The following is a 57,671-nucleotide window of genomic DNA, read 5'->3' as shown; positions in this document are numbered from 1 at the left end:
CGATTGTTGCTGATCCGGCCGGCGCCAGAACCAACACTAAAGACAATACCCCTGCGGTAGTGCATATTGATATGGTTGCTGGTGAACAGGTCGAAGTGATGATCGCAGCTAAAGGTGGCGGTTCTGAAAATAAATCTAAAATGGTTATGCTTAACCCCAGCGACGATATAGTGGAATGGGTGTTGAAAACACTCCCCACAATGGGCGCTGGCTGGTGCCCGCCAGGGATGTTAGGCATAGGCATTGGTGGCACGGCCGAAAAAGCCGCGGTACTGGCCAAAGAAAGTCTGATGGACCCGGTTGATATTCAGGAGCTGGCCGACAGAGGCGCTCAGACTACTGATGAAAAGCTGCGTTTAGAGCTGTTTGACAAAGTAAATGGGCTAGGCATCGGCGCTCAGGGACTGGGCGGTTTAACTACGGTCGTCGATGTGAAAATTAAATCAGTACCTACCCACGCGGCTTCCAAGCCAGTGGCACTTATTCCTAACTGCGCGGCTACCCGTCATGCGCATTTTCATTTAGATGGCAGTGGCCCGGCAGAGCTCAATCCGCCGAAGCTTGAAGAGTGGCCTGAAGTTACCTGGGAAGTGGGCGAGAACACCCGCCGCGTGAATTTAGATGAGATAACTAAAGACGATATTCTTGACTGGAAAGTGGGTGAAACAGTGTTGTTGTCAGGCAAAATGCTGACCGGTCGCGATGCGGCACACAAACGTATTCAAACCATGATGGAAAATGGTGAAGGTTTGCCAGAGGGTGTTGATCTGACGAACCGGTTTATTTACTACGTAGGCCCGGTGGATGCTGTGGGTGATGAAGTGGTCGGTCCGGCAGGACCAACCACCGCTACGCGCATGGACAAATTCACCGACATGATGTTAGAGAAAACGGGCCTTATTGGCATGATTGGCAAGGCTGAACGGGGCCCTGCTACAGTTGACTCTATCGCTAAGCACAAAGCGGTTTATTTGATGGCCGTAGGCGGCGCAGCGTATCTGGTGTCAAAAGCCATCAAAAAATCTCGTGTTGTGGCGTTTGAAGACTTAGGTATGGAAGCCATCTACGAGTTTGATGTAGAAGATATGCCAGTAACAGTCGCGGTGGATAGCACAGGTGCCAATGCACACAAAACCGGCCCTGCAATTTGGAAAGCCAAAATTGAAGAGCTGGATAATATTATGAGTAAAAAATAAGTATTAAACTCATCACTTAGAATACGGGTACCTGCAGGTGCCCGTTTTTGTTTGGAATTGAGGTAGTAGGAAATGGAACAGCTTCAGACGTGGATGGTGGCAGCTCTGGTGGGCGTCGCCTTAGCAGGCATCCTGGTAGGTATTGTGGTGCAGCGTCGCCAAAGTCAAAAGAAGATACAACAGCTTGAACACAATTACACCTTGCTGCAACAACGCAGTGATTATACCGCCGAACAATTACAGCATCAGTTAGAAGACAGTCAGGATTCGGCTAATCGATATCAGGAAAAACTGTATAGCGCACAAACCACGCTGGGCGAGTTGACACAAAAAGCCGCGCAATTGGTGCGCCTTGAGCATGAACACCGCGAATTACAACACAACTACCGTGAGCAACAAAACGAACTGGCAGCGCTTGACGCCCGTTTTCAATCGCAGACAGCCAGCTTTACCGAAGCTCAAAAAGCCAAAGAGGAACAACTGCAAATGCTGCAAGATGCCGAACAGCGTTTGCAAACCCAGTTTGAAAATCTGGCGAATAAAATCTTCAGTGAGAAAAGTGAAGCATTTAGCCGCCACAGTCAGCGTAACCTAGACACTTTACTGACGCCGCTTAAAGAGCAAATTGATGGCTTTAAACGACAGGTAAGCGAACAATACACCCGCGAGGGACAGGAGCGGGCGTCTCTTAAAACCGAAATCTTATCGCTTAAAGCGCTTAATCAACAAATTACTCAGGAAGCCTCAGCGTTAACCATGGCCCTTAAAGGCGACAATAAAAAACAGGGCAACTGGGGCGAAGTCGTGCTTGAACGCATTTTAAAAGAGTCGGGGTTACGTGAAGGCCACGAGTTTGAAACGCAGGTTTCAGCGCGTTCACGTGCCGGTAAGTTGCAGCAGCCTGATGTGGTCGTGCATTTACCTGACGACAAAGACGTGATCATTGATTCAAAGGTCAGTTTGTCGGCCTATGAAAGGTATTTCAATACCGATGATAACGCCATGCAACAGCAGTATTTGAAAGAACATGTTAATTCGATACGGGGCCACATTAAGGGGCTGGGAGCAAAGGATTATCAGGAACTAGAAGCTCTGCGCACCCTGGACTATGTGCTGTTGTTTATTCCTATAGAGCCGGCATTTTTACTGGCTATAGAGCACGACCCGGAGCTGGTGACCACAGCGCTGAATCACAATATTATGCTGGTAAGCCCGACCAATTTGCTGGTGGCACTACGTACCATCAATAATATCTGGCAATATGAATATCAAAATGAGAATGCTCAGAAAATTGCTGAAAAAGCCGCACGTTTGTATGACAAATTTACCGGTTTTGTGAGCGACATGGATAAACTGGGTAAAACCATAGAAACATCACAGAAGCATTTTGATGGGGCTTTTAACAAATTATCGAACGGTCGCGGGAATCTGGTCAAACAGGTAGAGCAGTTCAGAAATATGGGGGTTCAGCCAAGTAAGCGGTTACCCGAATCATTAACCCGCCATGCAGGTCTTCATTATGAAACCGACGAATCTGAAGTGCATGATTTGACCAACCCTTAGCATGAAAATAACTAAGGTGATATCTGATTAAGATGAGATCCAATTAAGGTGAGGTCTGATTAAGGTGAGTTTATGTGCGGACGATTAAATATTACTGACTCAATGGGTGTACGCGCTTTGTGCGACCAGCTTGATATTAGCCTTTGGCCCGAGGATGGTATGCGCTTTTCAAGGTTTATCAAAGCGACAGACCGGGTATCAATAATCTTCGAAGATACGTCGGGCCAGCGTATTATGAAAAATGCAATCTGGTGGTTATTGCTAGATAAGCAACATACAGAACAGGGCGTTCGTTTTGTACCATCAAGGTACACGTCGTTTAATACCCGTTACGATAAGCTAAATACGCCACGAAGCGCAGGCTATCATTCGTATCGACAGCAGCGTTGTGTTATTCCGGCGTGCGGATTTGGCGAAACTCAAATAGTGAGTGGTCTGGCGGGTAACAAAAAGCACTATCATGATATGCAGGTAGCTGAAGATTCACAGCTAGCCTTAGGAGGCCTGTACCGCATATGGCAGGGCGTTGATGCTACTGGGCAGGCCTTTACCGAACATTCATGTTCGGTGGTGACTCTGGCGCCTCATTCTAAGCTAAAAAATATTCATACTAAGGCGAGTCCTCTTATGTTGAGCACTGACGACAACAGTCTGCAGCAGTGGCTGGACCATAACATCACAGAGCCAGACCAACTCGAGCATCTGCTAAGCCCGCGATTGCGCCATTCATTGCTGGCACAACCTATTGACAAACCTTCCTCTTACACACCCGTTGGCCCTGCATTTTGCCTTAAGGCTGATTAATCTCAGCGTTAACTTTTGGTACTGCCTTTACCAAAATGGACGTCAAGCCCAAGGTCAGACGGTACGCCGTAAAAGCCGGCGCCAACCCGCCATTATTAGCAAAGCCAGCAATATAGTACGGTTTATGCTACCCCCCGAGCCACCGCCTGATGAATCACGGGCACTTTCGGCACGTACTGTAACCGTGGTGGTCGCCGATGCCTGATTACCAAACGGATCAGAGGCGGTTACAGTAAGCTGATACTGACCGGCAGTGGCGCTTGAAGCGGTGGATACTCTAACTGTTTGTGCATCAGGGTTGGTCAATTGCAACGGACTGCCTGCTTCTGCAACCCAGCGGTAGCGGATATTATCATCATTGGCATCGGTAGCCGTCGCGCTGATATTAACCGATTGCCCGGCAGTAACCGCAAAACCACTTTGGGCGTTATTGATACGCACTACCGGAACACTTTCTACCTGCAAGCCAGTATACAAAGCAGCTTGTTCGCTGCGCGTGCCTTCGATGTTAGTAACCTCAGACACTACCTGTATGTTGAATGGCCCTGGTGGCGCTGAGTTAGCTACCTGTGCAGAAAATGTAATGCCCGCCACCACCTGAGGGTTTGCCGAGTCAATGGCTGCTGAAGTCGACAAAACTGGATAAAAACACACGCTGGATCGCTCTGTAATACCGGCTTGCTGTAAGTTCAGGTTATAGCCATTGATGCCGTTCGAGTCTTCAAAGCCTGTGTAGCCTTCTTGCTCATCCGGTAGTTGGCTGTAATGCATAACAAATCTCGGGCGATTTGGCGTGTCAACAGCACGAATGAACAGTTGCATGGACACTCTTTCTTTTGAGCGGGTAAGCAATTGCGCCCAATTAATCAGAACGTCTCCAGAGGCAGATTGAGACACTGTCACCTGGCTTTGAGAGTCGACCGACAGCGAAGCCCAATAAGGCGCTAATACGGCATTAGGCAAGGCTATATCGGGAAATTTTGTCGCATGTAACTGTTGTTGAGTTAATGTATCGTCAAAACTGACGAAGCCATTGCGCGCCACCACAAGCTGATTTACCGGCTCGCCCAAATAGGTCATATCCACAGCAAAGGCTGCGTACTGTTCATCATCATTTAGCGTATAGCGGGTGGCGAATGTGTCGGAATTATTTAGTTTGTCACCGTCAACCGCGCATTGATTGTCAGTATGAGACAATGACAGAGCCAGTAACTGATTGGGGCGCTCTATTGCAGGCTGAAACACTTCCCAAAACAAAGCATTACCTGACACAGTCGCACCATTGCCTACCGAATCGGGGTTTAATTGCAGAGTGTCAGGTAACTCAACGTTAATCTCATAATGACGATCACGATTTGTGTCATTGGTAATAACATTGACACTAAAGGTTGCCTGATCGCCCGGCTCAACCCGGCCAGCGTCTGGAGAGCCAAGATATACATCATCTTGCTGACGCACCCAGTCAACTTCGGTAAGACCAATATTATCTGATTCATCAGCGCTGCTACCCAGTTCAAATGCGCCATAATAACGCTCACCGGTTTGCGCCCCCGGAATTGCCCACTGCAATCTTAAATCAAACTCAGCCATGGCGGCAGCACTGGCGGGTCCTTCAATGGTAAGGTTATCGCGTTCGGTACTATCAATACGCGCATAGCTTAGTGTAAAGTCATCGGTAGCCGCGCCAGAGCCCTGATAGTTTTGTACAATCACAAAATACTGCCCCGGTTGCGGATAACTCAGGCTAATATATTCGGTGGCATCAAAAGATGTGCTCTCGCCGACCAGTTCGCTCTCTTCGGCAATACCGTTGTTGTTGGCATCCCGAACTAAAAACAAATCTAAGTCAGAGGCGGTTGAGTCAAGGATTTCAATCACAAGTCGCTTGTCATTTTCAAAAATCTCAATGGCGCGAATGGCAATACCATCTTCTAGGCTATCAAACACTGACCGGTTGTCGGAGTCGACGGCCACCTGCTCATTTACTAAAACGGCTGGAACCAGGCCATAAGAGGTCGCCACAAAATCTTGTATTTCGATCGTGAAGATATCTTTTAACAAAAAGCTGTCGTAGTTTCGGTGTGCATCCAGCGTTATAGCATCGGGCACGGTTCCATTACTGGCGAAAGCCACCACCGGCATGTGCAGGTCGGGTCCCTGGCTGGCACTAAAGTTTATCGCCCCAAACCCCCATTCATTGCTTCGAAGCTGACTAACATCCATAGTAATGGTCAGCTGCTGAGTTTGACCTTGTTGCAGTTCAAACTGTTGGGGAGAAACACTAACATCAAACCTGTCCGTTAACTTTTGGGCCTGCAGATTCCAGCTACCGTCAGCGGTAGCGGTAACGGTGCGTGTCCAGCTACAGGTATTGAAACAATTTGTATCGACCACCGCAGGAGTATTTAAAGCGCGCGGTTCTCCGCCTTGCGCCGGATTAGCCTGCCGATACGCGGTAGTAGTCTCGTTCATAATCAGCGAACTTTGAATTGCTGCATCTACCTGTATACGCCCGGCGCCCATATCAAACCAGTCAGCGATGTTCTGCCCGTTGTCTTTAGTCAGCGCTGAGTTAGCCGTAAGCATCAACGCAGAACGAATTTCGTCTACGCTCCAGTTACTGTGCGCGTTTGCAACTAACGCCGCCGCGCCTGCCACAAACGGACTGGCCATAGAAGTACCAGACAAATAAGAGTAGTCAGCGGGCGAGGGCCCGGTTTCATCATGGCCGTATTGCTGGTCAGCAAAAGCGGCGAAAATATCGACCCCAGGCGCACTAAGGTGGGGGGTCAGTGTGCTAACCGAAGAGTTTGGCCCGCGTGATGAAAAGTCGGCAACAATATCGGCCTGGGTCTTATCAATGGTGATACCCCCTGTCGCAGCGGTGATAGTAGCCTGATGATTACTGCCGGTGGCCAGCCAATTGCGTAAACGTGTGGCGTCAGCGCTTAAAATATGGATGCCAGGAATAACATACGTGTCGTTAGCAAGGTTATCTGCACCCTCGGCAACGTTGGCCAGAACAAACCCTTTTGCACCGCCAGCGGCGACATTTTTTGCCTTTTGAATTCGGGCAATATCGCCCCGATCGCAAACGACAATTTCACCATTAAATGTGCCTTCTGGGTAAGGCTCCAGACATTGTGCCGGATCGCCACCAGGATCGTTAGGATTGGCAACCTGTGCAGCATAAATAATAGGTGCTGTAAGCGCACCGGTATTACTAGAACCGGTGATAGGCGCAAGGGGCGTCACCCCGCCCGTAAAGTCAGTAATTTGTTTTTCATAATCGATTAACCGGCCATGAGTACTGGCACCAACAACGGTAAGCCATGGTGCATGTTTTTCTGTGGTATAACTGGCAGGTCCCTCATTGCTGGCCGAATGGGTGGTAAAGACCCCGGCGCCGTGGGCATTTAGCCACGCTTCGTTCACGGCGCCGGTCCAAGGGTCTCCACCGCCGGAAATTGAGAAGTTAATAATATCAACCACTCCTGAAGCCACAGCATCATCGATAGCCTTCACAATAGCCGAATCGTAACAGCCATTGTATGTGTCATCGGTTTCACCGGGCAGACAAACCTGATACGAAACAATATTGGCATGGGGAGCAACGCCCGATATCCGGTCATAGATGAAACCAGACTCTATGCCTGAACTAGACTCACTGCCTCCGTCCGGAAATACTTCTGCTACGTCATATAAAATATTGCCCGCCGCTGTGGCGGCAACGTGAGAACCGTGACCATTATAGTCTTCGCCATTTTCGGGTAAGTCTGGCGGAAATATATCGCTGTCGTTATAGGTGTTGGTAATTTCAGGGTAGCTGACCACACCAATTAGTTTGTCGTTGCACAGTGACGCAAAACCACTTCGGCAGTCGCCCAGATAATTACCCGATCCTAAGGGGTTGTTATGGTTGTATCCGTCTCCTCCGATATCGGCAAACGAAGGGTGGTCAGTGTTTATACCGGTATCCAGTACCGCAATAGTCAGCCCTTCGCCAAGATTGGGCAGCCCCGCTGGGCTGGCATCACCATTCCATACGGTAGGGGCACCGACCAAAACCGGGCCCGTGTCGGTATTAAGCGAACGCCGGGTATCGGCTTCGATGTGTTTAACAATGCTTAATTTTCGCAGTTGTTGCACTTGTGCTGAGGTCGCCTCGATGGCAACCCCGTTAAAAGCGTAATAATAGTGAGTAAGTACCTTTAATGGGCCGGCTGCTTGCTCCATAGCACTTAGCCACTGCGACTGTTGATTTTCAAGCTGATACTTATACGCCAGACTGGTCGCTGTCTGCGAATTGAAACGAGGGCCATCCTGGCTTTGAACACGGGTTGCAAAACTATTCTTTGGGCCGTGAGTGTTTAACAAAGCGTGACGGGTTACAGGCAGAGCGTCAAATTGTACAATGAAAATCTGTGACTGCTGAGCTAACTGAGAAGAAGACGGGTTATTAGTATATGCACCAGAAGCGTCTCGTGGTTGCACATTAAGCTGCGCCTCTTTGTTTACAGAAACCGGTTTTAAATCAGCAGAGCTTTGAGCAAAACCGTGGGTGGTGAAGACCAAAGCAAAACACGTGGTGACATTAAACAACATTTTATTAATCAACTGCACACCCTTTTTTCAAACAAATTCTTAAACGATGAAATCTCTTAAATACCGGCTTTCTTAAACACTGATTTTGCTAAGTTCAGGTTCATTCTCGCACAGGATTACCTTTTAGCGATGATCACTATTGATCTTATCATAGCAGCCTGAAACTGAACGTATGATGAAAAAGCCTCCATAATCGGCCTGTAACAGGTAATTGTTACTTATACCCTGGTAAACGGCAATCAGATAAAATAGTGTAGAATTGTTATGCAAAAAACCCTATAGCTTTAATTTAATGTTAACCAGTAGGATATATGTCCTGCATTTTTTGCTGTTGAGCGGACAAGTATTGCATTTGAATGCAGTGACAACCCCAAAATAGCAAGGTGTCTTAAGGGCACATGAACTAGCATAGTCACAATTCGGTAAAAGGTTTTAACCTTCCTATAACAAGAGGGATTCACAGTGCAAGACAGAAACCATCTGGCACAGGTAGATACCACCCATCAGGTGCATATTATTGAAAATGGCCTGATTGATATACCTATGCTGCAAATCCTCAAGCCTGACGGCACCCTGCATGAACAGGCGCAAGAACCTGATATCGATCAGGAAACAGCTCGTAAAATGTATGACACTATGGAATATATCCGGGTGTTAGATGAGCGCATGGTTGGGGCCCAGCGCCAGGGCCGGATTAGTTTTTATCTGGCCTCTACCGGCGAAGAAGCCGCCGCTGTAGGTAGCGCTGCTGCGTTACAACCTCAGGACATGATTATGTCCCAATACCGGGAGCAGGGCGCGCTGGCTTACCGTGGGTATACCACGTCACAGTTTATGAACCAGATGTTCAGCAATCAAAAAGACCCGAATAAGGGTCGTCAGATGCCAATTCACTATGGTGATAAACCCCTAAACTTTATGACTATCTCATCGCCGCTTGGTACTCAGATACCTCAGGCAGCAGGATATGCATATGGCCAGAAAATGGCAGGACAGGATGCTGTCACTATTTGTTATTTTGGTGAAGGTGCCGCGTCTGAAGGTGATTTTCATGCGGGCCTGAATATGGCCGCTGTATTGAAGTGCCCGGTTATCTTCTTTTGTCGTAATAACGGGTATGCCATTTCTACCCCTGCAGAAGAACAATTCGCAGGTGATGGTATTGCCTCGCGCGGTTTGGGTTACGGCGTTAAAACCATCCGAGTTGACGGTAACGACCCATTAGCGGTGTATGCCGCTACATTGAAAGCCCGCGAACTCGCCTTAGAAGAGCGCTGCCCCATATTAATTGAAGCAATGACCTATCGTTTGGCGGCCCACTCAACCTCAGACGATCCTACCGGTTATCGTTCGCGTGACGAAGAAGACAAATGGCGTTTGAAAGATCCTATCCAGCGCATGGCCAAATGGCTTCAACATAAAGGCTGGTATGACGAACAGGCGAACAAAACGCTGGTGGATGAAACCCGTAAAGAAGTGTTAAGCGCTCTTAAAGAAGCCGAGAAAGTTCCGGTTAACCCAATAGAAGATATTGTGTCAGACGTTTACGATAAAGTGCCTGCGCACCTACAAAAGCAAGTAGATGAATTAAAAGACCATATCGAGAAGTACCCGAAGGCCTATCCAAAAACAGCCGGGAGATCAAAGTAATGGCAAAGATGAATTTATTGCAGGCAATTAATAACGCGCTGGTTACCGTAATGGAAGAAGACGAGCGCGCAATGGTATTTGGCGAAGACGTAGGTCATTTTGGTGGCGTTTTTCGTGCCACCAGTAATCTTCAGGAAAAGTTTGGTAAGGGGCGCTGCTTTAATACACCTTTAACTGAACAAGGCATTATTGGTTTTGCTAACGGCCTGGCTTCGCAAGGTTCTGTACCTATTGCTGAAATCCAGTTTGCCGATTACATTTTTCCGGCATTTGATCAGATTGTGAATGAAACGGCCAAGTTTCGTTATCGTTCGGGTGGTCAGTTTTCGTGTGGCACGTTGACTATCCGAACCCCTTATGGCGGTGGAATAGCGGGCGGTTTATATCACAGTCAGTCTCCCGAAGCATTTTTTGCCCATTGCCCGGGTTTAAAGATTGTAGTTCCGCGCAATCCGTATCAGGCTAAAGGTCTGCTGCTGGCCTCTATTCGTGATGACAACCCTGTACTGTTTATGGAGCCTAAGCGTTTATATCGAGCTTCGGTGAGTGACGTACCCGAAGAAGATTACGAGCTACCATTAGGCAAAGCTGATATTGTTCAGGAAGGCAGTGACATCACATTGTTGGGCTGGGGCGCTCAGATAGAAATCCTCCAGCAAGCAGCAGATATGGCCTTAGAAGATGGAGTGTCCTGTGAAATTGTTGATCTTCGTTCAATTTCACCATGGGATGCACAAACGGTCGCTGAGTCGGTTATGAAAACCGGCCGTTTGCTGATTAACCATGAAGCGCCTCTTACCGGTGGTTTTGCCAGTGAAATTGCGGCGACCATTCAGGACCAGTGCTTTTTGTATCTTGAAGCACCGGTTGCCCGGGTTTGTGGTCTGGATACGCCATATCCTCTTGCCCATGAAAAAGAGTACATGCCAGACCAGTACAAAACTTACGAAGCCATTAAGCGTACACTGAAGTACTAAGGGTAGATGATGACGACCGAATTTATTTTACCTGACATAGGCGAAGGTATTGTTGAATGCGAACTGTTGGAATGGCTGGTAGCAGAAGGCGATCTTATTGAAGAAGATCAGCCCGTGGCAGAAGTTATGACGGACAAAGCTACCGTCCAGATTCCTGCTATGCATGCTGGTAAAGTGCTTAAGCTGCATTACAAAACCGGTGATATTGCTAAAGTTCACGAGCCGTTATTTGCCATGCAAATTGACGGCGAAACCAGTGAGTCGAACGCTGCCGATAGTAAGCAGGAAGCAGTCAGTACGGAAAAGCCGCAGGAATCCAGTACAACAGATACCCCCGACACGACCAATAATAAGTCGACCAGCAACAAGTCCATTGAAGATTTTATTTTGCCTGACATCGGTGAAGGCATAGTAGAGTGCGAGATTGTGAAGTGGCATGTTCAGCAGGGCGATACGATTGAAGAAGATCAGCCCGTTGTTGAGGTTATGACCGATAAAGCTGTGGTTGAGATTCCTGCCAAACATGCGGGTACGGTGAACGAACTGTATTACCAGCAAGGTGATATTGCAAAAGTACACGAACCCTTGTTCTCGCTGGCTATTGAAGGCGAGCAAGGGGAAGCCGTGTCAGATAGCAGCGATTCAGGCAGCGGCGAACCGGATGCCACTTTGTCTGTGCCAAACAGTACGCCGACTACAAGTCAGGCCGGAACCGGCATAAGCAAACCTGATAATAGTAAATGGCCAGACGGCGACTTTGAACCTCCGGTTGAAATTCCGGGTAAAGTTCTTGCCAGCCCGGCAGTTCGGCGTATTGCCCGTGAACATAATATCGATTTAACTCAGGTATCGGGGTCGGGCAAAAAAGGCCGGATACTTAAGCAGGATGTTCGACAGACAGAACAAAAAGAGGCGACCGCTAAGCAGCAGTCAGCGTCAAAAGGTGAACAGCCTGCAGTAGCAACGCAAAGTAAAAGCACGTCGGCTGGTGGCGTACGGGTAGAGCCTGTTAAAGGTATACGCGCCGCTATGGCTAAGCAAATGAGTGCTTCAGTTCAGACTATTCCTCACTTCACTGTTAGTGACGAATTAAGAATGGATGCGTTGATGGCACTTCGTAGTCAGCTTAAACCTGTGTTTGCAGAGCAGGGCGTTAAACTTAGCTTTATGCCGTTTTTTGTAAAAGCACTGTCGCTTGCGCTTAAAGAATTCCCAATTATTAACAGCCAGTTAAATGATGATGCCTCTGAGCTAAGCTATTTTGACGATCACAATATTGGTTTCGCTGTTGATTCAAAAATTGGCTTGTTGGTGCCTAATATCAAGCAAGTGCAAAACCTGAGTTTGTTTGAAATTGCTGAGCAAATGCACACCATTATTGACAAGGCCCGGGAAGGTAAACTCAGTGGGGATGATTTGAAAGGCGGCACTATCAGCATCTCTAATATTGGGGCGCTAGGGGGTATTACCGCGACACCGGTTATTAACAAGCCTGAAGCAGCAATTGTTGCCCTGGGTAAAACTCAGCAGCTACCTCGCTTTAGTGATACCGGAAATATCGAAGCGCATAATATTATGCAGGTAAACTGGTCTGGCGATCATCGTATTATAGATGGTGCTACTATGGTCAAATTTAACAACCTTTGGTGCCATTACCTTATGAATCCTTCGGCAATGCTGGCGCATCTTCGCTAGGTGCATCTTTGTCAGGGCATTGGAACAAACAAAAAAAGGGCAGTGACTGCCCTTTTTTTGTTTGTGAGGCAGCCCACCAAGCTTTTCTCTATTGTATTGCGAACCTTAAATTTCCCCGTGTTTACGTTCCCCTCTGTTTAAATTGCTTCTACGCAGGTAAAATAAAACAATTGTTTTCTTATATTCAAGGTTTTACGTGCTTAGCTATCGTCACGCATTTCACGCTGGTAATCATGCTGATATTCTTAAACATCTGGCCTGGCTAGGTGTTATCACTCATCTCAAGCGTAAAGCCAAGCCCTTTGTTTTATTTGACACCCACGCCGGGGCCGGAGAATATCCGCTAAACTCAGACTTTTCGCAGCAAAACAAAGAATATCTAAGCGGTATGACACCGCTGCAGGGAGTAACTGCTCACAGTTCGCTATTAAACCAGTATTTGCACGTCAATCAGCCTATTTGGCAAGAAAATATTTATCCGGGCTCTCCAAGGCTTCTATGCCAAGCCATAAGAGCACAGGATAAAGCGCACCTTATGGAGCTTCACCCTGCGGAAATCGATTCGCTCCAATATTGTGTTTCAAGCCATGGTGAGGGGCAGGTTGCGGTGCATCATCGAGACGGCCTGCAGGGACTTATCGCGATGACACCGCCAACGCCTAATCGGGGGGCGGTGCTTATTGACCCTCCATATGAACAGATTCAGGAATATGATCAGGTTTCTGATACCGTAAAAAAAGTATTGCGGCGCTGGGCGAATGCTCAAATAGTTGTGTGGTATCCGCTATTATCAGAACGGGCAGAAACCAAAGCGCACGCCTGCCAGACAATGATAGAAACCATAGCCGATGCCGGAAAAAGCTGCTTCACTGCACAGCTGACCGTAGCCGAGAATACTTACGATGCGGGTATGTTTGGTTCGGGCGTATGTGTGATCAACCCGGCATTTCAGCTTGATGAGAATTTAACCGATGCTATGGGCGAGGTGTGTGGCTTTTTAGGTGCCCAGGCCGAATACTCATTGCAATGGCGTAAAAAAGACAATTAATGACAGCTTCAACCAGCGCCCTTAGGCACTTTTATATTCCCGAAGAACAGTCTATCTATCTGCTTAGCCATGCCGATGCCAAAAAGCTGAAAGACTGGGTCACACTGTGTATCGACCAATTGGCGCAATCAGGTTATCGCGATATCGGCTTAATTGGTAAAGGCGCTTTTGGGTTTGTATTTAGCGGCACTGCCGATGATGGCACTCGTTACGTGTTTAAATTTTCTCGTATTACGTTACCCCAGCATGTGCAGGACCGGCTTGAAGATGAAGCTTATATGCTGTCGCAGGTCTATCATCCCAGAGTGCCCGGATTAGTTGAATTTCAGCGCATACGCAATCAGGCTATTTTGATGATGCATCGAGCGAAGGGCGAAGATTTAGAGCAAGTGAGTTTACGGCGTGGGCCTCTACCCGCCAGGGTAATAGTGAAAATGACGGTGCAACTGGCAAAGCTGTTGCTGCATCTGCGTTCAAATACCCATCAGGGTCTGGCGAAACCCATCGTCCATGGCGACATAAAACCATCTAATCTTATGTGGGACACTAAACAGGAAACCCTGCAATTAATTGACTGGGGATCATCGGTTTTTGCTCAGGTTGATGCTACCGGCCAGTTTATCGCGGGCAATGTTATGGATTTGATGTCTGGCGATATGCATCACACGAATGCCCGCCTGGGCGATGTATATTTTATTGGGGAGGATCAGTTAAATGGCGCTATGTCGTCCCCCCGTTTTGATGAACAAGGTCTGGCAAGCACTATTTATGCTCTGGCTTCTGGGCAGTCGTGCCGCTTTGGAACCAAAGTTATTACGCCGCTAGCGCTGGGGTTACCTAAACTTTTGGCAGAGATTTTAGCCAACATGCTCAGTGATGAACCTAAACGTCGTCACAAGGGTGCTGATTATCTGTTTAGCCACTTACATGTTTTAAAGCAGATGGTTTTCACCGGTGAAACTCAGGTGCTATACCAGCCGATGATACCCACCTGGGTAAGCAGTATTCATAAAGAAATTGAAACGGTGGTATACAGTTCTCGCAAATCATTTTTACGCCAGCATCAGGATATTCGGGAAGATGAACTGCAGGGCCTTAATGATGCCCAGTTCGAACGCTATTATAAAAATTATCTGATGGGTATGGGCGAGACCGAAAAGGCGTTTATTGCGGCAATCGGTCGTTTGGGCAAGTATCCGGTGGTAGGCGGAATTGCTATACGGTGGGAGCCTGAAGGTATTTATGTAGATTCAAGCCTGAATTTGTATAACAGTTCAGACAAAGCGGCTTTTGAGCAGTCGGTCAATAATGTTATTAATTTAGGCCGGGCAATTCATCGCCATGGTATTTTTAAGTGTTGTATGTTTAATGCTAAAGATACCCTGCACATAGAAAGAGCAAGCCCCGAGGCGCCTTTTTTGCCGCAGGCAGAATGTATCATTCCTTTTGAAGTATCAGCCACCGCTATTTCAAACGATACCAGTCGTACTCATTCGTATTTTGAAGATGGTGATGACCCGGACGAGCTTTTGCGCTTGCCCGAAAAAATGATGGCTCTACTAGCAGAACTCAACACGATTCATCACACCGGGTGTATTATCTTTGAAGCATTGCCGACGCATTTGAAAATACATAGTTATTACATGTTGCTGGATCATAGTCAGGCCACACGATTTGAGCATATACTGGCAGAATTAGTGGCCACAGTACCTGAAATAAGTGGCCTGGGTATCTCAGGGTTTATGAAATTACCTTACAAAGATACCCGCTTTTTTGATCACAAAGCGCAATTACCGGAGCGTTATTATCCGCGTAATCCACGTGCTAAACCTGTAACGGAGTAAACCAGCATGTCTGAGGTTAAAATGTCCTCGTTATTTGAGCTTGAATCCATAGAGAAAGGATTATTTCGGGGACAAAGTTGGGATTTAGGTTTTCGGGCGCTTTTTGGAGGTCAGGTTTTGGGCCAGGCGCTGGCGGCTGCTTACCGCACTGTTGAGTCAGACCGTGTTGTTCATTCTTTTCACACCTACTTTTTATTACCCGGTGATGCGAAAAAGCCCGTGGTCTATGACGTTGAGGTGGTCAGAGACGGTCGAAGCTTTTCGGCGCGTCGGGTTAAAGCGATACAGGATGGCCGCAATATTTTCTACATGACGGCCTCTTTTCAAGTTGCCGAAGAGGGCATGGAGCATCAGTATGCGCCTATGCCAGAGGTGCCTGGTCCAGATGAATTAGATTCAGATATAACCTTTTATGAACAAAACTTTGATCGCCTGTCAACAGGCATGCAAGAGGCGTTAAGTTATCACCGGCCTATTGATATACGAACCGTGGACGCGGCGCATTCGTTTCAGGCCAAAAAGCGCGAACCCTTTCGGCATGTGTGGTTAAAAGTTCGCGATACCATGAGTAATGATCTGGGTTTACATCAGGCCACTCTGGCGTACGCCTCTGATTATCACTTTTTAAGTACCTCGTTACAGCCTCATGGTATGGCGGTATCTGATAAAGGGTTGAGAATGGCGACTATCGATCACGCTATGTGGTTTCACCAACCGGTCAATCTGAATGACTGGCTATTATACGCCATGGAAAGTCCTTTTTCAGGCAACAGTCGCGGAATTGTTAAAGGTCAGATATTTAATCAAAAAGGAGAGTTGGTCGCATCAACGATGCAAGAAGGAATGATGCGAAAAGTCACAAAGACTTAAGCTGAACACCTATGTTATCGGCCATTTGCGACAACTACCGGCCTTTTGCGACAACGTCGTATTTTTATTTTGCTGCTCTATAAAAAACGCCCGGAACGTGAGTTCCGGGCCTAGGGGAATGGCTCATTGCTGAGCCGTGCGCTAACTTTTGCAAAGGGAGAAGTTAATGCAAATATAAAGCGAATAGCAATAATAGAACAAAAACGTTTAAATTATAATCAATATTGTACATTTTTTTTTAATTTGTGTAACAAATAGAAACTTTTCAAGCTAAGTCTATGAAATCAATAATGCTCTGGCTACTCCGATGAGTTTGACAGTTTCCCCAATTTTTCCAGATTAAAACAAAAATATGGGTTTGTTTAATAAGCATTCAAAAAGTTGGTTGCTATTTAGCCGGCATTCATCTGCGAAATATTGGGTATAGAGCATTGTGGTTTTGTGGTCATGTTGTAACAATGGTTTCACCAGTTACCTGACAACAAGGTTTTGTGATGTCTTCTCCTGCTACATTTATTCCGCCAGAACGTACGTTGATGGGGCCGGGGCCTTCCGATGTTAGCCCTCGTGTACTTAATGCAATGGCTCGCCCTACACTGGGTCACCTTGATCCCTTATTTATCGACCTGATGGATGAGATTAAAAGTCTGTTGCAATATGCTTTTAAAACAGACAACGCACTTACCATGCCGGTATCGGCACCAGGTTCGGCTGGAATGGAAGCCTGTTTTGTCAACCTGGTCGAGCCTGGCGATAAAGTGGTGGTGTGTATAAATGGTGTTTTTGGGCAGCGTATGGTCGAAAATGTCACACGCTGCGGTGGCCAGGCAATTACGGTTGAAGATGCCTGGGGTCAGCAAACCAGTGCGCAAAAAGTCGAAGACACCCTTAAAGCGCATCCAGATACAAAAATTCTTGCTTTTGTTCATGCCGAAACCTCTACCGGGGTTCGCAATGACGCTAAACAATTGTGCGCATTAGCCAGACAGTACAACTGCCTGTCTATTGTTGATGCGGTAACCTCATTAGGCGGGATAGAGGTAGATGTTGACGGCTGGGGCGTTGATGCTATTTATTCTGGTTCACAAAAATGCTTAAGTTGTGTTCCGGGCTTATCGCCGGTTTCGTTCAGTCCCGCCGCCGTTGAAGTGATTCAAAATAGAAAAAAGCCGGTACAAAGCTGGTTTTTAGATATGAATTTGATTGTTGGCTACTGGGGTAAGGGCGGCAAACGAGCTTATCATCACACGGCTCCGGTCAATAGTTTGTACGCACTGCATGAGTCATTGCTGATACTGCATGAGGAAGGGCTGCAGAATGCCTGGCAGCGTCATCAGCAAGGCCATGAAAAGTTATCCGCTGGTCTGGAATCACTTGGAATTGAGTTTGCGGTAGACCCGGCTTATCGCCTGCCGCAGTTAAATATGGTGAAAATACCTGACGGTGTTGACGATGCTAAAGCACGTCAACAGCTACTTAATTCGTTTAATTTGGAAATTGGCGCAGGCCTTGGCGAACTGGCCTCAAAGGTATGGCGCATTGGCCTCATGGGCCATGCCTGCAAAGACCGCAATATAGACCATTGTGTGGCGAGTCTGGCCAAAGTTATCCGTTAATATTTTAAAAAGCACAGGGCCGAGGCGCTGTGCTTTTGTTGCTATAATATGCGTAGCGAAAAAACTATCCGACCCCCATTTTTATACCCCAGCCTGTAATAAGCGCGGTAGCAAAACTAACGAGCGTGCCCAGCATCATGTATTCGGTGAGCCGCATGTCTTTGGTTTTTGATAAATCGCCGACTCTGAATACTGTTTTTGTCGCGACCAGAAAACCGAGACCGGTGTATTGTTCTACCAGTACAAACGACAACGCCAATAACCGCTCGACATAGCCTATCCAGCGCCCTGCGCTTCCTAAGCTTTGGCTGTCTGTAGCTTGTAAGCGGGCAGTGTGTTGTTTTAAGAGCTGAGCAATAAAGATGCTGGCGGGCTGCAAGATCAACAAATACCCTAATATATAGATTAAAATATCAGGGTGGCGTAACAACGCCAGGTTATTGACTAAGTGGGTAAGAGTAATATCAAAAATTACGGCGCACAGTATACAAATCATAGCAAAATGTGCACATTGGTCGATAACAAACGCTTTGGTAGAAGTATGGCCTGCTTTGAAGTAGTCGATAACGCCATGGCTCAGGGCCAAGACAGTGGCTCCAGTGGCCACAAGCGTAAGGCTGAAGCCAGCAAAATAAATCGCCAAAGCTGCCAGTACTGTGTGAATTAAAATGTGCTTATACAATGCCGGCGAACGTGCCTTACGGGCATGCCGGTTTGCTATCCAGTGGGCCGGTTGCAGATAAAAGTCTCCAACCAGATGAGCTGTTATTAGCAACAATAGTAGTGTCATGTTAACCCTTATGCACTTCGCAACAGCTGGTTTTAGTAAAATGAATAAATTCGGTGACGGTCTCAGCACCCGCGGCCCGTAGTCGTTCACTGATATTTTGTCTTGATGTCCCTAGTGCAGAAGCTAACTGCTGATGAGTAGGGCATTGCTGCTCTAAATACAGATACAATAATTCACATTGCCCGGCGGTCAGCCGGTTCAAAATATAACTTTGCTGAGAACATAGTACCTTAAGAGCAGTATTATATTGGCTGTCTTGTATTTCAATTGACAACTGTGCGCCGCGAAGTGTGTCCAGCGTTCGTCCTGACCGTATATAGACAGGACCGGTATTTTCTCCGGGATCCTCACCTTCAATCGAACCCATGCCGCAAGCGCCTGCCAGTGCACACTGAATCACCGGTGCCTGGGTACCCGCTGCCAGCCACAATTTTATTTTAAGCATAATGGTGGCTATTTGACTGTACTGCGTTGTGACAAGCTGAAAACCATCGCCCCGATAAACAGCAAAAATTCCGCTATATTCGGTCGCTATTTGGGTCAGGTATTTTTTTAATGCATCAACGGTAGTTCGGTAATCGTGTTTATTCAGTTGAGTTGAATTGACAAGATCGCCAGTAATCACAGCTATCATTACGTCTTCCTCGGTATGCAGGTGTCAGGTGTTGCATCACAGTAAGCAAGCCTATAAGGTTGCATAGGCAAAGGCAAGCTGTAATGGTTGCCTTTTTAGGAATTAGATGCGTGAAAATTGGAGCAGATTTGTTACACTGCGAAAATACATCGATTCTACAAGCAGTTATGATTCACCGAATTTGGCTTTCTTTTATACTTATTGCCTTTGCAACGACATGCTATCAGGCTTTTTGGCATGGCTCGGTTGGAGGTTTTGAAGCCGTAATGGCCGCCACTACCAGCATGGCACAGCTCAGTGTCGACATTGCTCTGGGTCTTATCGGCGTATTGGCCTTTTGGCTGGGGATATTTGAGATTGCAGAACGCTCGGGGTTAGTTGATAAACTTGCCCGTATATTATCACCTTTATTACGTAGAATTATGCCCGATATTCCGGCTCATCATCCGGCGTTAGGCAGTATTACTATGAATATGTCAGCAAATATACTGGGGCTGGACAACGCAGCGACACCGTTCGGGATTAAAGCTATGCAAGATATGCAAAGCCTAAACCCGGAAAAATCAATAATTTCCAATAGCCAAATTATGTTTTTGGTTCTCAATACATCGTCGGTTACCTTATTTCCTATTGCTGTGTTTTTGTACCGGGCAGAGCAGGGCGCCGCCCAACCAACCGATGTATTTATTCCAATATTGCTTGCCACAAGTGCTTCAACACTTTGTGGACTGCTGATTACCGCATTAGTGCAAAAAATTAATCTATTCGAGCGGGTAGTGCTACTTTATATAGCCGGTGCGTTTGCAATGCTCGCTGCTGTCGTCGTCTACTTTTCAACACTAGCGGCCACAGAATTAGCGCAACAATCGTCGATAACAGCAAACTTTTTGTTGCTGACATTTATTGTAGTGGTACTGATAAGCGGGCACCGCAAGGGGCTGAATACCTACGATTTATTTATTGAAGGAGCAAAAAAAGGATTCAACGTCGCGGTATCGCTGATTCCTTTTTTGCTGGCTATGCTAATAGCAATTGGAATGCTAAGAGCAAGCGGCGTGTTAGATGCTCTGGCCCAGGGGGTAAGCTCACTCGTTGCGTTTCTGGGCTTCGATACACGATTTGTTGAAGCATTGCCTACTGCATTAATGAAGCCCCTATCAGGAAGCGGAGCCCGAGCCTTAATGATAGAAACAATGCAGTATCAGGGCGCAGATTCATTCGCGGGGCGGTTGGCCTCAGTTTTACAAGGGTCAACCGAAACCACATTTTATGTTCTGGCGGTGTATCTGGGGGCGGTCGGGATAAAATACGCAAGACATGCCGTGATTTGCTGCCTGGCGGCAGATGCAGCCGGTATAATAGCGGCTATATCAGTAAGCTATTGGTTCTTCGGCTAACTATTATTTTGAATTTGTTCATCTTAAATTCAGCAGCGAACTTCCATAGTAACGTCTAACCTATTAGTAATTGCAGGATTAACCTATGAAAGCACGCACTATAATATGCATGATGTTACTTATCATTGCTCCGGGAGCATTAGCGCAGGATTCGTCATCAAAAACAAATATTATTCAGGTCACCGGAACCGGAAACGTCGCCATTGTCCCTAATGCTTTTACGGTTACTTTTGTGCTGGAACAAAAGGGACTGACAATAACAAAATTAAACAGTCAGCTTCAAAATGACCTTACCCAGCTCACCGAATTTTTGTTAAAGCATAATGTGTCTGAAAAGAATATTCAGTCTATGCAAATCCGCCTACACCAGCGCTACGAGTCAGGTCCAGAGGGGCGGGTAGAAAATGGCTATGTATTGAGCCGTGAGGTTACGATAACGCACAATAAAATTGACGAATATGACAGACTCATTGATGGCGCTTTAAAACGCGGTGTGACAAAAATCAATCGATTTGAACTTATCGCCTCAGATCCACAAAAAGCGTATGAAAAAGCCTTGATAAATGCGGTAAGTGACGCAAAATCTAAGGCAGCGCTGTTAGCGAGTCAACTTGGTGTGAAAATAGGCCAGGTTACACATATAAGTGAAGGGTACACAGGCAATACCATGCCAGAAAACCGTGTCGCAATGGCAATGAATGATGCAGCTGGTAACAACTTTCCAGGCCAGCAGCAGCTAGAGGCGACGGTGAATGCAACCTTCACATTAATTCAGTAAATATTTAGCGGAGAAAAACTTTGTCAAACGCGTTTTATCAGCGGCTGGAACAACAGAGCCGGGCTTTGTTAAGCGGAGAGTCCGACACTATAGCAAACATGGCCAATCTGAGTGCGCTGCTTTTTAATGAGTTAGCTGACGTAAACTGGGCCGGCTTTTATCTTTATAAAGAAGAGCAGTTAGTTTTAGGTCCATTTCAAGGGCGCCCGGCGTGTATTCGAATTGCCATGGGGCAGGGAGTTTGCGGCACCGCTGCGGCCGAAAAAACCGTGCAGCGTATAAGCGATGTTCACGAATTCGCAGGGCACATAGCCTGCGACGTGGCTTCAAACTCAGAAATTGTAATACCTATTGTTATCAATAATACATTATTAGGGGTACTTGACATAGACAGCCCCAAGTATGGGCGCTTTAGCGAAGAAGATGAACAGGGTTTAATACGCATTGTAGACGCGTTTATCGAGACCCAACTATGAAAGACAATGTTGATATACATGTGGTACTGGCAACCAGCAGTGACATGGACGAGCGTCATGATGATCAGGAAGAGGCTGCAGAACGTTTAAATTTCATACTTCATGCAATGTACGACAAAGCTGATGAAGATATAGAAACGGAGCGACTTGAACGAATTTTGCACTACACATGGGAGCAATGGCAACAAAATAGCAGTTTATTAGAGATTGAGGACGACGAATTGCTGGATTGGGTTGACCACACGCTAGCAACTTGGGATGATGCGGATAATTCGGAATTTTACTAACTAGCGTTAAATTTAATGGAAGCACCAGAGAAATTTTCTAACAGCAAAGAAGTCATCGCTTATCTTGCCGAGCGTTTTCCTAACTGTTTTTCTACCCAGGGCGAGGCCCGCCCGCTGAAAATTGGCATATTTCAGGAATTGGCTGAACGACTTGAAGATGACGAGCGGGTAAGTAAAACCCTGTTACGTTCAACCTTACGTCATTACACTAACAGCTGGCGTTATTTGCATAGCATCAAAGAAGGCGCGTACCGTGTCGATCTTGATGGTAATCAGGATGCTCAAATCGAAAAAGAGCACGCTGATCACGCAAAAATGCAACTAGAAGAAAGCAAAGCTAAAGCAGCAGAAAAGCGTAAGGCCCGTCAGCCTCGTGAAGGTGACAAGCCACGTCCAACGCGTCGTCCCCCGCCCAAAGCAAATGGTGACAAGCGTCGTGATGAAACAAATAAAGGAACTAAACCGAAAACTGACAGACCAACCAGAACCCCACCAGCAAAATTGTCGGAAGGTGATCTGCAAACGGGTACTAAAGTAACGGTGAAACTAGGTAAGGCACCAATGCCTGCCGTAATAACCGAAGTTGCCAAAGACGGTATACATGTTCAGCTAGACAGCGGCATGGTCGTGAAAGTAAATTCCGACGCTCTACGTTTGGCAAGTTCCAAGAGGTAGTAAAATGAAAGATATCCTTCGTATTTCCATTGCCAGCGCATTTCTGACTCTTGGAGTTGGCGCCGGCGCTGTGACCACCACTGCTGAAGTTGATGAACTTCCTATATTGCAGCAAGAATCACAGCATAGTGTTGCAGCTAAGCGGGTAAGCGCATTATTTACCCGGGCTCACTACAAGGAAATTTCGTTGGATAACGCGCTTTCAGAGCAAGTATTTAACCGTTATCTGAAAGCGCTGGACAATAACAAACAGGTGCTGCTCAAATCTGATGTTCAACAGTTTGACCGTTACCGTGACGATTTTGACGAAGCATTGTCTCGTGGCAATCTGAAGGTTGCTTACGATATTTTCAATCAAACATCTGAACGCCGGATGCAGCGTTTTGAGTACGCGCTGACTTTATTAGAAAAACCGTTTGATTTTGAAAAAACAGACGATAAATTTTACTACGATCGTGAAGATGCTTCATGGGCGACAAGTAAGGAAGAATTAGATGAGATTTGGCGCCAGCGGGTTAAATATGATGCGTTGAATCTTATTTTAGCCGACAAAACCTGGGAAGAAGCCAAAGATCTTCTGACCAAACGGTATAACCGCGCTATCAAACGACTTAAGCAGACCCAAAGTGAAGATGTATTTCAAACGGTAATGAATTCGTTTGCCCGTACTATTGAAGCACATACCAGCTATCTTTCTCCCCGCAACGCCGACCGCTTTCAAATGGAAATGAATCTTTCTTTTGAAGGTATTGGCGCGGTATTACAAAGTGAAGAAGATTTTACGGTAATAAAGAGCATAGTGCCTGGTGGTCCGGCCGATAAATCAAAAGCGTTAAAACCCGAAGATAAAATTATAGGGGTGGCTCAGGACGATGAAGAATTTATCGATGTTGTAGGCTGGCGGTTAGATGAAGTGGTTGAGCTGATCAAAGGCCCTAAAGGCTCTACAGTAAGACTACAGGTCCAAAAGGGTGCCACTGAAAGTAAATCTATGTCAGTGGTTAGTTTGACCCGGGACAAAATAAAGCTTGAAGATCGCGCTGCAAAATCTGAAGTTTATGTACCCGACACCGGAGCTCATCAGGGCGAAAAGCTGGGCATAATTACTATCCCCAGTTTTTACAACAACCTCCATGCAGATGTAAACAAAGAAATTGATAAACTTAATGCGCAGAATGTAAAAGGTATCATTGTTGATTTACGCGGCAACGGCGGTGGTTCGCTTACGGAAGCAACGTTGCTAACCGGGCTGTTTATTGAAAAAGGCCCGGTGGTACAAATACGCTACGGTGAAGGTAAAGTAAGCGTGAACCGTGACACCGACAGTAATGTTGCTTACGATGGACCGCTAACGGTTCTGGTTGACCGCTACAGCGCTTCGGCCTCTGAGATTTTTGCCGCAGCTATGCAAGATTATAATCGGGCGCTTATTATAGGTGAGCAAACTTTTGGTAAAGGCACGGTTCAGCAGCATCGCGGTTTAGGTCGAATTTACGACTTGTACGAAAACCCGTTAGGCAGCGTGCAGTTTACCATTGCAAAATTCTATCGAATCAATGGTGGAAGCACCCAGCATAAAGGTGTCGTACCAGATATCCTTTATCCTTCACCCATAGATCCAGCAGAATGGGGCGAAAGTCAGGAAGAATCGGCATTGCCTTATGACAGCATTGAGCGTGCGAATTACGCCACATTTGCCGATGGCCAGAATGCATTAGACGTACTAACGGCTAAACACAATAAACGCATAATGCAAGATCCTGAGTTTAGTTATATCTACGAAGATATTGATGAATACAAAGAGAAAAAAGCCCGCGACTTTATCTCTTTGGTAGAGTCAGAGCGTCTGGCTGAAAAAGAAGAGCTTGAGCAGCGCGAACTAACTCGGGTTAACGAACGCCTGGCAAGAATGGGCGAAGAGCCTGTTAAAAAGGTTGATGACTTATCGGAAGAAATTGAAGAAGAATTGGATGAGGTCGACCCGTTCTTAAAAGAAGCGGCTAATATCACCTACGACATGCTAAATACTGGCAAGTATGCGATACATAATAAATAATAAAAAATTGTGAAAAAGGCTGGTGCTGAGCCAGCCTTTTTTGCATGTGAAGCACACCAACGACAACAATAATAAGCAGGAACACACACATGGCTATGCGCGGTGAATTTTCTTCCCGTATCGGCTTTATACTGGCTGCTGCAGGTTCTGCAGTAGGTTTAGGGAACATCTGGGGATTTCCTACCCAGGTAGCCAGTAACGGCGGAGCGGCGTTTGTATTAGTTTATCTACTTCTGGCTTTTGTACTGGCATACCCTGTACTAATGGCCGAACTCATTATTGGCCGGGCAAATCGCTCAAACATGGTCGATGCACTAGGAAAAATCTCCAATAATTTTTCAGGTCGCCTTACGGGCATTTGGGGCTGTGTTACGGTTTCACTGATTTTGGCATTTTACGCCATCGTCGGGGGCTGGATGCTGGCTTACTTTGCTGATGCCGGCGCTAATTTAGTCGGCGCAGAAGCGGCTTCAAACTGGCTACTTACGTTTTCAGATACCCGCAATATAATCTTTTGTGCTGCTTTTATGATGATCAATTCTTTCATCGTATTGGGGGGTGTAAGAGGAGGTATAGAAAAATGGTCAGTACGGCTTATGCCGACGCTGGTCATTATTATTTTGGCGTTAATTGTTTATGTGAGTTTTCAGCCCGGCGCTTTAGAAGGTTGGAGTGCTTATTTGGTGCCTGACTTTTCGCGCGTGTTTGAGCCCGATTTATTAATAAGCGCTATGGGCCAGGCATTTTTCTCAATGTCTTTAGGCGTAGGGACCATGCTGGTATACGGTTCTTATGTATCAAAACAGGAAAACCTTCCTGTTATTGGCGCCTCCGTTGCCCTGGTTGATATAGGGGTGGCTATTATTGCCGGTATGTTGATTATTCCGGCGATGTACGTGGCGCTGAATAATGGGGTTGAAATTTTTGCTGCCGACGGTGCTCTGATTGCTGGCGACAAACTTATTTTTACGGTATTGCCCGCTTTGTTCGATACCATTGGTAGTGTTGGCTTATTTGTAGCTCTGGCATTTTTCGCGCTGATGGTTATTGCTGCAGTAACATCGTCTATTTCTATGCTTGAAGTTCCGGTGGCCTATTTAGTTGAAAGCCGTGGGTTAGTGCGTAAAAAAGCCGTATGGGTAATGACGGCGATTATTTTCACCTGTAGCTGCATTATTATATTTAACTTTGATGTGTTGTTCTCTTTGGTTATCACTGCAACTACACAGTGGAGTCAACCGCTATTAGGTTTAGTATTGTGTATTTTTGCGGGCTGGGTATGGCGACGCGACGCAATATTAACTGAGTTAAAGTCTGGCAATCCGGATGTGGAATCTGGCTGGTTCTGGAAAATCTGGCCCTGGTATGTTCGGTTTGTATGCCCTGTGATCATTGCGATAATGTTTGTCCGCTCTGTGATGTAAGAGGATAATAAATAATAATTATGAAAAAAAACTCTATTAAAACTCCCTCGCTAACTGATGCGCTGATACCCATTATCGCCCTGGTTATTATGATGGGGTCAGCGGTATATCTTTATGGTGATAGCTCATCATTTGGTCCTAACCAGATAGCTTTATTACTGGGCGCGGGTCTGGCTGCTATTATCGGTATGAAGAATGGGCACAAATGGAAGGATATTGAACAAGGCATTGTCAATGGCATTTCAATGTCGCTGGGTGCGTGTCTGATTTTACTTGCCGTTGGTGCATTAATTGGTACCTGGATGCTTGCCGGTACGGTGCCCACCCTGATTTATTACGGTTTAGATTTGTTAAATCCTTCATTTTTTTATGCCGCAACCTGTTTAATTTGCGCTGTTGTGGCCATGAGCATAGGCAGCTCCTGGACCACGGCGGCGACCGTCGGTGTTGCGCTGCTAGGGGTGTCGTCGGGAATGGGCATGTCTGCGGCCATCACCGCGGGGGCAGTTGTTTCAGGATCGTACTTTGGCGACAAAATATCGCCCCTTTCTGAAACCACTAACTTAGCGCCTGCAGTGGCAGGAACGGACTTGTTTGAACATATTCGCTATATGCTTTGGACTACTATACCCAGCTTTGTTATTGCCGTTATCTTGTTTGTATTTTTAGGTTTTAGCGAAACCGGCATGGAAAAAGTAGAACGTATTGAGCAAATGCAGGTATTGCTGAGTGAGTCGTTCGAGCTCGGCTGGCATATGCTGGTTCCGTTGATTTTACTGCTTACTCTGGCGGTTAGAAAGATGCCTGCTTTTCCGGCGGTGTCTATTGGTGCGTTAGTCGGTGCCTTGTGGGCAGTCTTGTTTCAGCAAGATGTGGTGTTGTCGATGGCCAACCCGGATGACTCTGCTGCTATCGGTGTACTAAAAACCGTATGGACCTCTATGTATGACGGCGTGTCATTTTCAACCCCTGACGAAAATCTCAATAGCCTGTTAAGTCGCGGTGGAATGTCGTCGATGCTAAACACCATTTGGCTGATAATTTGCGCGATGTCTTTTGGCGCGGTATTAGAAAAAGTTGGCTTATTAAAACGAGCGGTCAGTACTATTTTACATGGCGCTAAGTCTGCCGGCGATATGATAAGCCGAACCATTCTCACCTGTTTAGGTTCTAACCTGGTTACCGCAGACCAATACATCTCTATCGTTATGCCCGGGCGTATGTATAAAGAAGAGTATGAAAAACGCGGCTTACATCAGCTTAATTTATCAAGAAGCTTAGAAGACGGTGCCACATTAACGTCGCCACTCATCCCGTGGAATACGTGTGGAGCGTATATGCACGGCGTATTGGGCGTGAATCCATTTGACTATATTTTTTACACCTTCTTCAACGTTATCAATCCTTTCCTGGCGGTTATTTACGCCTACGTAGGAATAAAAATTCTTAGAATCGAGCCTCCTTTTGAAACGGACGCAAAGGAGTCTGACGCTTAACATCCCTGGAGGATAAATGAGCTTACAAGCAAAAAAACGGGCGGATTATCAGCCGCCCGCTTTCACTATTAATGATGTAAAGATGGAAGTGAAACTCCATCCAACATGCACGCGGGTCTTTAGTGAATATCAGGTAGAGCGTTGCGGCAATCATTCCTATCCGTTGCAGCTTGATGGTGACAATCTTAAGCTCAATTCGGTAACTGTTGATGGTCAGCCCTTTCAAGATTATGTTGAAACGCAGAGTCAGCTGACCCTCAATAATGTTCCTGACAATTTTACTCTGGCGTTTGAAACCGAAATTGACCCGGAGCATAATCAGGCGTTAGAAGGTCTTTACCTGTCAGCCGGAACCTACTGTACCCAATGTGAAGCAGAAGGTTTTCGCCGTATTACCTACTATCTTGACCGGCCTGATGTTTTAGCCCGTTTTGAAGTAACGCTTCATGGCGAAAAAGAAAAATACCCAATATTACTGTCAAACGGAAACCCGGTTGCGAAGGGCGATAACAACGATGGTACGCATTGGGTAACATGGCAAGATCCCCATCCCAAGCCGGCTTATCTGTTCGCTATGGTCGCGGGCGACTTCGATTTGCTCAAAGATACCTTTACCACCATGAGCGGTAAAGAAGTAAAATTGGAGCTATATGTAGATAAAGGTAAACAAGCCCAGGGAGCATTTGCTTTAGCGTCGTTGCAACGAGCAATGAAATGGGACGAAGAGACATTCGGGCTTGAATACGATCTTGATATCTACATGATTGTCGCGGTCGATTTTTTCAACATGGGCGCTATGGAAAACAAGGGCCTTAATATCTTCAACAGCAAATTTGTGTTAGCCGAACAACACAGTGCAACAGACGAAGACTTTTTTAATGTTGAATCAGTTATTGCCCACGAATATTTTCATAACTGGACCGGTAATCGGGTTACCTGTCGCGACTGGTTTCAGCTGAGCCTGAAAGAAGGCTTGACGGTATTTCGCGACCAGCAGTTCAGCGCCGACATGACTTCCCCCCTGAGCAATCGTATAAAACATGTCAGAGTGATGCGCGAACATCAGTTTGCTGAAGATGCCAGTGCCATGAGCCATCCTATCAGACCCGAAGAAGTGATAGAAATGAACAATTTCTACACCGTCACGGTCTATGATAAGGGCGCTGAAGTTATACGCATGTTCCACACGTTACTTGGCCCTGAAAAATTTCGGGAAGGTATCGATGAATATTTTCGCCGGCATGATGGTCAGGCCGTAACCTGTGATGATTTTGTGGCAGCAATGCAAAGTGTGACCAACCTTGATTTGGGACATTTTGCTTTATGGTATTCACAGTCAGGAACGCCTGTCATTAATGTTACAACATCGTTTGATGCTGACAATGGATTGATGGATATTACCTTTTCACAGCATACACCGCCTACAGCCGATCAAAAAGATAAGAGATCGTTATTTATGCCTGTGGCATTTGATTGCATTGATAGCCTCGGAAATCATTACACCGATGATGATGGGCAGGTCGAAAACGGTAAGTTTATTTTAGATACCGCCGCTAAAACCTTGCACTTCAGCAATGTTAAAGAAGCCCTTATTCCAGTAGTGTTAGGTAATTTTTCGGCTCCCGCGAAAGTTCATAATTCGTTAACTGCCAGCCAGTTATTAGCCGTTTTTAAATATGCTAACGACAGCTTTAATCGTTGGGATGCTTTGCAATCATTGTATGACTGGTGCATCAGTCAGTATGAAAGCAACCAACATGACACCGTCGATGAGTCTATTTGGCATGGGTTTGAACAGGTAATTGGCAACGAATCGAACAATCACGAACTGCTTGGAGAATGTTTGGTCATTCCTTCGTTCGAAACATTGTGTCAAAAACGCCAGCTGGTCGATGTCGCCTCGTTACACACGGCCAGAAACCAGTTCTGTGAAGACTTTGCTAAGCGTTTGCAGCACCCGCTGAAATCTTTGTTTGACAGCATTAATACCGGTGATTACGAATACAGCCAGCAGGCGATAAATGCCCGTCGCTGTCGTAATGTGGTTCTGAATCATCTTGCCTGTGCAGGTGATGCCGATGCCATGCTTAAGTCGCAGTTTGAAAATGCGGACAATATGACCGACTCGCTGGGGGTACTTAAGGCAGCGCAGGGGCATAGTCCAGCTCTTTTTGAGTCATTGATGTCACAGTTTGAACAGCGCTGGAATCAGGAACCTCTGGTTCTGGATAAGTGGTTTGGATTGCATGCTACTACTGAACGGCCTGATATTCTAAGTCAGCTAAGTATGCTTCAGCAGCACCCTCAATTTGCAAAGGGTAACCCTAACAGGGTAAGAGCGGTAATGGGCAGTTTTGCCTTTTTCAATACCGCTGGTTTTCATGCTGAGGATGGCGGCGGGTATCAATTTGTAACCGATTATCTGCTTGAGCTGGATGCCGTGAATCCGCAGGTAGCTGCACGTATAGTTACACCACTAACGCAGTGGCACAATTATGCACCCGAGTACCAGCTGCGGATGAAAACACAATTACAGCGAATCGCCGAACATAAAAATCTTAGTCGCGATTTATACGAAAAAGTCAGTAAAAGTTTGGCGTATTCTGTAACCAGTGAGCAACAATAAGTTTTACTATTTTTCATTAGGCCTGAATTATAAAGAGTGTGAACGTTTATATCAGGCCGGTTTTCTGCATGTTGTGGTGGCGGCTGAAAGTGGCCATCGGGTGCAGCTACCTATCGATCGGCTCAGGCCCTTCGTCACCCCATCGGGGTTACAGGGCCGATTTAAGCTAACCACAAACAGCACCAATAAAATTCTTACCTTTGAGCGTATTTCTTAATTTTATGATGCGCTTAGTCCGCTTTATATCAACTATTTATTTTAATCTATTAACTAATTGAATAGTCATAGTATTACCAAATTGTTAACTGGTACGATTTGTTCTTGCGATTATTTCAAAATGATGTAATTATTTTGTTAATCGCTATGGGTGGCTTACGGATCTGCACCACCAATACGTTAACCTGGAGAATAAGAACTATGATAACAAGGCAATGCGCATTTAAAAAATCCCCCGTGGCAGCTGGGGTCATTGCTTTACTGGGTGTCGCATCGACGTCGGTAAGCGCGGCCAATTGGCAAGTGGGTGAAGCAAGCATCACGCTGGACTCTACATTCACGCTGGCCACAAGTATCCGCGTTGAAGACCGCGACTATAGTCTGATAGGCAACAGTAACCATCCGCAATTTGATTGGACCGGTTACAACGCCGCTACCAATGTTATCTATCCAAGTGCAGATGTATGGGCGCTGTCAGGTGATGGAGCATATTCAGCCAATGGTGATTTGGGTAATTTGGCCCACGATCCCGGCGAAGCTTTTTCATCACAAATAGCGGGCAACCATGAGCTAGACATTAACTTTGGTGATTACGGCTTTTTCGCCAGAGGCTTTTGGTTTTACGACTTTGAGCAAGAAAACGGAACCTCAGCGTGGGCAAACCCGATAACCGGTGAGCATCGCGATCTTTGTCAGGACTCAGAGGCCAAAGACCTGTTGTGTGCTGACATTCGTCTGCTTGATGCATTCTTCTACGGCGATTGGTGGGTAGGTAACAAACCGCTTACTGTGCGGGTAGGCCAACAAGTGATCAGCTGGGGTGAAAGTACGTTTATTCAACATGGTATAAACACTACCAACCCGGTTGATGTTACCCGTGCTCGCGCTCCCGGAGCCGAATTAAAAGAAGTCTTTATACCAGTAGGAATGGTTTATGCCTCGCTAGGCTTAACCCAGGACTTTAGTATTTCTGGCTACTATCAGTATGAATGGGAACGTAGTTGGTTACCTGTTGCCGGAAGTTACTTTGCGGGTAACGATTTTGCGGGCGAGGGCGGCCAGTTTAGTAATGTACAACTGGGCTTTACCGGTAATCCGGACATTAACCTGCAAACGTTGCTGACTCAGCTTAACGATTTGGGCGCCGCGTTAGGCGCGGGCGCAGACCCAGCCCAAATTTCTCAGGCTTATCTTGCTTACCCCACCAAAGTGGCTGTTCGCGGTTATTCTGATGCGGCGCATCAGGATGCCGATGACCAAGGTCAGTATGGTTTACGATTTACCTGGTTTGCAGAAAACCTGAACGAAACCGAATTTAGTTTTTATCATATAAATTATCACAGTCAGCGGCCGCTGGTTTCAGGTATCACTTCAGACTTTACTGCTGAAGGTATTGCACAAGACATCGCCTTTTTGGCCCAAAATCAAATTACCCGAGACAATATTACTCAGTTAGAAGCATTTACAGAAACTCAGTTTTTGTATCCTGAAGACATAAAATTATACGGAATGAGCTTCAATACAAACGTCGGGACTACAGCCTTAGCAGGTGAGTTTGCCTACCGTGTAGATGAACCTTTACAAATTGATGATGTTGAGTTGCTGTATCAGGCTATGCCTGAGCAATTAGCTAACGCAGGTCTGCGTCCAGATTTGGCTGGTATCTCGCAGTTAAAGAACATTGGTCGCGACGTAGGCCCGGGTGAGTCTGCAGAAGGATTTTTGTTGTCAGACACCTGGCAGGCGCAGTTTACGGTTTCTCATGTCTTTGGTCCTAAATTTGGCTCGGATAACTTTGTCCTGTTGGGTGAAGTTGGCTATGTCAATATTGTCGACTTCCCAGACCCTGATGTTATTCGTTTAAATGCACCAGGCACCGCCAGAACACCATCACTTGAGCCAACGGCTTCAGGTAACCCGCGCCCCGGATTACATGAAGGACTTTCTGATGGTCCTGAAACAAACCCGTTTGCAACCGACGATGCCTGGGGCTATCGCCTTCTGGCGGTAGCAGATTACAACAACATTATGGCCGGCGTGAATATGCGTATGCGCGCTACATTCTCACACGATGTTGACGGCACAACCCCGGACCCTTTGTTTCTTTTCACCGAAGATACAAAGTCGGCGAACCTTTCATTCACCTTTGATTACCTGAGCAGATGGTCGGCAACGGCTTCTTACAGCGCGTTTTGGGATGGCATAGGTACTACCAATGCATTAGCAGACCGCGACTTTGTTTCGTTTAATATCAAGTATTCAATTTAAGGGACATTTATTATGATGAAAAAAATTACCCTAATTGCGGCAGCGGTTTCGTTGTCGGTAGCCAGCAGCTGCGCTTTTGCGAAGATATCCGAAGAAGAGGCTCACAAACTCGGCAATGAACTTACGCCCTTAGGAGGCGAAAAAGCTGCCAATGCTGATGGCAGTATTCCAGCATGGAATGGTGGTATTACGACCTTACCAGAAGGATACTCTGAAGGAGATCACCATCCGGATCCGTTCCCGGGTGATACAGTTAAGTTCACTATTACTGCTGATAATTACAAAGAGTACGCCGAGTTTTTATCAGAAGGACAGCAAAAGCTATTTGAAGCTTACCCTGAAACCTATGAGATGCCGGTTTATCAAAGTCGTCGTTCTGCCTCAAACCCGCAGGAAGTGTATGCCGCGACTAAGAAAAACGCGATGCAGGCCGAGCTTATCGAAGGTGGAAATGGCCTGAAAGGTGCGGTATTGGGTGTTCCATTCCCTGTTCCTGAAAACGGCCTTGAGGCAATCTGGAACCATATTTTACGCTACCGGGGTGAAGCCGTTCAGCGATATGGTGGTCAGGCAGCCGTAACCTCATCGGGCGATTACAACGTTATTGGGTTTGATGAACAGCTGCTTATTCAGTACGCCAAAGAGGGCATGACCCCAGAAGAGCTAATGGATGATAATATCCTGTTTATGTTCAAACAAAAGGTAACCAAACCAGCACGACTCGCGGGTACGGCTTTGTTAGTACATGAAACCGTAGACCAAATCAAAGAGCCGCGCCGTGCATGGACTTATAACACAGGGCAGCGACGCGTTCGGGCTGCACCAAATATTGCTTATGATACCCCAGGAACCGCCGCCGATGGTTTGAGAACCACCGACGATTTCGATATGTTCAATGGTTCGCCTAATCGCTATAACTGGGAGCTGAAGGGCAAAAAAGAGATGTACATTGCCTACAACAATTATAAGTTGCACAGCAATGACATTGGCTATGATGATATATTGAAGCCCAATCATATTAACCCTGAACTAACCCGTTGGGAAAAACACCGTGTTTGGGTGGTAGAAGCCACTTTGAAAGAGGGCTTTCGTCACGTCTACCAAAAGCGGGTATTCTTTTTAGATGAAGACAGCTGGCAGATTCAGGTTGCCGATATGTATGATAACCGTGGTGAGTTATACCGTGTGGGTATTGCTTACGGGGTTAACTATTACGACGTACCGACACAGTGGTCAACCCTTGATGTTTATCATGATTTGAACTCACGCCGCTATCTGGCTATTGGCCTGGACAACGAAGAGCAAATTTATAACTTTTCGATTCGTCCCAGAGATGTAGAGTTTACTCCTCAGGCCCTTCGTCGCGAAGGCAAGCGTTAATCTCACCCCAGGGCGAAGCTATCTGGCTTCGCCTTCGTTATTTTTTATCTTCAGGATTGTTTTATGAAAACACCTCTGGCAGCTTTTGCTGCACTGGCATTTAGTGCTTGTGTATGCGCTCAGACAGCTTATCAGGCCCCCCTGGTTGAACAATCGTTGCTTTTAGATATTACTGCGGGCGAAACCCTGGTAATAGTTGGAGAGCGGGGCCATATATTAACATCTTCAGATGGACAAGAGTTTAAGCAGGCTGAAGTGCCATCTACTGCGACTCTAACCGCTGTTACCATGGTAGATGACCAGGCATGGGCAGTAGGCCATGATGCAACTATTTTGCATTCAGATAATAAGGGCAAAACCTGGCGGGTTCAATTTTCTAATCCTAAATTAGAGCGCCCCTTTTTAGATGTACATTTTTTTGACAAACAGCACGGCATTGCGGTGGGTGCCTATGGTATGTTCTATCGTACTAAAGATGGCGGAGAACACTGGCAGGCTGAGTTACACGCCTCTTTGCTAGACCCTTATGATCGTGAATACCTTGAAGAAATACGTGAAGAAGATGAAGAATTTTACAAGCAGGAGTTAAACTCAATACTGCCGCATCTCAATCGAATTTCGCAACATGAACAAAAACTCTATCTTGCCGGAGAAGCGGGTACGCTTGCTTTGAGTGAGGATATGGGTAAGACGTGGCAGCGATACACCGTCGACTATACCGGTTCGTTTTTTGATATTGCAGCGCTTGACTCAGATACCCTTATGGCGGTGGGTTTGCGAGGTAATATTTTTGTTATGCAGAATAATGAAAACTGGGAATATATAAAAACCTGTTCCACCAGTACATTGAATTCTATACTGCCGATAGATAAGCAGCAGGTTGCAGCATTAGGGAACAACGGCATTGTGGTTACTATGCAAAGACCGTTTACTGTTAGTCAGCATGATCCCTACGCTCGTGAACAAGACTGTAGTGCCGGCAAAAATGTAAAAGTACATCAAATTGACGACAAAGCCGCTATTGTAAATGCAACTCAGTTTGATAAAAAAGTGTTGGCCGTTTCGGCAAATGGAATTAAGACCCTTAAATTAGAATAAGAAGTTATTATGTCGCGTATTACCCAATTTCTTGAACGGCTAATTTTCACCCATCGAATTGCTGTTATTCTATTGTTTGCCGTAGCCACCTTGTTTCTTGGCTACCAGGCCTCGTTACTAAAGCTGGATGCGGGATTTGAAAAAAACATTCCGCTTAATCATGAATACATGCAAACCTATATGGCCCACCGCAACGATTTTGGCGGTGCAAATAGTGTTTATGTGTCTGTATGTGATAAACAAGGCAATATTTTCAACCCAGAGTTTTTTGATACATTAAAAGACGTTCATGACCAATTATTTTTTATTAATGGGGTAGACCGTTCGTTAGTAGTATCGCTTTTTTCTCCCTCAACACGTTTTACTGAGATAGTAGAAGGTGGATTTGCTGGCGGCCCGGTTATTCCAGCAGATTTTGACTCCAAAAATCCCCAGGCGCTGGAAAAGGTAGCCGCTAACATTGAAAAAGCAAATATAGTTGGTCGCCAGGTAGCAAATGACTACAGCTGTTCGATGGTTACTGCCCAGCTTTTAGACCTAAACCCTGAAACGGGGGAGCCTCTTGATACATTAGCGTTAGCAGCGCAGTTAGAAAAACAGCTTCGCCAGCAATTTGAAAACGACAGTATCTCAATTCATGTCATTGGTTTTGCCAAAATGATAGGCGATGTCGCCGAAGGCGCGAAAGACGTCGTGCTATTTTTTGCACTGGCATTGGCAATTACCGCCGTAATGGTGTTTTTCTTTTCTCGTAACTTAATGCTGACTATTTTGCCTTTAACATGCTCGTTTATTGCAGTGGTATGGCAACTAGGGCTACTCACCGTAATGGGCTTTGGCATTGACCCAATGTCTATTCTGGTGCCATTTTTGGTCTTTGCCATTGGGGTATCGCACGGTGTGCAAATGATTAATGCGGTTGAGAAAAAAGCCGTATCAGGGGCCGGGGCGAAACACGCCGCGATGTTCGCTTTCAGAAGCTTACTGATACCCGGCGGTATTGCACTGTTATCTGATACCGTAGGCTTTATGACGCTACTGGTTATCGATATAGGCATTATTCGTGAACTGGCGATAACAGCCAGTATGGGTGTGGCAGTTATTATTCTGACCAACCTTATATTACTGCCTGTACTGATGAGTTACCTAAAGCTTGATCAGAAATATGTCGCAAAATTTAAGGGAAAAGAAGCCCATTCTGTTCGTTTTTGGCAATGGGTGGCAGGATGTTCTCAGAAAACGCCGGCTATGGTTATTTTGTTGGTCACCGCATTGTTGCTGGTTTTTGGGCTGTATCAGTCGCAACAGATGAAAATAGGAGACTTACATGCAGGTGCCCCCGCGCTGCATGAGTCTTCAAGATACAATCAAGATACCTTTTTGATTACCGACCGATACGAAGTTACGGTTGATTATTTATCTGTGTTAGTAGAAACCACGCCTGAAGCCTGTACCTCTTATGATGTGATGAACGCCATGGACGGTTTTCAGTGGAAAATGCGTAACGTACCCGGTGTTCAGTCAACGGTTTCTCTGGCCTCGATTGCCAAGGTAGTTAATGCCGGTTACAACGAAGGTAATGTTAAATGGCAGGTACTTCCTCGTAATCAACAGACCCTTGTACAAGCCATTGCGCGTATCCCTACATCATCAGGTTTACTTAACGGTGATTGTTCGGTCATGCCTATTATCCTGTTTATGGAAGATCATAAAGCAGAAACAATCTCACGTGTGGTTGATGCAGTTAAGCAATACCGTGAGAGTTATGAAACTGACGATATGAAGTTCAGCCTGGCATCAGGACCGGTGGGTGTGATGGCGGCCACCAATGAGGCAGTAAAAGAAGCGCAAATACCTATGATGGCGTATGTATTTGGGGCTGTTATACTGCTGTGCCTGCTTAGTTTCCGTTCACTTCGTTCGACTTTATCTGTTGTCATTCCGCTGTATGTGGTTTCGGTACTGGCTCAGGCTCTCATGACATTTTTGGAAATTGGCTTAACAGTATCAACACTGCCTGTTATTGCATTGGGTGTAGGGATTGGAGTGGATTACGGCATTTATATCTTGTCGACCATGAATGCGCGCATAAAGCAGGGAGACAGTGTTCAGCAAGCGTATTTGACTGCATTACACGAACGCGGCAGTGCTGTGTTGTTCACAGGTATTACCCTGGCTATTGGTGTAAGTACCTGGGTATTCTCATCGCTTAAGTTTCAAATGGATATGGGCATTTTATTAACATTTATGTTTTTGGTGAACATGTTAGGTGCGATAATCGTACTACCGGCACTAGCTCGTATTTTATGGGCAAATCGAAATGAAGATAAGTCGCCCGACCAGTAAGATTTTTTTGCATAGGTAAACATGCAAAAGGGCCGTAAGGCCCTTTTTTATAGGTCTTTTTTGCATACTTATCTAAGCTGTTAACAAAGCGTTAAAACAGGGCTTTCATTTACCGTTGGTTTTAGCGAAAATGGTTAGGGTTTTTCCGCACTTACGTTAATTTAAGGTTTATTCATGACAGTCACCTCTAAGCGACACTCTGTACTACTGGACAATGTTTTCTCGCTAATTGATAAGAAGGTGGATGCAAAACAAAAGGCTCTGGTAAAACAGTTCGGTCAGCTTCTCTATAAAAATATCTCACATGAAGATCTGGAACACCGAAACGACAGCGACCTTTATGGCGCCACTTTAAGCTTATGGAATATTTTATACGATTTTGATAAAGACAAGCCGTACATCCGGGTCTTCAACCCTGAAATCTCAAAGCACGGCTGGCACTCAAGCCATACTATCGTGGAGATTGTGGTACGCGACATGCCATTTCTTGTGGATTCGGTTCGTATGTCGCTTAATCGCCAGAATATTACTGCTCATCTACTGCTACATAGTCCACTAAGCCTGGAACGTAACAAAAAAAATGAGCTTACCGGATTCAAAGACTCCGGACACAACAGCAAAAACAATGAGAAAGAAACGGTACTGTTTATAGAGATTGACCGTCAGACCAGCAAAAAAGATTTGGAAAACCTGACCAAAGAACTGCACTCGGTCGTCGATGAGGTGTCGCTGGCGGTCAATGACTGGCGCGAGATGGCAAGTCAGTTAAACGAAGTTCGCAGCAATATTGATGATTTGAATCTGCCTTGCGATAAAGACGATATCGATCAAACCCGACGCTTTCTTGACTGGTTAGCGGATCACAATTTCACTATGATGGGCTATCGCTATTACAGCGTCAAAGCTGTTGAAGGCGATCACCGCTGGATTCCAAACAATGACAGCAGCCTTGGTTTGATGAAAAACTCAATCAGCGAACGTGAGCGATTGTTGTCTAAGCTACCTGCCACTGCCCGCGATGAAGCCTTAAGCGACAACCCGTTAATGCTAACCAAAACCAACACGCGCTCGCGTGTGCATCGTCCGGCCTTTATGGATTATGTGGGCGTGAAAGCATTCAATAAAAATGGCCAGGTAATCGGTGAACACCGCTTTTTAGGTTTGTACTCTGCTTCTTTTTACAATGCGTCGGTAACACAGCTCCCCATTCTAAGTGACAAAATAAAGAAAATCTGCGATCTCAGCGGTTTTGAACCCGGCACACATGCTTATAAAGCGTTTGTTAATATTGTTGAAACCTACCCACGCGACGAGTTGTTACAAACGCCGGCTGAAGAATTAAACCAGATAGTTATGGGTATATTTCAGATGCAGGAGCGGGGAATTACCCGTTTATTTATCCGTAAAGATGTTTTTGGTCGATTTTTCTCATGTATGGTGTTTGTTCCGCGTGAACGCTACAACACACAGTTGCGAAAAGAAACACAGGCACTTCTGGAAAAATCTTTAGGCGCAACCGAAGAGGTAGAGTTTACTACTTTCTTCTCGGAGTCGGTGTATGCCAGAACGCACTATATTGCTCGCGTAGAAGACAACAATGCGGAATACGACGTGAAAGAAATTGAACAGAATATTATTGAGCTAACCAAGACGTGGAACGATCGGTTAGCATCATCTATCAGCCAGGCTTATGGTGAGGCCAACGGCAAGGCATTGGAGCGCAAGTATAATAATGCGTTCAGCCGCAGCTATATGGAACAGAACCTCCCCAGCGCCGCGATGATCGATATCGACAAGCTTGAAACGCTTGATGATGACCATAAATTAGATATGCTGTTTTATCGGCCGCAAGAAGAAGCAAAAGATAGCCAGGTCGTGAAGCTTAAGCTGTTCCATAGAGCAGAACCAATACATTTGTCAGATGTTCTGCCAATGCTGGAAAACTTTGGCTTGCGGGTTATCGATGAAAGTCCTTTCAAAATTACCTGTTCTGAAAATGAGTTGAACTGGGTAATGGATTTCACTATGTTGCACAAAGCAGGTGAAAAGCTTGATATGGACAAAGCGCAGACACTTTTTCAGGATGCGTTTGCCAAAGTTTGGGAAAATACCCTTGAAGATGATGCCTTCAACCGCTTAATTCTGGGCGCAGGCCTGACCGGACGTAAAGTGACAATACTTCGCGCCTACGCCAAATACATGCGTCAAACGGGTAGCTCGTTTAGCCGCGACTACATCGCTAATACCTTGTCGAATTATCCTCAAATTGCTAAAGACCTGGTCAGTTTTGTTGATACGCGTTTCAACCCCAAGAAAAAGCGGTCTCAGAAAAAAGAAGACAGTATTTTAGATAGCATAAAAGGGCAGTTGGATAATGTCAGTAATTTAGATGACGATCGTATTATCCGTCGTTATCTCGACATGATGATGGCGACGTTACGTACCAATTTTTATCAAAACGATGAGGAGGGTAATGAAAAGCCTTACGTCTCATTTAAAGTGGCGCCTGAACAGATTCCGGATATGCCCTTACCTTTGCCTAAATTTGAGATTTTTGTTTATTCTCCAAAAGTAGAGGGTGTTCACCTTCGTGGCGGCAAAGTGGCACGGGGTGGTTTGCGCTGGTCAGATCGCCAGGAAGATTTTCGTACCGAGATATTAGGTCTCGTTAAAGCTCAGCAAGTAAAAAATACAGTGATTGTACCGGTAGGAGCAAAAGGTGGCTTTGTTTGTAAACGCCTGCCAACTGAAGGCGGTCGGGATGCAATACTGGCAGAAGGTAAAAATTGTTACCGCACCTTTATACGTAGTTTACTGGATATCACCGATAACATCGTAAACGGTGAAGTCGTACCACCGGAAAATGTGGTTCGACTTGATGAAGATGATCCGTATCTGGTTGTGGCGGCCGACAAAGGAACCGCAACTTTCTCTGACATTGCCAACGGCATTTCTGAAGAATACAACTTTTGGATGGGCGACGCGTTTGCCTCAGGCGGTAGTGTTGGCTACGATCATAAAAAAATGGGCATTACGGCCCGCGGTGCATGGGAGTCGGTAAAACGGCATTTCCGCGAAATTGATATTGACTGCCAGACCACCGATTTTACCTGCGCCGGAATTGGCGATATGGCAGGAGATGTATTTGGTAATGGCATGTTGTTGTCAAAGCATATACGTCTTATCGCCGCATTTAACCATCTGCACATCTTTTTCGATCCCAATCCAGATGCTGCGTCGAGCTACAAAGAGCGTCAACGCTTGTTTGAAAACCCAAGCCTGAGCTGGGACGATTATGACAAAGAGCTGATTTCAAAAGGTGGCGGTGTATTTAGCCGGTCATCGAAGTCAATCAAGCTGACTCCTGAAATGAAAAAATGTCTGGGTACCCGCCAGATGACCATGACGCCCAATGAATTAGTCCACAATATTTTAAAGATGGAAGTAGACTTAATTTGGAATGGCGGCATAGGAACGTATGTTAAAAGCACCAAAGAGTCTGATGCTGAAGTTGGCGATCGCGCTAATGACGACCTACGTGTAAATGGTAAAGAGGTTCGGGCAAAAGTTATCGGTGAAGGTGGTAATCTGGGACTGACCCAATTAGGACGTATTGAATATGCGGCCAATGGTGGACGGGTTAATACTGACTTTATCGACAATGTGGGTGGGGTAGATTGTTCTGATAATGAAGTTAATATCAAAATATTACTTAATAACTTAGTTGCTAATGGCGATCTTACGCTAAAGCAACGAAACAAGCTGCTTCACGACATGACCGATGATGTTGCCCAATTGGTTATTGAAGATTGTTACCGTCAAACTCAGTCCATCTCTATTACCGAACGGGCTGGTGTATCAGCGCTAAAAGAACAGCTACGGTTTGTTCACGGCCTGGAGCGCGAAGGGCGCTTGAACCGTGAATTGGAGTTTATCCCTACCGACGATGAGATTTCTGATCGGGTTGCTGCCGACCGTGGTTTTACACGTCCAGAATTAAGTGTATTGATTGCTTACGGAAAAATGGTGCTTAAAGATGAGCTAGATATCCCGGCCATTACTCAAAATCCATATCACGAACAAATGCTTATCAATGCATTTCCGGAAGTGTTACGTGAACGATTTGCCGAACAAATGCAACAGCACCCGTTGCGTGGCGAAATTATAGCTACCAAGTTAACCAACTCCATGATTAATGACATGGGACTAAACTTTGTATTTCGCATGCAGGAAGAAACCGGCGCCTCTGTGGATGAAATTGCAGATGCTTACAGTATTGTAAAAGGCATATTCAATATTGGCCCGCTATGGGAAAAAATTGAAGATCTGGATAATCAGATTGATGCAGACCTGCAGCTACGGATGCTTGAAGAAGCTCGTCGTATTATGCGCCGGACAGCGCGTTGGTATATTCGTCACGGTAATAAATCACTGGGAATTCAGGAAGCCATTGATAGCTATCAAAGTACCTTTAAAGATTTGAGCAAAAATCTTGAAAATTATTTGGTCGATGACGAATACGCGATGTTGGAACGTCATACTAAAAAGCTTATTGATAAAGGGGTACCAGAAGACATCGCGCTACCGGTTGCTCGATTCTCTAATATTTTTTCTGCGCTGGATATTGCGCATATTGATGCCGATGACAAACGCGATACGCCGGTTATTGCTAAGCTGTATTTCCAATTGGGTAATCAGCTAGAGCTACATTGGTTCCTTGAACAAATTAATAATCAAGCGGTAAGCAATCATTGGCAGGCATTAGCAAGAGCTTCGTACCGCGAAGAACTGGACTGGCAACAACGCTCTATTACGGCTAATTTGCTGGCAAGCCGCCCCGATGTTAAAGACGCTGATGAAATACTGAGTGATTGGGTCGATAACAATCAGGCCTTACTGAAGCGCTGGTATCATATGATGTCAGAGTTCAAAACCAGCTCTGCGCACGAATTTGCGAAGTTTTCGGTCGCATTACGTGAATTGATGCTTTTAAGCGTGAAGTCTAACCATTAGAATAGACTAATTCGCAGAAATATAAGCCCTGTCTGACAGGGCTTTTTTATAAGTACTTGTTATGTCCTCCATTGCTCAGAAACTCCTGTTAAAATGCGACCCGGAAAGCAGTCACGATTTTGCTATGAAGTGGCTTAACCGCACTCAACATACTCCCGTGGCCAGACTGTACAAAGAAAAGACCATTGATAAGCCTTTAACAGTGGCAGGGGTAAACTTTGCTAATCCTGTAGGGCTTGCCGCCGGCCTGGATAAAAACGGAGACTGTATTGATGCGTTTGCTTCAATGGGGTTTGGTTCTATTGAAATCGGTACAGTTACGCCGAAGCCGCAACCGGGCAATGCTAAGCCCCGACTGTTCCGTATCGAAGAAAAGCAGTCAATTATCAATCGGATGGGTTTTAACAACAAAGGTGTCGATTATCTGGTAGAAAATGTTAAAAACGCGCGTTTTAAAGGCGTAATTGGAATCAATATTGGTAAAAATAAAGATACCCCAGACACTAACGCCATCGACGATTATCTTATTTGCCTGAACAAGGTTTACCCTTATGCAAGCTATATCACCGTAAACATATCTTCGCCTAACACGCCCGGACTACGGAACCTTCAGTACGGCGCGGCTCTCGACGGCTTGTTGAACGGGTTAAAACAAGCCCAGGATAAGCTTTGTCAGACCCACGGGAAATATGTACCGTTGTTTATCAAGATTGCCCCGGATTTAAATGATGAGCAAATTCAAAGCATCGCGGGCTCATTAATACACAGCAAAATGGATGGTGTTATTGCCACCAACACTACGCTAAGTCGGGAGGCGGTTAAAGACCTGCCAAATGGCACTGAAGCCGGCGGTTTAAGCGGGTCGGTGATGACTACAATGGCACTTGAAATAACCCGGAAATTGTCAGTTGCATTAGATCGCGCGCTGCCTATTATTGGGGTAGGCGGTATTGATAGCCCGCTCGCCGCTCAGCAGCGACTTGATGCGGGGGCCTCATTGGTGCAGGTATATACCGGGTTTATCTATCAGGGGCCCGAATTAGTTCGCAAAATAGCGAAAGCAATCTAACTTAACGTTGGGAGCTCTTGCTCCAGACAGGTAAACTTTTTCATGAACAAAATTCTTGTTACCACAAGCCGCGGACTAGATGAATTACTTAAACAAGAGATACTTTTGCTGTGTCCTGATGTGGACATCTCACTAACGCCAGGCATGCTAAGCTTTGAAGGCACTCTTGAGCAGGCGTATACACTTTGCCTGTGGTCCCGGCTTGCGAACCGGGTAATCTGGCAGCTGGCTTACGGAAAATGCGACAGTGCTGAGGCATTATATGAGACGGCCGACAATATTGACTGGCCTTCACATATGAAATCTAACCAGACACTGGGCGTTCATTTTGTCGGTACTAACAGAGTAATAAAAAATACCCAGTTTGGTGCGGTAAAAATCAAAGATGCGATTGTTGATCAGTTTACTCGACAAAGCAGTCAGCGACCTTCTGTAGAGCGGCGTCAGCCAGATATTCCTGTTTATGCAAAGTGCCATCGTGACCACGTGGCAATTGGTATTGACTTATCGGGTAATAGCCTGCATCAGCGCGCCTACCGGCAACAAACGGGTGAAGCACCGCTCAAAGAGCATATTGCCTGTGCCATGCTTATGCGGTCGGGTTGGACTGCAAATACAGCGCTACCGCTGGTTGATACTATGTGCGGCTCAGGGACTATAGCCATCGAAGCCGCTTACATTGCCCGCAACATCGCCCCGGGTATCAAACGAGCATACTGGGGGTTTAATCGTTGGTTACAGCATAACAACGAGTTGTGGGAAGCATTAGTTGATAAAGCGCTGGAGGCGCAACAACCGCCGCAGAACAACATTTACGCAAGTGATGTAAGCCGCCGCCTGGTGGCTATGGCCAGAACGAATGCTGATGAAGCGGGTGTATTTAGCGATATTCAATTTTCAGTACAAGATGCGACCAAAGGGGCGCCGCCGGTAAAACAAAAAGGATATATGGTATCAAACCCGCCTTATGGCGAGCGCTTAGGCGAACTCACCGATCTGATACCTTTATTTTCGGCCTGGGGTAAGCATTTGAAAACAGCCTGGAAAGGCTGGCAAATTACACTGCTTTCCAGTAATCGTGACTTGTTGCGAGTATTAAAACTGCGTGCCGCCAAAGACTATGCTATGAACAATGGCAAGCTTGAGTGCCGTTTGGTAAATTATCAGCTTGATGAAGCCAATTGTGAGCAATTCTCAGAAGAGGTGCAAAATCACGAGTTTGCGAATCGCCTGAAGAAAAATCTCAAAAAACTAAAGCCTTGGCTAAAGCAGCAAAATACCCAGTGCTATCGTATCTACGATGCCGATTTGCCGGATTACAATGTTGCCATTGACCGCTACGATGACTGGTTAGTAGTACAGGAGTACGCGCCGCCCAAAGACATCTCTGAAGACAAAGCCCGCCGCCGGCTGCAAGAAGTACTGTTACACCTTCCTGCTGTGACGGGCGTGCCTGCTTCACAAATTTCACTAAAGGTACGAACGCGCCAAAAGGGTACGTCGCAATACGAAAAACTTGCTCAGCAGGGGGTCACCAAAACGGTACAGGAAAACGACGCACTGTTTGAAGTTAACCTGACTGACTACCTGGATACCGGGCTGTTTTTAGATCATCGTGACACTCGCCAGCGTATAAAAGCGATGGCGAAAAATAAAGATGTACTAAATTTGTTTGCCTATACCGGTAGTGTTTCGGTGTTCGCTGCTTTAGGTGGGGCGCGTTCGGTATGTACTGTAGATATGTCAAAAACGTATATCGAATGGGCTAAGCGTAACTTTACCCTGAATCGTCTTAATGGCCCTTATGCTTTTGTACAGGCAGATTGCACAACCTGGTTAGAAAGTCATAGTGGCATGTACGATTTGATTTTTATAGACCCGCCGTCGTTTTCTAATTCAAAACGAATGCAGTCGACCTGGGATGTACAGCGTGACCATGTTGCACTTATTACGCAGGCAGAAAAATGCCTGAAGCCAGGTGGCACAATTATTTTTTCTAATAATAAACGGGGCTTTAAACTAGATACTGATGCGATAAAAGCACTTGAATTAAGTGCTGAAGATTTAAGCAAGCAAACGATTCCGCAAGACTTTGCCCGGCATAGTAATATACATAAATGCTGGCAGTTAACAAAATGCAATTAGTCCTGTATACCGGGCCAGGCTGCGACCTGTGTGATGTTGCTTACAGTATGGTAATGCAGGCACCTTTAAACTGTCAGATCGTCAGGCGAAACGTGCGCGATGATTTAGCGTTATATCATCGCTACGGCGCCAAAATTCCGGTATTAGAACGAGTTGACTCGCAGGCGCAGTTAAGTTGGCCTTTTACGCAAAATGAACTGGAGTCCTTTTTACAATGAGCATTTTGCAGCTAAAAAATATTACGGTTATCTACGGGGATCCACCGTTGTTAGATGGGGTTGAGCTAGTGGTTCAGCCTGGTGAACGTGTATGTCTTGTTGGACGTAACGGCAGTGGAAAATCGACTTTAATGAAGGTTATTGCCGGGGATGTTATCGCCGATGATGGCCAGCGTATTGTTGACAGTAAAACTATCATCGCAAGACTTGAACAAGATCCGCCCCAAACAACCGATATCACGTTATACAATTATGTCGCTGAAGGGTTAGCCGATGTTGGCAAAATAATTCAAAATTTTCACCGACAAACACAGGTTGTTACCGAAGACCCTAGCGACAAAAATCTGGCTCGACTTGAGGCCTTGCAAGCCGAGTTAGATGCAAGAGACGCATGGCAGGCCGAACAGCAGATAGCTCAAACACTGACCATGTTAAAGTTGGATCCTGACGTTTCTTTATCCACTTTATCGGGAGGCTGGCGTCGTAAAGCCGCGCTGGCCCGAGCCTTGGTGCGCTCTCCTGATTTGCTGTTATTGGATGAGCCTACCAACCACCTTGATATCGAAATGATCAGATGGTTAGAGCAAAGCCTGAAGAACTTTCAGGGCGCTATTGTCTTTGTAAGCCATGACCGGGCATTTATTCGGGCTATGGCAACGCGTATTGTGGATTTAGATCGGGGGGGGCTTACCAGCTATCCTGGCAATTACGACAGCTATCTTGAGAAAAAACAGCAGGATTTAGAAATAGAGTCGGCCCACAATGCCGAGTTTGACCGCAAACTTGCTTTGGAAGAAACATGGATACGCCAGGGAATAAAAGCCCGGCGAACGCGTAATGAAGGTCGCGTCAGAGCACTGAAAAAACTGCGTGAAGAACGTAAAGCCCGGCGTTCGGTACAAGGTAACGTAGCGGTGAGTCAGCATCAGGGAAGCCGCTCTGGAAAAATGGTCTTTGAAGTTGAAAGTTTAAGCTACAGTATTGAACAAAAACCTATAGTCAAAGGTTTGGATTTACATGTTTTGCGCGGCGATAAACTGGCCCTTATCGGCCCCAACGGCAGTGGTAAAAGTACACTGATTCGATTACTGCTGGGACAGCTTGAAGCTGATGAAGGTCAGGTTCGCAGGGGGACTAACCTTGAAGTTGCCTACTTTGACCAGCACCGGTTTGGGCTAGACTTAGAACAAACCGTTATCGATGCTGTAGGCGATGGCAAACGCGATCTAACCGTTAACGGCCATCCCCGTCATGTTATTAGTTATCTTCAGGATTATCTGTTTGAGCCTGAGCGGGTAAACGCGCCGGTCAAGTCACTTTCTGGTGGTGAAAAAAACCGCTTAATGCTGGCAAAACTCATGCTACAGCCCAGCAATGTATTGGTGCTAGATGAGCCAACTAACGACTTAGATGTAGAAACGCTGGAGATGCTCGAAACGCTTCTGGCAAACTATGCCGGCACCCTTTTACTGGTTAGTCATGACCGTGAATTTGTCGATAACGTGGCTAATTTGTGCCTGGTATTTGAAGGCGAAGGTAAGTTGCAGGAATTTGTCGGTGGTTTCTCAGACATCGCCCAATGGTATGCAGAGCAGGAAAAGGCCCGGATAAAAGAAGAAAAAAACGCCCAGGTTCAGCAATCAAGTGAAACTAAAAGCGCTGACAACAGTCCTAAGTCAAAGTCTTCTCCTCGAAAGACGAAAAAGTTATCATACAAAGATCAGCGAGAGCTTGAATCTTTGCCACTAGATATAGAACGTTTAGAAGCACAATTAGCAGAAGCTCAGGAAGTTGTGAACGCCCCTGATTTTTTTTCCAAAGAACAAGCGACAATCAGCGCTGCTTTAGAACATATGAACAATATAGAATCAACGCTCTCACAAAAGTATGCGCGTTGGGATGAACTTGAAAGCATGCTTAAAGATGCACAGCAGTAAAGTAGGACAGCAATGAAAAAAACACAGCTTGCCGCAGCCATTGTTTTGGCAACCAGTAGTATTACCGCGTGGGCAGAAAATTATACTGTTACACCTTTGCCAGTTTCAGAAAAAGCGCAAAACAGCTTTGCCAAGTCGATTGACAATACCGGTACCATGCTTACCACTGTATCGGGTGAATATAACCCCTTTATTAACGTGGGCTGGCTTAACGAAAAAGATTATTTTGAAACCAATGCCAGCTTTTTTGAAGATCCAGACGCTGCTGCTGCGGGAAATTTCACTACTGCCGATTATGAGCAGATTGTCAACTCACTACTGGTAAGCAGCCAGCGTAGTTCGACCGCGTTTCAGCATTTGGCGCAATTTCGTTCATATATCTCAGATACCGTCGACTCTGACTTGATTCCAGGTCTTGATGTACTTCGTGATGATGACAGCAATGGGTTTACGCAATCTGTACAAACGATTGCCCGAGACAGCTTAAACGCAAATTTCATCGTAGGTACTTCGCAGCTACCTTATGAGCGTGTCAATTTTGTTAACTCAGATGACGAAGAAGACTTTTATATTTTAAGTGAAGGACCGATTCAGGCATTTGCGCAAATAAATGGCGAGTCAGTTCGGTTACCTTCGCCCGACGATACATTAAATGGTTTCGCCACGGCCTATGCGGTGAATAATAATTTTCAGGTAGCAGGGTACAGTACTGTAGGCTTTTCGGAGTCGCGCCTGGAAGACATTGAAGAATGTATGAATGACGAAACCCGTGGCGATAAAATCATCGAAAAATGTTTGCAAGAAATTGTTTATATTTCAGGTTTAAGTTCAACTGGTTTTCCGTTAAGAGACTCCTCACAGATTCGGCCCACTATCTGGCAGCTTGATGCCTCTGGAAACCTACTTAGTACCACCACATTTCCGCTTCTTTTTGAGCCTGATGAAGATCAGTTGAATATTGCCTATGCGGGTTACGCTCAGGCAATTAACAACCAGGGTATTGCAGTAGGGCGAACCACAACTGAAGGTCGCGAAACCGTGGCTGTTTCTTTTGTTAACAATCAGACAATTGAAATGCTACCTCGTGATGAAAATCAGGTGAGTAGCGCCGTTGCGATTAATGATGATAATTGGGTTACCGGCTATGTACAGCGTGCACCTAATGGTATTTCAAGAAAGCGGTTGTTTGCTTATAACTTAGACAGCGAAGAAAGTTACTATCCCGACGGGTTTTATACAAACTCGCCCACAGAAGGTAAAGCAATAAACAACAATAATATTGTGGTGGGTGTTTCAGAGTCTGAACCTGCTCGTAATACCACAGCTGCGCAGCAACGAGCGTTTATGTACACGCTGGGTGATGAAGATATTGTTGACCTTAACTCTTTGATAAGTTGTGACAGCGATTACACGTTGGTCGATGCCATTGACATTAACGATAATAATGAAATTATTGCTAATGCACTGTTTAAACAGACAATTCGAAATATTGACGGAACGGTTGTGCTAGATGACAATGGCGATGAAGTCGTCGAGGAAGTCATTCAAGCGGTTAAGCTCACTCCCAACGGCAATACTGAGCCTCGAGATTGCGATGTCGACACAGACGATGATGATAATTTTGAACGTAGTGGCGCGGCGGTTTCCTGGGGAATTCTTGGGTTTCTGGCTGGCGTTGTAGGCTGGCGTCGTATTCGACACTAATGGTCAAGCTAAGATGAAAAACCATGCTTATGCGTGGTTTTTTTGTGCCCAAAATAAATAGCGAACACAATTATGTGAAGAAATAACGGGTTAAATAATAAATTTTTGTTAAATTAAATATTGATAAAAATCAGATTGTTGAGATTTGTCAATAATAATTAAACTTAAAAAAACTTGAACCTATCCTTATTGTTAGCTATCAAAGATAGGTGCGGTTTGAAAATAACCTGCGAACGACAAATTTTGCTTCGTAGTGTTTTATTTTTGCATGCGCACATAAACTGACAAAAGAGGCTAATCGATGAAACGACAAAAAAGAGATAAATTGACTCGTGCCCATTCAAAAGGGTATCAGGCTGGAATCAGCGGTCGCTCTAAAGAAAACTGTCCATTTCAATCTTTTGATACAAGGTCCCACTGGCTAGGAGGTTGGCGAGAAGCGGTAGGCGATCGACAGGAAGGTCTGTCGGTGAGGTAAAACTCTCTTTGATGTTGAAACAAGCCCCGTCAATAGCGGGGCTTTATAGTTTAGAAGTTCGAAGTATCCTGAAACAAACCCACTTTCAAATCTTTTGCCGAGTAAATTTCGCGACCATCCACCTCGACCACGCCATCAGCCTGGCCCATAAACAATTTTCGTTTAATCACACGTTTCATCGTAATACGATATGTTACTTTTTTAGCGGTAGGCAATATTTGGCCGGTAAATTTGACTTCACCTACACCCAATGCCCGTCCCTTGCCCGGGCCGCCGCTCCAACCAAGGTAAAATCCAACCAACTGCCACATAGCATCCAGGCCTAAACAACCGGGCATAACCGGATCACCTGGAAAATGGCACTTGAAAAACCAAAGTTCAGGATTAATATCCAACTCGGCTATCATTTCACCTTTACCGTGGGCACCGCCATCTTCTGTGATAGATACAATACGATCCATCATTAGCATGTTCGGTGCCGGCAATTGGGCATTCCCAGGGCCGAACAGCTCACCCTGACTACAGGCCAGTAATTCATCGCGATTATAGCTATTTTGCTTGTCAGACATATAATTTCTTCTACATTGAAATATCAGCGTCATAATTTAGCGAACACTTGTACGCTAAACAACTCCGAACAGTGATTTAATGCAATATTTTTCACATGCTACACTGGGCTATCACCTATTTTTTAGGAAAATTATGACAAAAAAGAAAAAATTTAACCCCTACGCCAATGCTGAAAAACAACGCCGCTTTCGTGACAAACAGCATAACGAGGGTAAAAAAATGGTGCGTGGCTATGTAAGTCCCGAAGCTATGCAGTGTTACGAGGAACTTCGGGAAAAAACAGGGTGGAACGACAATGATATGGTAAGTAATGCGATACGGTTGATGTACGCATCGTATAAGTGTGGGCAGGTAAAATTGTTAAACGAATGGCTTAAAGACCACAACCGGTAAGCACAACGTTTTGTTATAGAGCGCATAGTAACAATTCGTTTAGCATCGCTTTAACATTATGATTTTCTCGACATGACCATAATGACTCTGTGACTGATTTGGCCTTTTTGGTTTATCCCCGATAGGTGCAGACAAAAAACCGAACCCTGAATATCTATGTTGTAATGATCTGGCTTTTAGGTCTTTGTTTAGATCAAATAATGCGATTTTACGTATATGTGCAGAACAAAAATTTAAAACAGAGGTGTGTGTGACAGTACCTGTGAGCCTGATGTGGTTTAGAAATGACCTGCGCGTTAAAGATAATCCGGCTTTAAATGCCGCCTGCGACGAAGGTAAGATAATTCCGGTCTTTATTTACGATAGCGCAGCGCCCGATGACCATAAGCCGGGTGGCGCCTCACAATGGTGGTTGCATCAATCATTGCAAAGTCTTAATGAACGCCTGAATGGCCATTTGCAAATCTTTAAAGGGGCTGCGCAAGAATTGATTCCACATTTGCTTGAACAGTTTGGCGTCGAACGTATTTTCTGGAATCGTTGTTACGAACCCTGGCCAATTGAACGAGATAAAAAGCTTAAGAAACAACTTAAAGAAAATGACATAAAGGTAAAAAGTTTCAACGCAAGCCTGCTGTGGGAGCCCGGCAATATTAAAAATCAAAGTGGAGACCCTTACAAGGTATTCACTCCCTACTATAAAAAGGGATGTTTAAATCAACCTGAACCGCGTTACCCAAAGGCCCCGCCAGCGCGTATTACTTATGCCGAAGTAGAAGATAAAGGCGATGGCTTAGAATCATTGCAGCTTTTACCCTCAATTAACTGGTACGCTGGCATTGAAGAAGAATGGCGTCCAGGCGAAGAAGGCGCAGCAGATCGCTTAAGCGAGTTTTTATCTGAGCCAGCTAATCACTATCAAGAAGAACGAGATATCCCTTCGGTTGAAGGTACTTCAAAGCTTTCTGCGCATCTGCACTGGGGCGAAATATCGCCTAATCAAATATGGTATGCCATTAAAGGCAAATTTGGCGACCAGGAAAATAAAGATATTGAAACTTTTCTTAGCGAGCTGGGATGGCGTGAATTTAGCTATTATATGCTTTATCACTTTCCGCACATTGTAGATGAAAACTTCAAAGAGAAGTTTAACCATTTCAATTGGCGATACAGTAAAAAGGAATTGAACGCCTGGCAGCAAGGCAAAACCGGTATTCCTATAGTAGATGCAGGAATGCGTCAGCTTTGGCAGAGCGGTTGGATGCACAATAGGGTAAGAATGATCGTCGGTTCTTTTCTAGTCAAAAACCTTTTAATGCACTGGAGCCAGGGCGAACAGTGGTTCTGGGATTGCCTGGTTGACGCGGATTTAGCGAGCAATACCGCTGGTTGGCAATGGGTTGCAGGTTCCGGCGCTGATGCCTCGCCGTATTTCCGGGTTTTTAATCCGGTATTACAAGGTGAGCGCTTTGATAAAGAAGGCGACTATGTAAGAACATTTTGTCCTGAACTTAAGGATATACCTAAAAAATATATTCACAAACCCTGGGATGCACCCGACGATGTGCTTCAAAAAGCAGGGGTTGCTCTGGGCGACCATTATCCTGAGCCGTTAGTTGATTTGAAAAAAAGTCGGCAGCGCGCACTTGATGCGTTTGATGAGATAAAAGGAAAGTAACAATGGGGGCTTCGCTAAGGCTTATTTTAGGAGACCAGCTCACACTGAGTTTGCCTATCATTCAGCAAGCGGATAAACAAAATGATGTCTTACTTTTAGCTGAAGTTAACGAAGAAGCAACATATGTAAAACATCATAAGAAAAAACTCGTTCTGTTATTTTCGGCGATGCGGCACTTTGCTCAGACATTAAAAGATGAGGGCTACGTAGTTCGTTACCGATACTTTGATGATGAAGACAATCAGGGCAGTTTGCTTAACGAAGTAAAGAAAACTCTGCAGGATAATGCTTCGTTACGACGCGTGTTAGTGACCGAACCTGGAGAATACCGACTTTTAAAAAGTATGCACCAATGGCCACAACAGCTTGGTACCTCTGTAGAGATTCTTGATGATCCCCGGTTTTATGCCAGCCTTGAAGACTTTAAGGAGTGGGCAAAAGCTCGAAAATCACTGCGTATGGAATTTTTTTATCGTGAAATGCGTAAAAAACACCAGATATTGATGGAGCAGGGCGAGCCCGCCGGTGGCAAGTGGAATTACGACGCCAGCAATCGCAAAGCCATGCCGGCGCATATCTACCCGCCTGAGCCTACAAAATTTGAACCTGATGCGATTACACAAGAGGTTATCAAGTTAGTAAAAAAATATTTTGATGATCACTTTGGCAATATAGGTTCATTTCACTATGCCGTTACGCGCGAACAGGCGCTGCAGGTACTTAATGAATTTATTGAACAGCGCTTACCTGATTTCGGCAAATATCAGGACGCAATGCGACACAATATGCCCTGGTTGTTTCATTCACACATTTCTTTTTATTTAAACTGTGGGTTACTAACTCCGCGAGAAGTAATTCAACAGGCCGAGTCTGCGTGGCATGCCGGCGAAGCTCCGTTAAATTCAGTTGAAGGTTTTATCCGGCAAATTCTGGGCTGGCGCGAATATGTTCGCGGCTTTTATTGGCATTCAATGCCGACGCTGCAAAACGATAATTTTTTCAATGCGAAGCGAGATTTGCCTGAGTTATTTTGGAGCGGTCATACTAATATGAACTGCTTACGCCAATGCATTCAAGACACTAAAAATCACGCTTATGCTCATCATATACAGCGTTTAATGGTGATTGGAAATTTTTCGCTACTGTGCGAATTATCCCCCAGGCAAGTTCAAAACTGGTTTTTATTAGTTTATGCCGATGCGTATGAATGGGTGGAGCTACCCAATGTTGCCGGTATGATTTTATATGCTGATGGCGGAAACCTGGCCAGTAAACCCTACATAGCCAGCGGAAGTTATATCAATAAGATGTCGGACTATTGCAAGAATTGCGGTTACAGTGTGACAAAAAAGACCGGCGAGGACGCGTGTCCGTTTAATTATTTATATTGGCGCTTTGTTGATTCTCACCACGATAAACTTAAACACAATCCGCGAATGGGCTTGGTTTTTAAAAGTTTTGAAAAAATGTCACAGCAAAAGATCGATACTGTGCGCAGTGATAGCGCCGCATTTTTAGACAAGCTCAGTAAAAATGAAGAAATCTGAGTTACCCTCTAAACTATGTCCTGTTTGTAAGCGCCCCTTTTTCTGGCGAAAAAAATGGGAAAAAAACTGGAGCGAAGTAAAGTATTGCTCAAAGCGCTGCTCGGGTAAACGCAATAAATAAAAAGGATAAACTGTGTTGAAGGCTAAAGAGAAGTTTGTATCGTAATGCTTAGTCTGACCTTTTTTATTATTAATTTAATATGACTCTAGCAAAATCTGTAGCATTGACCACTTCCTTACTTCTAACCACTGCTTTGTACGCCAAAGAGCCGCAGCAGGTTATCGATGTTAAAGGCACTCAAATTACCGGCATTTCAGTTAGCTCTGAGGGCAGAGTTTTTGTAAGCGCACCAAACTGGCGTGATGGCGTTAAGTTTGCGGTAGCAGAAGTTAGCACTGAAACAAAAAGCCTGACGCCGTTTCCTGATGATAATTACAATAGATGCGTAGCTGATAGCATTGTAAAAGACGACTGTTTTTTAGCTGTACAGTCAGTAATTGCGCATAACAATAAGTTATATGTATTAGATACGCGAAACCCAAAATTCAAGAAAGTGCAGGATGCCCCAAGAATCTTTGTAATAGATCTAGCGTCGAAAAATATTGAATCGGTATTGGAGTTATCCAAAAATGCGTATCATAAAGACTCATACATCAATGATTTACGTATTGATGATAAAACACAAAGAATATACCTGACCGATTCAAATCATCCTGGTTTGGTTGTTTATAATTTACAAGATGACAGCAGTTACCGGATTTTAAACGACCATACATTTACGCGAGCCGAAGTCGATACATTGGATATTGCGGGAAAACCTTTTAAGAATACTGTTCATTCTGATGGCATTGCACTGGATAGGGTGAATGACACGTTGTATTTTCATGCTTTAAGCGGATATTCACTTTACGCTATAAATACAAAAGATATAAAACATAACGTACCAAACAAAACAGAACAAGCTGTATGGAAGGTAGCTAAAACGGGCGCGCCAGATGGGATGATATATGCGGACAACGGAAACTTATATTTAGCAAACCTTGAAAAACAGACTATTGATTACCTGACCCCGGCTCACCAGCTCAGAACCCTGGTTAAAGGTGATAAAGTCAACTGGGCCGATACATTCAGTATTTTTGATGGTTACTTATATTACACAAACAGTAAAATTCAGGATGCAGGTAAAGATGTAAGTGATATGCACTTTGGCGTTTTTAAAGTGTTGCTACCAGAATAAGAGTTAATATTGTAAAGCCCCAGGTTGGGCTTTCTATTTAAGAATTTACGGCACCATACCTTCATAATATTAAACCATTAAGTGTCGCGTTGCGACACAAAGACCAGTTTCCAAAAAGGTATTTATTTATAAGTATTAACCTTAACGTAACTACAACTTAAGTACCAACCTTACTTAAATGTAATTGTCGGGTAAACCAGGCTGAGGAAAACACAGTAACCATTTTAGAGTAATAAATAATCTGGAGAAATTTTATGAGCAAAATCAGGTACGCGGGCATACTTAGTATAGCCGCCTTATTTAGCCCAATCGCTATGGCGCAAGTGCAGGGGTCTGTGTCCTTGGCAGGCCATTTCTTTACAAGTGTTCTGGCGGGGGTGATTATAGCCGTTGGGATACAGTTTTTACTTAGTAACCTGGCAGTGGCACTAGGAATAAGCGCAGTTGGTGATATTCGAGATAAGCAGGGTAATAGCAGTAGCTCATCAAATAATTCATCTCAATCATCATCAGACTCTTCAACGCCCGGCAGTATGGGGCAAAAAGTGGTGTCCGGGCTGGGATTATTCAGCACAATTACGATGTCTATTTCACTGTTTGTAGGCACCTGGTTAGCGCTTGATCTTGCTCAAAGTACGACAATCTTAAATGGTGCAATTACTGGGCTCATAATCTGGGCACTGTTCTTTATAGCTTGTCTTTATTTTGATATTAAATTTACAACAAGTATAACCGGGCGTTTATTCTCGTTCATTCAAACTGGCTTTAGCAAAACTGGCTCAGCTTTATCTAGCGTTTTCAGCTCGAACGGTCAGGCAAAACCTGAAGAATTTGCGCAGAAGACCGTTAAGGCAATCCATGATGAAATTCGTCAAGAATTTGATGTTTCGGAAATTGATAAGAAGATTAAAAGCTATATAGATAAAGCGACCTCTGACCATTCTCCTAAAGAGTTTCGTAAAGAAATCGAAAAGCTTATTCACGAAATCGAAATTGAAGAGCAGTATACGACCGATGATCCGGAAGCCGCACGCAAGTTAATTCTTGAAGTTGCAAACAAGCAGTCAAACGTTAGCGATAAAGATAAGAAAAAACTTTCAGAAGCAGTTAATCATACTAAAACTGCTATGCGAGAAGGTGACTCTAATCAGCAGAAAGCAACGTCTGCATTTGATAAATTAAGCCCTGGTAATGAAGAAGAAGGTCAGAAATACCGTCAGGCTGTATCAGATTATCTAGATGAAATGGGGCAGGACGAAGTATCTTCTGAACAAATAGAAAAAGATTTAGAAACGATTTTTGATGATCCTTCACAGTCTCAACAGGTACTTCGTCAACGCATGCAGAAAATCGACCGCAACACGATTAAAGCGGCGATTGCTTCACATAAAGATATGAATGAGCAAAAAGCAAATAAAATATTATCTGTTTTCGATAAGCTTGTGGGTAAAGCAAAGTCTGCTCAAAAATCTGACAATTCAGAGCAAAATGGCGGAAGTCAGACTGATAATCTGCCGGTAAAACGCAGCCGTGCCGAGACGCGTATCCAAGATTGGTTTAACCGGACCCAGCGCCCTGAATTAAGATATCGCAATCTTAAAGCTGATTTTATGGGTATTCTTGATGATCCTAAAATGGCGCCGGAAATTTTATCTAAACGAATTTCAAAAATGGACGAGAAAACAGTTCGTGCACTTTTGACCAACAATAACCAGTTAGATGAATCAGACATTGATGAGTATATGGCGAAGTATAATGAAGCGAAAGCAGAATTAACCGAACGCTTAGACTCCTTCCAAACTGAAGCGAAAAATCGTATTCAATCTTTAGAAGATATGGCTTTTGAGCAGTCAGAAGCTGTAAGAA

The 57,671-nt window shown here is 45.3% G+C and carries 41 protein-coding genes (2 of these 41 cut by a window edge); 37 read left to right on the top strand and 4 right to left on the bottom strand.

Going from position 1 to position 57,671, the window contains the following annotated elements:
* The 3 genes from JK130_RS08110 to JK130_RS08100 form a co-directional block, all read left to right on the top strand.
* On the top strand, positions 1-1,196 hold the 3' portion of the coding sequence (locus tag JK130_RS08110) for a fumarate hydratase (protein WP_218353813.1). It extends 337 nt beyond the left edge of the window; the window shows 1,196 of its 1,533 coding nt (coding positions 338-1,533); its start codon lies beyond the left edge, outside the window; its stop codon occupies positions 1,194-1,196.
* A 72-nt stretch (positions 1,197-1,268) separates the two neighbouring features.
* The gene (locus JK130_RS08105) at positions 1,269-2,759 is read left to right on the top strand and encodes a DNA recombination protein RmuC (protein WP_218353812.1); all 1,491 of its coding nucleotides are present in this window, start codon (positions 1,269-1,271) and stop codon (positions 2,757-2,759) included.
* Between the two features lie 72 nt (positions 2,760-2,831).
* Positions 2,832-3,563, top strand: a complete 732-nt coding sequence (locus tag JK130_RS08100) for an SOS response-associated peptidase family protein (protein WP_218353811.1) — start codon at positions 2,832-2,834, stop codon at positions 3,561-3,563.
* 54 nt (positions 3,564-3,617) lie between these two features.
* Here JK130_RS08100 and JK130_RS16745 read toward each other — a convergent pair whose 3' ends face one another.
* Positions 3,618-8,180 carry a S8 family serine peptidase gene (locus JK130_RS16745; protein ID WP_218353810.1) on the bottom strand — a complete coding sequence of 1,521 codons (4,563 nt, stop codon included), beginning with the start codon at positions 8,178-8,180 and terminating at the stop codon, positions 3,618-3,620.
* 450 nt (positions 8,181-8,630) lie between these two features.
* On the opposite strand from JK130_RS16745, the gene JK130_RS08090 reads away from it, so the two are divergent.
* The 7 genes from JK130_RS08090 (at position 8,631) to JK130_RS08060 (ending at position 17,868) form a co-directional block, all read left to right on the top strand.
* Positions 8,631-9,818: a thiamine pyrophosphate-dependent dehydrogenase E1 component subunit alpha gene (locus JK130_RS08090; RefSeq protein ID WP_218353809.1), complete on the top strand. Its 1,188-nt coding sequence runs from the start codon at positions 8,631-8,633 to the stop codon at positions 9,816-9,818.
* On the top strand, positions 9,818-10,795 hold the full coding sequence (locus JK130_RS08085; protein WP_218353808.1) for an alpha-ketoacid dehydrogenase subunit beta: 978 nt from the start codon (positions 9,818-9,820) through the stop codon (positions 10,793-10,795). Before JK130_RS08090 ends, JK130_RS08085 begins: the two co-directional genes overlap by 1 nt.
* A gap of 9 nt (positions 10,796-10,804) precedes the next feature.
* Positions 10,805-12,490 carry a dihydrolipoyllysine-residue acetyltransferase gene (locus JK130_RS08080; protein WP_218353829.1) on the top strand — a complete coding sequence of 562 codons (1,686 nt, stop codon included), beginning with the start codon at positions 10,805-10,807 and terminating at the stop codon, positions 12,488-12,490.
* Between the two features lie 196 nt (positions 12,491-12,686).
* A complete protein-coding gene (locus tag JK130_RS08075; RefSeq protein ID WP_218353807.1) occupies positions 12,687-13,538 on the top strand; it encodes a 23S rRNA (adenine(2030)-N(6))-methyltransferase RlmJ in 852 nt (283 codons plus the stop codon).
* Positions 13,538-15,382, top strand: coding sequence for a protein kinase domain-containing protein (locus JK130_RS08070; RefSeq protein WP_218353806.1), 1,845 nt, complete (start codon positions 13,538-13,540; stop codon positions 15,380-15,382). The genes JK130_RS08075 and JK130_RS08070 overlap by 1 nt, the downstream gene beginning before the upstream one ends.
* Positions 15,383-15,388: 6 nt before the next feature.
* Positions 15,389-16,252 carry an acyl-CoA thioesterase II gene (gene tesB, locus JK130_RS08065; RefSeq protein ID WP_218353805.1) on the top strand — a complete coding sequence of 288 codons (864 nt, stop codon included), beginning with the start codon at positions 15,389-15,391 and terminating at the stop codon, positions 16,250-16,252.
* Positions 16,253-16,746: 494 nt separating this feature from the next.
* On the top strand, positions 16,747-17,868 hold the full coding sequence (locus tag JK130_RS08060) for a pyridoxal-phosphate-dependent aminotransferase family protein (RefSeq protein WP_218353804.1): 1,122 nt from the start codon (positions 16,747-16,749) through the stop codon (positions 17,866-17,868).
* A gap of 64 nt (positions 17,869-17,932) precedes the next feature.
* Here the strand turns inward: JK130_RS08060 and JK130_RS08055 are convergent, their stop codons facing one another.
* Together JK130_RS08055 and JK130_RS08050 are read right to left on the bottom strand one after the other, a co-directional pair.
* A complete protein-coding gene (locus JK130_RS08055; protein ID WP_218353803.1) occupies positions 17,933-18,658 on the bottom strand; it encodes a DUF3307 domain-containing protein in 726 nt (241 codons plus the stop codon).
* Position 18,659: 1 nt separating this feature from the next.
* A complete protein-coding gene (locus JK130_RS08050; RefSeq protein ID WP_218353802.1) occupies positions 18,660-19,292 on the bottom strand; it encodes a SatD family protein in 633 nt (210 codons plus the stop codon).
* A 167-nt stretch (positions 19,293-19,459) separates the two neighbouring features.
* Here JK130_RS08050 and JK130_RS08045 point away from each other — a divergent pair, with 167 nt between their 5' ends.
* From JK130_RS08045 to rmf, 21 genes are all read left to right on the top strand, one after another.
* Entirely contained in the window at positions 19,460-20,689 is a 1,230-nt protein-coding gene (locus JK130_RS08045; RefSeq protein WP_218353828.1) for a nucleoside recognition domain-containing protein, read from the top strand.
* Positions 20,690-20,774: 85 nt separating this feature from the next.
* Positions 20,775-21,467: an SIMPL domain-containing protein gene (locus JK130_RS08040; RefSeq protein WP_218353801.1), complete on the top strand. Its 693-nt coding sequence runs from the start codon at positions 20,775-20,777 to the stop codon at positions 21,465-21,467.
* A gap of 20 nt (positions 21,468-21,487) precedes the next feature.
* The gene (locus JK130_RS08035) at positions 21,488-21,943 is read left to right on the top strand and encodes a GAF domain-containing protein (RefSeq protein ID WP_246587732.1); all 456 of its coding nucleotides are present in this window, start codon (positions 21,488-21,490) and stop codon (positions 21,941-21,943) included.
* Entirely contained in the window at positions 21,940-22,230 is a 291-nt protein-coding gene (locus JK130_RS08030; protein ID WP_218353800.1) for a hypothetical protein, read from the top strand. The genes JK130_RS08035 and JK130_RS08030 overlap by 4 nt, the downstream gene beginning before the upstream one ends.
* A 15-nt stretch (positions 22,231-22,245) precedes the next feature.
* Positions 22,246-22,905 (top strand): RNA chaperone ProQ, encoded by a 660-nt coding sequence (gene proQ, locus JK130_RS08025; RefSeq protein ID WP_218353799.1) that lies wholly within the window; start codon positions 22,246-22,248, stop codon positions 22,903-22,905.
* A gap of 4 nt (positions 22,906-22,909) precedes the next feature.
* A complete protein-coding gene (gene prc, locus JK130_RS08020) occupies positions 22,910-24,961 on the top strand; it encodes a carboxy terminal-processing peptidase (RefSeq protein WP_218353798.1) in 2,052 nt (683 codons plus the stop codon).
* Positions 24,962-25,050: 89 nt separating this feature from the next.
* Positions 25,051-26,385, top strand: coding sequence for a sodium-dependent transporter (locus JK130_RS08015; RefSeq protein ID WP_218353797.1), 1,335 nt, complete (start codon positions 25,051-25,053; stop codon positions 26,383-26,385).
* Between the two features lie 20 nt (positions 26,386-26,405).
* Positions 26,406-27,881 (top strand): Na+/H+ antiporter NhaC, encoded by a 1,476-nt coding sequence (gene nhaC, locus JK130_RS08010; RefSeq protein ID WP_218353796.1) that lies wholly within the window; start codon positions 26,406-26,408, stop codon positions 27,879-27,881.
* 16 nt (positions 27,882-27,897) lie between these two features.
* Positions 27,898-30,507, top strand: a complete 2,610-nt coding sequence (gene pepN / locus JK130_RS08005; RefSeq protein ID WP_218353795.1) for an aminopeptidase N — start codon at positions 27,898-27,900, stop codon at positions 30,505-30,507.
* Complete coding sequence (locus JK130_RS08000; RefSeq protein WP_218353794.1) at positions 30,494-30,724, top strand: DUF2835 family protein; 231 nt, start codon at positions 30,494-30,496, stop codon at positions 30,722-30,724. The genes pepN and JK130_RS08000 overlap by 14 nt, the downstream gene beginning before the upstream one ends.
* 200 nt (positions 30,725-30,924) lie before the next feature.
* Positions 30,925-32,991 (top strand): DUF1302 domain-containing protein, encoded by a 2,067-nt coding sequence (locus tag JK130_RS07995; RefSeq protein ID WP_218353793.1) that lies wholly within the window; start codon positions 30,925-30,927, stop codon positions 32,989-32,991.
* Positions 32,992-33,003: 12 nt separating this feature from the next.
* Positions 33,004-34,371: a DUF1329 domain-containing protein gene (locus tag JK130_RS07990; protein ID WP_218353792.1), complete on the top strand. Its 1,368-nt coding sequence runs from the start codon at positions 33,004-33,006 to the stop codon at positions 34,369-34,371.
* Between the two features lie 63 nt (positions 34,372-34,434).
* Positions 34,435-35,469, top strand: a complete 1,035-nt coding sequence (locus JK130_RS07985) for a WD40/YVTN/BNR-like repeat-containing protein (RefSeq protein WP_218353791.1) — start codon at positions 34,435-34,437, stop codon at positions 35,467-35,469.
* 9 nt (positions 35,470-35,478) lie between these two features.
* Complete coding sequence (locus tag JK130_RS07980; protein ID WP_218353790.1) at positions 35,479-37,815, top strand: efflux RND transporter permease subunit; 2,337 nt, start codon at positions 35,479-35,481, stop codon at positions 37,813-37,815.
* 174 nt (positions 37,816-37,989) lie between these two features.
* The gene (locus JK130_RS07975) at positions 37,990-42,828 is read left to right on the top strand and encodes an NAD-glutamate dehydrogenase (protein WP_218353789.1); all 4,839 of its coding nucleotides are present in this window, start codon (positions 37,990-37,992) and stop codon (positions 42,826-42,828) included.
* 61 nt (positions 42,829-42,889) lie between these two features.
* On the top strand, positions 42,890-43,897 hold the full coding sequence (gene pyrD / locus JK130_RS07970; protein WP_218353788.1) for a quinone-dependent dihydroorotate dehydrogenase: 1,008 nt from the start codon (positions 42,890-42,892) through the stop codon (positions 43,895-43,897).
* Between the two features lie 42 nt (positions 43,898-43,939).
* Positions 43,940-46,042, top strand: coding sequence for a bifunctional 23S rRNA (guanine(2069)-N(7))-methyltransferase RlmK/23S rRNA (guanine(2445)-N(2))-methyltransferase RlmL (gene rlmKL / locus JK130_RS07965; protein WP_218353787.1), 2,103 nt, complete (start codon positions 43,940-43,942; stop codon positions 46,040-46,042).
* Positions 46,033-46,260, top strand: a complete 228-nt coding sequence (locus JK130_RS07960) for a glutaredoxin family protein (RefSeq protein WP_218353786.1) — start codon at positions 46,033-46,035, stop codon at positions 46,258-46,260. Before rlmKL ends, JK130_RS07960 begins: the two co-directional genes overlap by 10 nt.
* On the top strand, positions 46,257-48,197 hold the full coding sequence (gene uup / locus JK130_RS07955) for an ATP-binding cassette ATPase Uup (protein ID WP_218353785.1): 1,941 nt from the start codon (positions 46,257-46,259) through the stop codon (positions 48,195-48,197). The genes JK130_RS07960 and uup overlap by 4 nt, the downstream gene beginning before the upstream one ends.
* Positions 48,198-48,209: 12 nt before the next feature.
* A complete protein-coding gene (locus JK130_RS07950; RefSeq protein WP_218353784.1) occupies positions 48,210-49,901 on the top strand; it encodes a DUF3466 family protein in 1,692 nt (563 codons plus the stop codon).
* A 301-nt stretch (positions 49,902-50,202) separates the two neighbouring features.
* The gene (rmf, locus tag JK130_RS07945; protein ID WP_218353783.1) at positions 50,203-50,379 is read left to right on the top strand and encodes a ribosome modulation factor; all 177 of its coding nucleotides are present in this window, start codon (positions 50,203-50,205) and stop codon (positions 50,377-50,379) included.
* A 50-nt stretch (positions 50,380-50,429) separates the two neighbouring features.
* Here rmf and fabA read toward each other — a convergent pair whose 3' ends face one another.
* A complete protein-coding gene (gene fabA, locus JK130_RS07940) occupies positions 50,430-50,948 on the bottom strand; it encodes a bifunctional 3-hydroxydecanoyl-ACP dehydratase/trans-2-decenoyl-ACP isomerase (RefSeq protein ID WP_218353782.1) in 519 nt (172 codons plus the stop codon).
* Positions 50,949-51,081: 133 nt separating this feature from the next.
* Between fabA and JK130_RS07935 the strand changes: the two genes are divergently transcribed.
* The 6 genes from JK130_RS07935 to JK130_RS07910 all read left to right on the top strand — a co-directional run.
* Positions 51,082-51,342, top strand: coding sequence for a hypothetical protein (locus JK130_RS07935; RefSeq protein ID WP_218353781.1), 261 nt, complete (start codon positions 51,082-51,084; stop codon positions 51,340-51,342).
* A gap of 250 nt (positions 51,343-51,592) precedes the next feature.
* Positions 51,593-53,020, top strand: a complete 1,428-nt coding sequence (locus JK130_RS07930) for a cryptochrome/photolyase family protein (protein WP_218353780.1) — start codon at positions 51,593-51,595, stop codon at positions 53,018-53,020.
* A gap of 2 nt (positions 53,021-53,022) precedes the next feature.
* Entirely contained in the window at positions 53,023-54,567 is a 1,545-nt protein-coding gene (locus JK130_RS07925; protein WP_218353779.1) for a cryptochrome/photolyase family protein, read from the top strand.
* On the top strand, positions 54,554-54,688 hold the full coding sequence (locus JK130_RS07920; protein ID WP_218353778.1) for a DUF2256 domain-containing protein: 135 nt from the start codon (positions 54,554-54,556) through the stop codon (positions 54,686-54,688). Before JK130_RS07925 ends, JK130_RS07920 begins: the two co-directional genes overlap by 14 nt.
* 79 nt (positions 54,689-54,767) lie before the next feature.
* Entirely contained in the window at positions 54,768-55,805 is a 1,038-nt protein-coding gene (locus JK130_RS07915; RefSeq protein ID WP_218353777.1) for an L-dopachrome tautomerase-related protein, read from the top strand.
* A gap of 254 nt (positions 55,806-56,059) precedes the next feature.
* Positions 56,060-57,671: the 5' portion of a hypothetical protein gene (locus JK130_RS07910; protein WP_218353776.1), read on the top strand. Its footprint extends 98 nt past the window's final position; only the first 1,612 of its 1,710 coding nucleotides appear in the window; the start codon lies at positions 56,060-56,062; the stop codon falls past the right edge of the window.

It is taken from the genome of Alteromonas lipotrueiana (assembly GCF_019249245.1).
GTDB lineage: Bacteria > Pseudomonadota > Gammaproteobacteria > Enterobacterales > Alteromonadaceae > Alteromonas > Alteromonas lipotrueiana.
Note: the sequence above shows the minus strand (reverse complement) of the source record. Positions and strands in the feature narration are given on the sequence as shown.

Coding starts and splice junctions, on each gene's coding strand:
- JK130_RS08015 (WP_218353797.1), top strand. CDS start 25,051: ATGGCTATGCGCGGTGAATTTTCTTCCCGTATCGGCTTTATACTGGCT.
- JK130_RS08070 (WP_218353806.1), top strand. CDS start 13,538: ATGACAGCTTCAACCAGCGCCCTTAGGCACTTTTATATTCCCGAAGAA.
- pyrD (WP_218353788.1), top strand. CDS start 42,890: ATGTCCTCCATTGCTCAGAAACTCCTGTTAAAATGCGACCCGGAAAGC.
- JK130_RS08105 (WP_218353812.1), top strand. CDS start 1,269: ATGGAACAGCTTCAGACGTGGATGGTGGCAGCTCTGGTGGGCGTCGCC.
- JK130_RS08055 (WP_218353803.1), bottom strand. CDS start 18,658: ATGACACTACTATTGTTGCTAATAACAGCTCATCTGGTTGGAGACTTT.
- JK130_RS08080 (WP_218353829.1), top strand. CDS start 10,805: ATGACGACCGAATTTATTTTACCTGACATAGGCGAAGGTATTGTTGAA.
- JK130_RS08045 (WP_218353828.1), top strand. CDS start 19,460: ATGATTCACCGAATTTGGCTTTCTTTTATACTTATTGCCTTTGCAACG.
- prc (WP_218353798.1), top strand. CDS start 22,910: ATGAAAGATATCCTTCGTATTTCCATTGCCAGCGCATTTCTGACTCTT.
- JK130_RS07920 (WP_218353778.1), top strand. CDS start 54,554: ATGAAGAAATCTGAGTTACCCTCTAAACTATGTCCTGTTTGTAAGCGC.
- proQ (WP_218353799.1), top strand. CDS start 22,246: ATGGAAGCACCAGAGAAATTTTCTAACAGCAAAGAAGTCATCGCTTAT.
- rmf (WP_218353783.1), top strand. CDS start 50,203: ATGAAACGACAAAAAAGAGATAAATTGACTCGTGCCCATTCAAAAGGG.
- JK130_RS07995 (WP_218353793.1), top strand. CDS start 30,925: ATGATAACAAGGCAATGCGCATTTAAAAAATCCCCCGTGGCAGCTGGG.
- JK130_RS07985 (WP_218353791.1), top strand. CDS start 34,435: ATGAAAACACCTCTGGCAGCTTTTGCTGCACTGGCATTTAGTGCTTGT.
- rlmKL (WP_218353787.1), top strand. CDS start 43,940: ATGAACAAAATTCTTGTTACCACAAGCCGCGGACTAGATGAATTACTT.
- JK130_RS08085 (WP_218353808.1), top strand. CDS start 9,818: ATGGCAAAGATGAATTTATTGCAGGCAATTAATAACGCGCTGGTTACC.
- JK130_RS07935 (WP_218353781.1), top strand. CDS start 51,082: ATGACAAAAAAGAAAAAATTTAACCCCTACGCCAATGCTGAAAAACAA.
- JK130_RS08100 (WP_218353811.1), top strand. CDS start 2,832: ATGTGCGGACGATTAAATATTACTGACTCAATGGGTGTACGCGCTTTG.
- nhaC (WP_218353796.1), top strand. CDS start 26,406: ATGAAAAAAAACTCTATTAAAACTCCCTCGCTAACTGATGCGCTGATA.
- JK130_RS08040 (WP_218353801.1), top strand. CDS start 20,775: ATGAAAGCACGCACTATAATATGCATGATGTTACTTATCATTGCTCCG.
- uup (WP_218353785.1), top strand. CDS start 46,257: ATGAGCATTTTGCAGCTAAAAAATATTACGGTTATCTACGGGGATCCA.
- JK130_RS07925 (WP_218353779.1), top strand. CDS start 53,023: ATGGGGGCTTCGCTAAGGCTTATTTTAGGAGACCAGCTCACACTGAGT.
- JK130_RS08030 (WP_218353800.1), top strand. CDS start 21,940: ATGAAAGACAATGTTGATATACATGTGGTACTGGCAACCAGCAGTGAC.
- JK130_RS08050 (WP_218353802.1), bottom strand. CDS start 19,292: ATGATAGCTGTGATTACTGGCGATCTTGTCAATTCAACTCAACTGAAT.
- JK130_RS07975 (WP_218353789.1), top strand. CDS start 37,990: ATGACAGTCACCTCTAAGCGACACTCTGTACTACTGGACAATGTTTTC.
- JK130_RS08060 (WP_218353804.1), top strand. CDS start 16,747: ATGTCTTCTCCTGCTACATTTATTCCGCCAGAACGTACGTTGATGGGG.
- JK130_RS07960 (WP_218353786.1), top strand. CDS start 46,033: ATGCAATTAGTCCTGTATACCGGGCCAGGCTGCGACCTGTGTGATGTT.
- tesB (WP_218353805.1), top strand. CDS start 15,389: ATGTCTGAGGTTAAAATGTCCTCGTTATTTGAGCTTGAATCCATAGAG.
- JK130_RS07915 (WP_218353777.1), top strand. CDS start 54,768: ATGACTCTAGCAAAATCTGTAGCATTGACCACTTCCTTACTTCTAACC.
- fabA (WP_218353782.1), bottom strand. CDS start 50,948: ATGTCTGACAAGCAAAATAGCTATAATCGCGATGAATTACTGGCCTGT.
- JK130_RS07950 (WP_218353784.1), top strand. CDS start 48,210: ATGAAAAAAACACAGCTTGCCGCAGCCATTGTTTTGGCAACCAGTAGT.
- pepN (WP_218353795.1), top strand. CDS start 27,898: ATGAGCTTACAAGCAAAAAAACGGGCGGATTATCAGCCGCCCGCTTTC.
- JK130_RS07990 (WP_218353792.1), top strand. CDS start 33,004: ATGATGAAAAAAATTACCCTAATTGCGGCAGCGGTTTCGTTGTCGGTA.
- JK130_RS07980 (WP_218353790.1), top strand. CDS start 35,479: ATGTCGCGTATTACCCAATTTCTTGAACGGCTAATTTTCACCCATCGA.